61 protein-coding genes, 1 tRNA gene and 2 pseudogenes (2 of these 64 only partly in view) are annotated in these 53800 nt (G+C 68.4%); 27 read left to right on the top strand and 37 right to left on the bottom strand.

The window, feature by feature from the left end; genetic code table 11:
• Both purQ and purS read right to left on the bottom strand, forming a co-directional pair.
• Positions 1 to 364: the 5' portion of a phosphoribosylformylglycinamidine synthase I gene (gene purQ / locus C458_RS09785; RefSeq protein WP_008575298.1), read on the bottom strand. The gene continues 311 nt to the left of window position 1, outside the view; 364 of the gene's 675 nt are visible here — the first part of the coding sequence; the start codon lies at positions 362 to 364; its stop codon lies off the left edge, out of view.
• 1 nt (position 365) lies between these two features.
• Positions 366 to 617: a phosphoribosylformylglycinamidine synthase subunit PurS gene (gene purS / locus C458_RS09790; RefSeq protein ID WP_004969187.1), complete on the bottom strand. Its 252-nt coding sequence runs from the start codon at positions 615 to 617 to the stop codon at positions 366 to 368.
• Between the two features lie 281 nt (positions 618 to 898).
• On the opposite strand from purS, the gene C458_RS09795 reads away from it, so the two are divergent.
• From C458_RS09795 to C458_RS09805, 3 genes are all read left to right on the top strand, one after another.
• Positions 899 to 2320, top strand: a complete 1422-nt coding sequence (locus C458_RS09795; RefSeq protein WP_008575302.1) for a GntP family permease — start codon at positions 899 to 901, stop codon at positions 2318 to 2320.
• 145 nt (positions 2321 to 2465) lie between these two features.
• Complete coding sequence (locus tag C458_RS09800) at positions 2466 to 3449, top strand: formyltetrahydrofolate deformylase (protein ID WP_008575304.1); 984 nt, start codon at positions 2466 to 2468, stop codon at positions 3447 to 3449.
• A 76-nt stretch (positions 3450 to 3525) separates the two neighbouring features.
• Entirely contained in the window at positions 3526 to 3741 is a 216-nt protein-coding gene (locus C458_RS09805; protein ID WP_008575307.1) for a hypothetical protein, read from the top strand.
• A gap of 42 nt (positions 3742 to 3783) precedes the next feature.
• Here C458_RS09805 and C458_RS09810 read toward each other — a convergent pair whose 3' ends face one another.
• On the bottom strand, positions 3784 to 4803 hold the full coding sequence (locus C458_RS09810; RefSeq protein ID WP_008575309.1) for a phosphoribosylaminoimidazolesuccinocarboxamide synthase: 1020 nt from the start codon (positions 4801 to 4803) through the stop codon (positions 3784 to 3786).
• Positions 4804 to 4941: 138 nt separating this feature from the next.
• On the opposite strand from C458_RS09810, the gene C458_RS09815 reads away from it, so the two are divergent.
• Together C458_RS09815 and C458_RS09820 are read left to right on the top strand one after the other, a co-directional pair.
• The gene (locus tag C458_RS09815; protein ID WP_008575311.1) at positions 4942 to 5700 is read left to right on the top strand and encodes a Sir2 family NAD-dependent protein deacetylase; all 759 of its coding nucleotides are present in this window, start codon (positions 4942 to 4944) and stop codon (positions 5698 to 5700) included.
• A 214-nt stretch (positions 5701 to 5914) separates the two neighbouring features.
• On the top strand, positions 5915 to 7885 hold the full coding sequence (locus C458_RS09820) for an ATP-binding protein (protein WP_008575313.1): 1971 nt from the start codon (positions 5915 to 5917) through the stop codon (positions 7883 to 7885).
• Positions 7886 to 7915: 30 nt separating this feature from the next.
• On the opposite strand, the gene C458_RS09825 is transcribed toward C458_RS09820, so the two are convergent.
• Complete coding sequence (locus C458_RS09825) at positions 7916 to 8338, bottom strand: DUF5518 domain-containing protein (protein ID WP_008575314.1); 423 nt, start codon at positions 8336 to 8338, stop codon at positions 7916 to 7918.
• A gap of 136 nt (positions 8339 to 8474) precedes the next feature.
• Here C458_RS09825 and cofH point away from each other — a divergent pair, with 136 nt between their 5' ends.
• The 3 genes from cofH to C458_RS09840 all read left to right on the top strand — a co-directional run bounded on the left by cofH (position 8475) and on the right by C458_RS09840 (position 11130).
• Positions 8475 to 9842: a 7,8-didemethyl-8-hydroxy-5-deazariboflavin synthase subunit CofH gene (gene cofH / locus C458_RS09830; protein ID WP_008575315.1), complete on the top strand. Its 1368-nt coding sequence runs from the start codon at positions 8475 to 8477 to the stop codon at positions 9840 to 9842.
• A gap of 1 nt (position 9843) precedes the next feature.
• Positions 9844 to 10392, top strand: a complete 549-nt coding sequence (locus C458_RS09835; RefSeq protein WP_008575316.1) for a hypothetical protein — start codon at positions 9844 to 9846, stop codon at positions 10390 to 10392.
• 135 nt (positions 10393 to 10527) lie between these two features.
• A complete protein-coding gene (locus C458_RS09840; RefSeq protein WP_008575317.1) occupies positions 10528 to 11130 on the top strand; it encodes a hypothetical protein in 603 nt (200 codons plus the stop codon).
• 38 nt (positions 11131 to 11168) lie between these two features.
• Here C458_RS09840 and cofG read toward each other — a convergent pair whose 3' ends face one another.
• The 6 genes from cofG to C458_RS09870 form a co-directional block, all read right to left on the bottom strand.
• Positions 11169 to 12344, bottom strand: a complete 1176-nt coding sequence (cofG, locus tag C458_RS09845) for a 7,8-didemethyl-8-hydroxy-5-deazariboflavin synthase subunit CofG (protein WP_008575320.1) — start codon at positions 12342 to 12344, stop codon at positions 11169 to 11171.
• 312 nt (positions 12345 to 12656) lie between these two features.
• The gene (gene cofC, locus C458_RS09850) at positions 12657 to 13277 is read right to left on the bottom strand and encodes a 2-phospho-L-lactate guanylyltransferase (protein WP_008575322.1); all 621 of its coding nucleotides are present in this window, start codon (positions 13275 to 13277) and stop codon (positions 12657 to 12659) included.
• A 6-nt stretch (positions 13278 to 13283) separates the two neighbouring features.
• On the bottom strand, positions 13284 to 14078 hold the full coding sequence (locus tag C458_RS09855) for a hypothetical protein (protein ID WP_049896730.1): 795 nt from the start codon (positions 14076 to 14078) through the stop codon (positions 13284 to 13286).
• Entirely contained in the window at positions 14047 to 15234 is a 1188-nt protein-coding gene (locus C458_RS09860; protein WP_008575327.1) for a tubulin/FtsZ family protein, read from the bottom strand. Before C458_RS09860 ends, C458_RS09855 begins: the two co-directional genes overlap by 32 nt.
• A 211-nt stretch (positions 15235 to 15445) precedes the next feature.
• Entirely contained in the window at positions 15446 to 16351 is a 906-nt protein-coding gene (locus C458_RS09865; protein WP_049896732.1) for a complex I NDUFA9 subunit family protein, read from the bottom strand.
• Positions 16352 to 16497: 146 nt separating this feature from the next.
• Entirely contained in the window at positions 16498 to 16743 is a 246-nt protein-coding gene (locus tag C458_RS09870) for a hypothetical protein (protein WP_008575331.1), read from the bottom strand.
• Positions 16744 to 16828: 85 nt separating this feature from the next.
• Between C458_RS09870 and tmk the strand changes: the two genes are divergently transcribed.
• Positions 16829 to 17422: a dTMP kinase gene (tmk, locus tag C458_RS09875; RefSeq protein WP_008575333.1), complete on the top strand. Its 594-nt coding sequence runs from the start codon at positions 16829 to 16831 to the stop codon at positions 17420 to 17422.
• A gap of 19 nt (positions 17423 to 17441) precedes the next feature.
• Here the strand turns inward: tmk and C458_RS09880 are convergent, their stop codons facing one another.
• Entirely contained in the window at positions 17442 to 17762 is a 321-nt protein-coding gene (locus tag C458_RS09880; protein ID WP_008575335.1) for a hypothetical protein, read from the bottom strand.
• A 139-nt stretch (positions 17763 to 17901) separates the two neighbouring features.
• Between C458_RS09880 and C458_RS09885 the strand changes: the two genes are divergently transcribed.
• Positions 17902 to 18948: a thiamine pyrophosphate-dependent dehydrogenase E1 component subunit alpha gene (locus C458_RS09885; protein ID WP_008575336.1), complete on the top strand. Its 1047-nt coding sequence runs from the start codon at positions 17902 to 17904 to the stop codon at positions 18946 to 18948.
• Between the two features lie 16 nt (positions 18949 to 18964).
• Here C458_RS09885 and C458_RS09890 read toward each other — a convergent pair whose 3' ends face one another.
• The gene (locus C458_RS09890; RefSeq protein WP_004042102.1) at positions 18965 to 19198 is read right to left on the bottom strand and encodes an Lrp/AsnC ligand binding domain-containing protein; all 234 of its coding nucleotides are present in this window, start codon (positions 19196 to 19198) and stop codon (positions 18965 to 18967) included.
• A gap of 108 nt (positions 19199 to 19306) precedes the next feature.
• Here C458_RS09890 and C458_RS09895 point away from each other — a divergent pair, with 108 nt between their 5' ends.
• Positions 19307 to 19990 carry a TrkA family potassium uptake protein gene (locus tag C458_RS09895; RefSeq protein WP_008575338.1) on the top strand — a complete coding sequence of 228 codons (684 nt, stop codon included), beginning with the start codon at positions 19307 to 19309 and terminating at the stop codon, positions 19988 to 19990.
• 2 nt (positions 19991 to 19992) lie between these two features.
• A complete protein-coding gene (locus tag C458_RS09900) occupies positions 19993 to 20229 on the top strand; it encodes an Lrp/AsnC ligand binding domain-containing protein (protein WP_004062689.1) in 237 nt (78 codons plus the stop codon).
• A 65-nt stretch (positions 20230 to 20294) separates the two neighbouring features.
• Here the strand turns inward: C458_RS09900 and C458_RS09905 are convergent, their stop codons facing one another.
• The 6 genes from C458_RS09905 to C458_RS09925 all read right to left on the bottom strand — a co-directional run bounded on the left by C458_RS09905 (position 20295) and on the right by C458_RS09925 (position 24941).
• Positions 20295 to 20792, bottom strand: a complete 498-nt coding sequence (locus tag C458_RS09905; protein ID WP_008575339.1) for a DUF5813 family protein — start codon at positions 20790 to 20792, stop codon at positions 20295 to 20297.
• 328 nt (positions 20793 to 21120) lie between these two features.
• Positions 21121 to 23514, bottom strand: coding sequence for a methyl-accepting chemotaxis protein (locus C458_RS09910; protein ID WP_008575340.1), 2394 nt, complete (start codon positions 23512 to 23514; stop codon positions 21121 to 21123).
• A 114-nt stretch (positions 23515 to 23628) separates the two neighbouring features.
• Positions 23629 to 23805 carry a hypothetical protein gene (locus C458_RS18465; protein WP_004042107.1) on the bottom strand — a complete coding sequence of 59 codons (177 nt, stop codon included), beginning with the start codon at positions 23803 to 23805 and terminating at the stop codon, positions 23629 to 23631.
• Positions 23806 to 23874: 69 nt separating this feature from the next.
• On the bottom strand, positions 23875 to 24132 hold the full coding sequence (locus C458_RS09915) for a hypothetical protein (RefSeq protein WP_008575341.1): 258 nt from the start codon (positions 24130 to 24132) through the stop codon (positions 23875 to 23877).
• A 338-nt stretch (positions 24133 to 24470) separates the two neighbouring features.
• Positions 24471 to 24555, bottom strand: a tRNA-Leu gene (locus C458_RS09920).
• 41 nt (positions 24556 to 24596) lie between these two features.
• Positions 24597 to 24941 carry a ferredoxin gene (locus tag C458_RS09925; RefSeq protein ID WP_004062684.1) on the bottom strand — a complete coding sequence of 115 codons (345 nt, stop codon included), beginning with the start codon at positions 24939 to 24941 and terminating at the stop codon, positions 24597 to 24599.
• 291 nt (positions 24942 to 25232) lie between these two features.
• Here C458_RS09925 and C458_RS09930 point away from each other — a divergent pair, with 291 nt between their 5' ends.
• Together C458_RS09930 and C458_RS09935 are read left to right on the top strand one after the other, a co-directional pair.
• A complete protein-coding gene (locus tag C458_RS09930; RefSeq protein ID WP_008575342.1) occupies positions 25233 to 27794 on the top strand; it encodes an extracellular solute-binding protein in 2562 nt (853 codons plus the stop codon).
• 95 nt (positions 27795 to 27889) lie between these two features.
• Positions 27890 to 29233 carry a hypothetical protein gene (locus tag C458_RS09935; protein ID WP_008575343.1) on the top strand — a complete coding sequence of 448 codons (1344 nt, stop codon included), beginning with the start codon at positions 27890 to 27892 and terminating at the stop codon, positions 29231 to 29233.
• A 51-nt stretch (positions 29234 to 29284) separates the two neighbouring features.
• On the opposite strand, the gene C458_RS09940 is transcribed toward C458_RS09935, so the two are convergent.
• On the bottom strand, positions 29285 to 29803 hold the full coding sequence (locus C458_RS09940; protein ID WP_008575344.1) for a peptidylprolyl isomerase: 519 nt from the start codon (positions 29801 to 29803) through the stop codon (positions 29285 to 29287).
• Between the two features lie 207 nt (positions 29804 to 30010).
• Between C458_RS09940 and C458_RS09945 the strand changes: the two genes are divergently transcribed.
• From C458_RS09945 to C458_RS09955, 4 genes are all read left to right on the top strand, one after another.
• Complete coding sequence (locus tag C458_RS09945; protein ID WP_008575345.1) at positions 30011 to 30988, top strand: bile acid:sodium symporter family protein; 978 nt, start codon at positions 30011 to 30013, stop codon at positions 30986 to 30988.
• A gap of 90 nt (positions 30989 to 31078) precedes the next feature.
• Positions 31079 to 31231 (top strand): YgaP-like transmembrane domain, encoded by a 153-nt coding sequence (locus C458_RS17880; protein ID WP_081603254.1) that lies wholly within the window; start codon positions 31079 to 31081, stop codon positions 31229 to 31231.
• Positions 31232 to 31322: 91 nt separating this feature from the next.
• Positions 31323 to 32348 carry a succinylglutamate desuccinylase/aspartoacylase family protein gene (locus tag C458_RS09950; RefSeq protein ID WP_008575347.1) on the top strand — a complete coding sequence of 342 codons (1026 nt, stop codon included), beginning with the start codon at positions 31323 to 31325 and terminating at the stop codon, positions 32346 to 32348.
• A 39-nt stretch (positions 32349 to 32387) separates the two neighbouring features.
• A complete protein-coding gene (locus C458_RS09955) occupies positions 32388 to 32744 on the top strand; it encodes a hypothetical protein (RefSeq protein WP_008575348.1) in 357 nt (118 codons plus the stop codon).
• Positions 32745 to 32765: 21 nt separating this feature from the next.
• Here C458_RS09955 and C458_RS09960 read toward each other — a convergent pair whose 3' ends face one another.
• Complete coding sequence (locus tag C458_RS09960; protein WP_008575349.1) at positions 32766 to 33848, bottom strand: anthranilate phosphoribosyltransferase; 1083 nt, start codon at positions 33846 to 33848, stop codon at positions 32766 to 32768.
• 108 nt (positions 33849 to 33956) lie between these two features.
• Here C458_RS09960 and C458_RS09965 point away from each other — a divergent pair, with 108 nt between their 5' ends.
• The gene (locus C458_RS09965; protein ID WP_008575350.1) at positions 33957 to 35000 is read left to right on the top strand and encodes an Lrp/AsnC family transcriptional regulator; all 1044 of its coding nucleotides are present in this window, start codon (positions 33957 to 33959) and stop codon (positions 34998 to 35000) included.
• Between the two features lie 74 nt (positions 35001 to 35074).
• Here the strand turns inward: C458_RS09965 and C458_RS09970 are convergent, their stop codons facing one another.
• The 3 genes and pseudogenes from C458_RS09970 to C458_RS09975 all read right to left on the bottom strand — a co-directional run.
• Complete coding sequence (locus tag C458_RS09970) at positions 35075 to 35944, bottom strand: PHP domain-containing protein (protein WP_008575351.1); 870 nt, start codon at positions 35942 to 35944, stop codon at positions 35075 to 35077.
• Between the two features lie 137 nt (positions 35945 to 36081).
• A pseudogene (locus C458_RS18740) lies at positions 36082 to 36420 on the bottom strand (FAD-dependent oxidoreductase); the annotation flags it as partial.
• A gap of 16 nt (positions 36421 to 36436) precedes the next feature.
• Positions 36437 to 37237, bottom strand: a pseudogene (locus C458_RS09975) (NAD(P)/FAD-dependent oxidoreductase); the annotation flags it as partial.
• 156 nt (positions 37238 to 37393) lie between these two features.
• Here C458_RS09975 and C458_RS09980 point away from each other — a divergent pair.
• The 5 genes from C458_RS09980 to msrB all read left to right on the top strand — a co-directional run bounded on the left by C458_RS09980 (position 37394) and on the right by msrB (position 40589).
• Positions 37394 to 38134, top strand: coding sequence for an HAD family hydrolase (locus C458_RS09980; RefSeq protein ID WP_008575355.1), 741 nt, complete (start codon positions 37394 to 37396; stop codon positions 38132 to 38134).
• A complete protein-coding gene (locus C458_RS09985; RefSeq protein WP_008575357.1) occupies positions 38131 to 38907 on the top strand; it encodes an aldo/keto reductase in 777 nt (258 codons plus the stop codon). The genes C458_RS09980 and C458_RS09985 overlap by 4 nt, the downstream gene beginning before the upstream one ends.
• Positions 38908 to 38992: 85 nt before the next feature.
• Positions 38993 to 39697 (top strand): ATPase domain-containing protein, encoded by a 705-nt coding sequence (locus C458_RS09990; protein WP_004062671.1) that lies wholly within the window; start codon positions 38993 to 38995, stop codon positions 39695 to 39697.
• Between the two features lie 10 nt (positions 39698 to 39707).
• On the top strand, positions 39708 to 40124 hold the full coding sequence (locus C458_RS09995) for a hypothetical protein (RefSeq protein ID WP_008575360.1): 417 nt from the start codon (positions 39708 to 39710) through the stop codon (positions 40122 to 40124).
• Between the two features lie 63 nt (positions 40125 to 40187).
• Positions 40188 to 40589 carry a peptide-methionine (R)-S-oxide reductase MsrB gene (gene msrB / locus C458_RS10000; RefSeq protein ID WP_008575361.1) on the top strand — a complete coding sequence of 134 codons (402 nt, stop codon included), beginning with the start codon at positions 40188 to 40190 and terminating at the stop codon, positions 40587 to 40589.
• Between the two features lie 49 nt (positions 40590 to 40638).
• Here the strand turns inward: msrB and C458_RS10005 are convergent, their stop codons facing one another.
• The 3 genes from C458_RS10005 to C458_RS10015 form a co-directional block, all read right to left on the bottom strand.
• Positions 40639 to 41013 (bottom strand): hypothetical protein, encoded by a 375-nt coding sequence (locus tag C458_RS10005; RefSeq protein ID WP_008575362.1) that lies wholly within the window; start codon positions 41011 to 41013, stop codon positions 40639 to 40641.
• A 198-nt stretch (positions 41014 to 41211) separates the two neighbouring features.
• Entirely contained in the window at positions 41212 to 41511 is a 300-nt protein-coding gene (locus tag C458_RS10010; protein WP_004042125.1) for a winged helix-turn-helix domain-containing protein, read from the bottom strand.
• Positions 41512 to 41701: 190 nt separating this feature from the next.
• Complete coding sequence (locus C458_RS10015; RefSeq protein WP_008575366.1) at positions 41702 to 41899, bottom strand: hypothetical protein; 198 nt, start codon at positions 41897 to 41899, stop codon at positions 41702 to 41704.
• Positions 41900 to 42148: 249 nt separating this feature from the next.
• On the opposite strand from C458_RS10015, the gene C458_RS10020 reads away from it, so the two are divergent.
• Positions 42149 to 42421 carry a hypothetical protein gene (locus C458_RS10020; protein ID WP_008575369.1) on the top strand — a complete coding sequence of 91 codons (273 nt, stop codon included), beginning with the start codon at positions 42149 to 42151 and terminating at the stop codon, positions 42419 to 42421.
• A gap of 138 nt (positions 42422 to 42559) precedes the next feature.
• On the opposite strand, the gene C458_RS10025 is transcribed toward C458_RS10020, so the two are convergent.
• Both C458_RS10025 and C458_RS10030 read right to left on the bottom strand, forming a co-directional pair.
• Positions 42560 to 42988: a universal stress protein gene (locus C458_RS10025; protein ID WP_004042128.1), complete on the bottom strand. Its 429-nt coding sequence runs from the start codon at positions 42986 to 42988 to the stop codon at positions 42560 to 42562.
• Positions 42989 to 43108: 120 nt separating this feature from the next.
• Positions 43109 to 43975, bottom strand: a complete 867-nt coding sequence (locus tag C458_RS10030) for a helix-hairpin-helix domain-containing protein (protein WP_008575373.1) — start codon at positions 43973 to 43975, stop codon at positions 43109 to 43111.
• A gap of 96 nt (positions 43976 to 44071) precedes the next feature.
• Here C458_RS10030 and C458_RS10035 point away from each other — a divergent pair, with 96 nt between their 5' ends.
• The gene (locus C458_RS10035) at positions 44072 to 44308 is read left to right on the top strand and encodes a hypothetical protein (RefSeq protein ID WP_008575376.1); all 237 of its coding nucleotides are present in this window, start codon (positions 44072 to 44074) and stop codon (positions 44306 to 44308) included.
• A gap of 148 nt (positions 44309 to 44456) precedes the next feature.
• Here C458_RS10035 and C458_RS10040 read toward each other — a convergent pair whose 3' ends face one another.
• Positions 44457 to 45065 (bottom strand): translation initiation factor IF-2 subunit beta, encoded by a 609-nt coding sequence (locus C458_RS10040; RefSeq protein ID WP_004062666.1) that lies wholly within the window; start codon positions 45063 to 45065, stop codon positions 44457 to 44459.
• A gap of 138 nt (positions 45066 to 45203) precedes the next feature.
• Between C458_RS10040 and C458_RS10045 the strand changes: the two genes are divergently transcribed.
• Positions 45204 to 45422: a hypothetical protein gene (locus C458_RS10045; RefSeq protein ID WP_008575379.1), complete on the top strand. Its 219-nt coding sequence runs from the start codon at positions 45204 to 45206 to the stop codon at positions 45420 to 45422.
• A 46-nt stretch (positions 45423 to 45468) separates the two neighbouring features.
• Here C458_RS10045 and C458_RS10050 read toward each other — a convergent pair whose 3' ends face one another.
• The 8 genes from C458_RS10050 to C458_RS10085 all read right to left on the bottom strand — a co-directional run.
• The gene (locus C458_RS10050; protein WP_049896738.1) at positions 45469 to 46188 is read right to left on the bottom strand and encodes a fumarylacetoacetate hydrolase family protein; all 720 of its coding nucleotides are present in this window, start codon (positions 46186 to 46188) and stop codon (positions 45469 to 45471) included.
• Between the two features lie 89 nt (positions 46189 to 46277).
• Positions 46278 to 46517, bottom strand: coding sequence for a hypothetical protein (locus C458_RS10055; RefSeq protein ID WP_008575381.1), 240 nt, complete (start codon positions 46515 to 46517; stop codon positions 46278 to 46280).
• 179 nt (positions 46518 to 46696) lie between these two features.
• Positions 46697 to 47539, bottom strand: coding sequence for a potassium channel family protein (locus tag C458_RS10060; RefSeq protein ID WP_008575383.1), 843 nt, complete (start codon positions 47537 to 47539; stop codon positions 46697 to 46699).
• 82 nt (positions 47540 to 47621) lie between these two features.
• Positions 47622 to 48437: a hypothetical protein gene (locus C458_RS10065; protein WP_049896802.1), complete on the bottom strand. Its 816-nt coding sequence runs from the start codon at positions 48435 to 48437 to the stop codon at positions 47622 to 47624.
• Positions 48438 to 48567: 130 nt separating this feature from the next.
• Positions 48568 to 49956 (bottom strand): uracil-xanthine permease family protein, encoded by a 1389-nt coding sequence (locus C458_RS10070; protein WP_008575388.1) that lies wholly within the window; start codon positions 49954 to 49956, stop codon positions 48568 to 48570.
• Positions 49957 to 50103: 147 nt separating this feature from the next.
• Positions 50104 to 50649, bottom strand: a complete 546-nt coding sequence (hpt, locus tag C458_RS10075) for a hypoxanthine/guanine phosphoribosyltransferase (protein WP_008575389.1) — start codon at positions 50647 to 50649, stop codon at positions 50104 to 50106.
• Positions 50650 to 50767: 118 nt separating this feature from the next.
• The gene (locus C458_RS10080) at positions 50768 to 52462 is read right to left on the bottom strand and encodes an L-lactate permease (RefSeq protein ID WP_008575391.1); all 1695 of its coding nucleotides are present in this window, start codon (positions 52460 to 52462) and stop codon (positions 50768 to 50770) included.
• A 290-nt stretch (positions 52463 to 52752) separates the two neighbouring features.
• Positions 52753 to 53800 carry the 3' portion of a hypothetical protein gene (locus C458_RS10085; protein WP_008575393.1) on the bottom strand. The gene runs 38 nt beyond the window's last position, so 1048 of the gene's 1086 nt are visible here — the last part of the coding sequence; its start codon lies off the right edge, out of view; its stop codon occupies positions 52753 to 52755.

Below are 53800 nucleotides of genomic sequence, written 5' to 3' on the forward strand. Positions count from 1 at the left end.
TGTCGGCGTTCTCGACGCGGAGGTAGACGTGTTCGCACTGGAAGCGGGCGCTCGCGTTCGTCGTGAACGCGCCGGGGGTGAGCCCGGACTCGCAGCCGATCTGTGCGCCGTTGCAGACGCCGAGGACGGGGACGCCGTCGTCGGCCGCCTCGCGGACCGACTCCATGATGGGCGAGCGGGCGGCCATCGCGCCGCCGCGCAGGTAGTCGCCGTACGAGAAGCCGCCGGGGAGCACGATGCCCGTCGTCTCCTCGGGCAGGGGGTCTTCGTGCCAGACGCGCTCGGCCTCGAACCCGAGGTCCGACAGCGCGCGCACGGCGTCGCGGTCGCAGTTCGAGCCGCCGAACTGCACGACTGCAATCATCTCAGGCCTCGGCGACCGCGACCTCGTAGTCGTGGATGGTCGGGTTCGCCAGCAAGCGTTCTGCCATCTCGTCGGCGCGGGCCTCGGCCTCGTCGGCGTCGGCCGCGTCGAGGTCGACTTCGTAGCGTTCGGTAAAGCGCAGCGCGTCGAGTTCGAACCCGAGTCGTTCCAGCGCGCGCTTCGTGGTCTCCGCCTCGGGGTCGAGCACGCCGCGCTTGAGGCGCACCGTCACCGTCGCGGTGTAGGTGGTCATCAGGTGGCGATGCGTGGTGATGTGCAAAAACGGTTTTGGGTCGTGTTTGATATGCACAGATGTGGGTATCAACGCGCGAACCGGCGACGACGCCGCCGGCAACCGCGCTACACCGCCGCCGTTGGTCTCTGACGGGCGAGACTCCGCGGCGGCTCTCCTCCTGATTCATATTCGTTGTTATACGTACTATACAAATTATTTCTCTTAATTTCTAATATAATAATTACATACATGGTATATGATAATCATTTTTATAGCACGAGTGAGACGCCGTCTCACGTATGGCACTCGAATTCGCACAGAGTCCGCTCTTGACGTTCGTCATCGGACTTGCGTTGGTCGTGTTGCTACTGGTCGTGTTAGACCTCCCCGCGTTCGTCGGCCTGGCGATAGCCGCGTTCGCGGTCGGCCTCGTCAACGCGGCGTTCGTCCCCGATTTCGCGCTCGCGGACGCGGCGACGCGGACGGCGTCTGCCTTCGGCGACGGGATGGCCGGCATCGGGATTCCCATCCTGATGGCCGCCATCATCGGGAAGTCGATGCTCGAAAGCGGCTCCGCCCAGCGCATCGTCCGCGCTTTCCAGTCGCTCGTCGGGCGAGAAAACAGCGACATCGCGCTGTGGGGCAGCAGTACGGTGCTCGCCATCCCCGTGTTCTTCGACAGCGTCTTCTACCTCATGGCCCCGCTCGCGCGGTCGATGCGGGCCCGGATGGGCGACAACTACGCGCTCTACCTCGTCGTCGTCGGGGCCGGCGCGGCGACGGCTCACGTGTTCATCCCGCCGACGCCCGGCCCGCTCGCGGTCGCCAGCGAAATCGGGGCCGACATCGGCACCACGATGCTCATCGGCGTCACCGTCGCCGTCCCGTCGGCCACCATGGGGGGCCTCGTCTACGGCCGCTGGATTAACCGGCACGTCGATATCCCCCTCCGCGACGCGATGGGGACGACCACGGAGGAACTGCAAGAGCGCGCCCAGCGCGACGTGTCGTCCCTGCCGAGTTTCCTCGAATCCACCGCGCCCATCGTCATCGCCGTCGCGCTCGTCGGCTCGCTCACCGTCGTCAACGCCCTCGAAGGCGTGACGGTGGCCGAACCGTTCCAGCCGTTCGTCTCGTTCATCGTGGACAACCGGCCGTTCGTCGCGTTCATCGGCGACAAGAACGTCGCGCTGACCGTCGCCGCGCTCGCCGCGGCCTACACGTACTACCGCTGGTCCGACCTCTCGCGGTCCGACTGGGAAGACGAACTCACCGAGGCGCTCAAAAGCGGCGGTAACATCGCGGCAATCACCGCCATGGGCGGCGCGTTCGGCGCGCTCCTCGCGGCCTCCGGAATCGGCTCGTACCTCGCCAACGGGCTCGAAGGCTTCGGCATCCCGATGCTCGTGACCGCGTGGCTCATCGCCGCCATCGTCCGCATCGCGCAGGGCTCCGCGACCGCGGCGATGCTCACGGCCGCCGGCATCATGGCCCCGCTCACCGGCCAGCTTCCGGTCCACACCGCGTATCTGGTGATGGTCATCGGCGCGGGCGGCAACATCTGCTCGTGGTACAACGACTCCGGCTTCTGGCTCGTCAAGGAAATCGGCGGGCTCACGCAGGCGGAGACGCTGAAGACGTGGACCGCGCTGACGACGATTATCTCCGTGACCGGGCTCGTCGTCGTCCTCATCGTCTCGTCGGTGCTGCCGCTGGCGTAGGCGACAACGCGCGCACGTCGGCTTTTCCTTTTTCCGGGTGATTCACGGTCGTTCCCGAGGGATTCGCTTGCGGAGAACGACAGCGGTTTACCGTTCGACGACGCAGGACGGGTATGTTCAGCTTCGAACAGCTGGAGGTGACGGTATGACTCGCGAACTCACCGAAATCACGGTCATCGGAGGAGACAAGACCGGACTCATCGCGAACGTGACCACCCTGCTGTTCGAGCGCGGAATCAACGTCGAGGACTTGGACCAGGCGGTCCGCGAGGGAATCTTCCGGATGACCCTCCACGCCGACACCGCAGAGATGACCTGCTCCCGCGACGAACTCCGAGCGGCGCTGTCAGACCTCGGGGACGACCTCGGCGTCGACGTGCAGGTCCGGTTCCCCTCGGACCGCGAGACCCGCGAAATCGCCGTCCTCGTCACGAAGGAGTCCCACTGCCTCGAAGCGCTGTTCGAGGCGTGGGCCAACGACGACCTCGGCGCGGAAATCTCGGTCGTCATCGGCAACCACGACACGCTCGAACCGCTGGCGAGCCACTACGACGTGCCATTCCACGACATCGGAGACGAGAAAGGGACCGCCAACGAAGAGCGCCTGCTCGACCTCCTCGAACAGTACGACGTGGACCTCATCGTCCTCGCGCGCTACATGCGCATCCTCGGCCCGAACGTCGTCTTCCGCTACGAGGACCGTATCATCAACATCCCCCCGTCGCTGCTCCCGGCGTTCCCCGGCGCGGCGGCCTACCGGCAGGCGAAAGAGGAGGGCGTCCGCATCGCCGGCGTCACCGCCCACTACGTGACGACCGACCTCGACCAAGGGCCCATCATCGCCCAGCGCGCCTTCGACGTGCCGGACGACGCCTCCATCGACGAGATAAAAGAGCGCGGCCAGCCGCTGGAGGCCGACGCGCTCCTCGAAGCCGTGAAGCTCCACCTCAACAACGACGTGTCGGTCCACCGCGGGCGCACCAGCCTCCGCGAGAGCGCCTACCCCGAGCGCTACCAACTCGGCCTCACCCGCGAGGCGCAGGCGTCGAACCCCGACCGCCCGGTCGACGGCATCATCGACGCCCTCGGGGAGCGCGAGGCGCTCGCGCCCGAACCGTCCGAGGACTGAGGCGACTGCGGCAGCGACGGCGGGGCGACCCCCGCCAGACACCAGCCCTATTTTGCCGCCGACACGACTCGGAGCCGTGCCCGTCTCCCTCCGCCATCGCGTCGCGCTCGGCTGTTACGCGCTGTGGCTCGTGGCGACCGTCCTCCTCGCCGCGCACGAACTCGGAGTTATCCCGGTCTTTCCCGGCGTCGAACCGGGCGTCGTGACCGGCGCGACGGTGTTTTTCGCGCTCGGCGTCGTCCGACTCCTGCGCCGCGGCTCGCGGTTCCTCGTCGGCGACGACGCGGCGTGAGAAGGGACAGACGAAAACCGGCGTTGCTCGCTCGGCGGCCGACTACAGGTCGCGGACGCGCGCCACGGCGTCCTCGATGGTCGGGGCGTCGAACCAGTCGTGGTCGACGTAGGCGTTGGTGCCGGCGCAGTAGAGGTCCGACAGCGCCTCGACGATGTCGGCGGGCAGGCGGTCGGGTTCGACCGCGCAGTGCTCGCGCCAGTTCGGCTCGCCCGTCTCGATGGCCTCGGCCTTCGCGTCTTTCACGGCCGCGACCCACTCGGGCTGGACGCGCTTGTAGTACTGCCGGACGACCTCCTTCGAGACCTGCTGGCCGCCGTAGGAAAACCGGTTTTCGTCGAACGTGCCGACCACGTCGCCGACCTTGACGGTGCCGTCGTGGTAGAGACACTCGATTTTGCCGTCCTCGTGGTCGAAGCCGGCTTCGTCGGCGCGCTCGGTCAGCACATGGTTCACGGCGAGCGCCAGCTCTTCGAGGCGGTCGAGGTCGACTTTCCCGGCGATGTCGTCGGCCTCCGCGCGGGAGAGATAGCGGTCCTGTTCCTCGTACTTCGTGGAGAACTCCACGACCGGTTCGGGGAGCGAGACGGCCTCGTCGGGCCACTCGTCCATTTCGAGGCCGTAGTCGGCGGGCTCGCCGCGCCGCCGGAGGCTCGACCCCACCGGGACGGTGTTGCGGAAGACGATTTCCAGCGGGATGAGGTAGTTGTCGCCGGCGGCCTCGTGGTAGGCGTCGTAGTCGTACGCGCCGTCGGCGTGCGGGAGGTCGGGCACCTGCGTGAGTTCGATGGCCATCTCCGTCGGCGGCGACTCGCACTCACCGAGTTCCTTCACCTCGCCGTCTTCGACCACGCCGAGGTAGTGGGTCGGGACGTGGTTCACGTCGAGCAGTTCGAAGTTGTACGCGCCCATGAGACAGAGACTCGCGCCCTTGTTCGGGACGTGGTCGGGCATCTCGCCCCAGTCGAACACGGAGTAGCGGTCCGAGAAGACGAAGCGGCCCCGCCCGAGGTCGGTCGCCGTCGGCTCCTCCTCGACGCGGAAGTCCTTCACGCTGGTCATGGTCGTCCTCTGGGCTCATCCCACTAAGAAGCTTCCACTTCCGTGCGTATCTCGGTCGGATGAGAGACCAATCTATGCACGAATGCGCTCACCGGGAGAATCGTATCGCTTTTTCGCGGCTGGCCCGTCCGTTGGGCTATGGACGCTGCCCTCGAATCAGACGCCGCGTGGGTCGCCCGCCGACTCCGCGAGGCCGACACCGCAGTCGCCTTCACCGGCGCGGGGATGAGCACGGCCTCGGGCATTCCCGACTTCCGCGGCGACGACGGTATCTGGGAGACCGAGTTCGACCCGGCGTCGTTCCACCGCGACCGCTTCGTCAACGACCCCGCCGGCTTCTGGCGCGACCGCGTCCACTTACAGGAGCGCATGTTCCCCGACGGCGTCGAGCCGAACTCCGGCCACGACGCGCTTTCGACCCTCGAATCGCGCGGCATCCTCGACGCGGTCGTGACGCAGAACACCGACGGCCTCCACCGCGCGGCCGGCTCCGACCGCGTCGTCGAACTCCACGGCAACGCCGCGGAGGTCGTCTGCGAGGACTGCGGCGCGCGAACCGACGCGGCCCCCGCGTTCGAGACGGTCCGCGCCGGCGACGCGCCGCCGACGTGCGACGACTGCGGCGGCCTGCTCAAGCCCGGCGTCGTCCTGTTCGGCGAGCGCCTCCCCCGCGTCGCTTACAGCGAGGCGAACCGCCTCGCCGGCGACGCCGACGTGTTCCTGTCGCTCGGCTCGTCGCTGACGGTTCACCCCGCGGCGGGTCTCGCCGGCCGGGCCGCCGAGGTCGGCTCGCTCGTCGTCGTCAACTTCGACGCGACGCAGTACGACGACCGCGCCGACCGGGTCGTCCGCGGCGACCTCGCGGCGTTCCTCCCCGAAGTCGAAAAACGAATCTGAGCGCGACCGGTGCCGCCCGCTCGCCCGGGTTCTCGGCGCCGACCGCCTCGGACGCCTCGACCGCCTCGACCGCTTCGGGCGACGACGCGTCGGTGTCGTCGGACATCGGGCTTCCTGTTCTCCTCTCTCGCGGCAGATTACCGGCGGCCAACTGTCACGAACTGCCGGTCGCACTCACCAATCAATTGATGCTCTCTCCCAAGCATGTCGATGCATGACTCGGTCACCCTCGCCGGGTTCGTCGGCGGGGACGGCACCGTCCGTTCTCTTCGTCGCTCCCGACCGCACCCGGGCGGACGCCGTCGCGGCCGCGCTCGACCGCCACGACGTGTCCGTCACCGTCGAGTTCGACCTCGGGACGGCCCTCGGACGCGTCGCCGACCGGACGGTCGACTGCCTTTTGATTCCCGGTCAGTTCGGCCGACACACCGCCGCCGACGTGGTCGCGCTGGTCCGCGAGCGCCATCCCGACGTGCCGGTCATCCTCCTCGGTTCCGGCGGGAGCGACGACGGGAGCGACGGTGACGCACTCGCGGACGACCCCGCCGCCCACCGCGTTGCTGGCGACATCGAATCCCTCTCCTACGACCGCCTCGCGGACCGCGTCCGGGCGGCGGTCGCCCGCTATCGGAGTTCGGAGGCCCAGCGCACCGAACGCGACATCGTCTCCCGGCTCGAACGCCGCATTCAGCGCACCGAGCGGAAGATAACCTCGCTCCACGGCGTCGCCATGCGACTCGCGTCGGTCTCCGACGCCGACGACATCTACGCAGAGACCGTCGAGGCCGCAGAGCGCATCCTCAACCTCGACATCTGTTTCGCCTTCGCGGCCGAGGCGACCCGGTTCGTCCCGCGGGCGCAGTCGTCGACGCCGACCGACCGCGAACTCCGACCGGTCCCGAAAGACGCGGGCGCGATGGGCGAGACGTTCCGCACCGGCGAGTCCCACCGCGCGGTCGACATGGAACTCCACGCGTTCGGCCGCCCCGAGTTCGGTGACTACCGCTCCGGCCTCAGCGTCGCTATCGGTTCGTTCGGCGTGTTTCAGGCGGTTTCCGAGCAGACCGGCGCGTTCGACGAAATCGACCTCGAACTCGCAGAGCTCCTCGTCGCCCACACGAACGCGGCGCTCCAGCGGCTCAGTTTCGAGCGCCGGCTTCGGGTCGAACGCGACCAGTACGCCGCCCTGTTCGAGAACAGCGCCGACTGCATCATCGACTCGGAGTTCGTCGACGGCGAGTCCGTCATCCGCGCGGTCAACCCGGCGTTCGAGGCGACGTTCGGCTACGACGAATCCGAGGTCGTCGGCCGCGCCATCGACGACGTGGTCGCGCCGGACGACCGTCTCGACGAGGCCGCGAAGCTCACCGAGATGGTCCGCGCCGGCGACTTCGTCCAGACGGAGGTTCGCAGACAGACCGCAAACGGCGAGCGGGACTTCCTCCTCCGGTCGGTCCCGGTCGGCGAGGACACGATATACGCGGTGTACACGGACATCACGGCCCGCCGGGACATCGAACGCGAGATGGAAGCCCAGAACCGCCGGCTCGACGAGTTCACGAGCGTCGTCTCGCACGACCTCCGCAACCCGCTTTCGGTCGCCACGGGCCACCTCGACCTCGCCCGCGAGGAAATCGACAACGACCACCTCGCGGCGGTGGCGCGGGCCCACGACCGGATGACCGCGCTGACGGAGGAACTGCTCGTGCTCGCGCGACAGGGCACCGACGCGTTCGCCACGACGCCGGTCTCCCTCGCGGAGACCGCAGCGCGGTGCTGGGACCACGTCGAAACCGGGGACGCGGCGCTCGTCGTCGCGTCCGACCGGACCGTCGTCGCCGACGCGGGCCGGCTCCACCAACTGTTCGAGAACCTGATGCGGAATGCTGTCGAACACGGCTCACCGGATGAATCCGGGTCTACCGACGGCGGGCAGGACCGCGTCACCGTCACCGTCGGCGCGCTCGACGACGGTTTCTACGTCGAAGACGACGGCGCGGGCATCCCCCCCGAACTCCGGTCGCGCATCTTCGACACCGGCTTTTCGACCGGCACCGCGGGCATCGGCTTCGGGCTGACAATCGTCTCGAACGTCGTCGACGCGCACGACTGGACGGTCTCGGTGGAGGAAAGCGACGCGGGCGGCGCTCGGTTCGAGTTCACCGGCGTCGAATCGGCGTCCTGAGTCCCGACGCCGGGCCGACGGGGAGTGCGCTCAGGCGAACTCCTCGTGGAGGGACGCGCCGAGGTAGCCGCCGAGCGCGCCGAGGCCGACGGTGTAGACGAGCAGCGCGAGGAGGCCGAACAGCGCGACGATGACGATGCCGAGGATGCCGAGGCCGAAGCCCAACTCGAACGGGGTGACGCCGACGGCGAAGATGCTGAAGAACCCGAGGACGACGACGCCGAGGACCGTCCTGACGAGGCTCACGAACAGCCCCGAGACCGCGCCGGATTTCACGCCCAGTTCGCGGTCGCTTCCGGTCAGGTAGCCGGCGAGCGCCCCGCCGAGGACGGTTGACCCCGGAAGCGGCGAGAGGACGACGCTGGCGACCGCGCCGACGAGGGCCGAAAACAGCAGGCTCTCTCCTTCGTCGTCGAGAGCCGACTCGGTCGTCGAAGTCGGGGAGTGTTCCATGTGCGACCCAACACGGCGGGAGGGCCTAACGCTTTCTCCGCGGCGTCCCGCGGCGTCCCGCGGCGTCCCGCGGTATCCCGCGGCCGGAGTTCCGGTACCGCCCCGTTTTTACGACCGTGGCGCGTTGCCAACGAGCATGTCTGGTGCCGCCCACGACTTCGGGTTCGAACACGTCCCGGAGACAGACCAGTCGTTCGAGAACGCCTTAGCGAAGGCGCGAGCGGGCGAGCGCCTCACGGTCGACGACGGCGTCGAACTCATCACGACGGGGACCGACCGCGAGGGAATCGACCCCGAACGCAAGGAACTCGTGCTCGAAGCCGCCGACCGGCGGCGCGCCGAGATGGTCGGAAACGACGTGACGTTCGTCGCCAACCTCAACAACAACGTGACGACGGCCTGCAACACGGGGTGTCTGTTCTGTAACTTCAAGAACACCGCCCACCTGTTCGAGGCCGACTCCGACGCCGACCACGGCGGCTTTACGAAGACGCCCGCCGAGTCCCGCGACATCGTCGCCGACGCGGTCGAGATGGGCATCTACGAGGTCACGTCCGTCTCCGGCCTCCACCCCGCGCTCGTGCTCGACGAGGAACACCGCGAGATTCTCGAATCCTCCGACAACCCCGCCGCCGAGGTGAACTACAAGCCGCCCGAGGCGTACGACACCGACCCCGCGAGCTACGCCGAACAGCTCTCTGCTATGTCGGCCGCCGGCGCGCACGTCCACTCGATGACGCCGGAAGAGGCCCATCACGCCAAGCGCGGCACCGACTGGAGCTACGAGGAAGTCTACCGCCGCCTCGCCGACGCCGGCCTCGACAGCGCGCCCGGCACCGCCGCGGAGATTCTCGTCCCCGAGGTGCGCGAGGTCATCTGCCCGGGGAAAATCGGCACCGACGAGTGGGTCGCCGGGATGGAGGGCGCGATGGAAGCCGGCCTCGACGTGACGGCGACCATCATGTACGGCCACGTCGAGACCGAGAAACACCGCGTGCTCCACCTCGACGTGATTCGCGACCTCCAGGACCGCTACGGCGGCATCACCGAGTTCGTCCCGCTGTCGTTCATTCACCAGAACACGCCGCTGTACGACCGCGGCCTCGTGACCGGCGGCGCGTCCGACGACGAGGACGAACTGATGGTCGCCGTCGCGCGACTCTACCTCGACAACGTCGACCACATCCAGTCGTCGTGGGTGAAGTTCGGGAACGCGAAGGCGCTGAAGCTCCTCAACTGCGGCGCGGACGACCTCATGGGGACGATTCTCTCCGAGGAGATAACGAAGCGCGCCGGCGGCGGCTTCGGCGAGTTCCGCTCGTTCGACGACTACGTCGACATGATAACCGCCATCGGCCGCCGGCCGGTCGAGCGCTCGACCGACTACCGGACCCGCCGGCCAATCGACCCCGACGACGGCCCGCACGGCCCGACGCTCGGCCCGCGCGCCGACGGGACGCCCCTGCTCGACGGCCGCCGCGACCCGGCGACCGCAGACGACTGAGATGATGGCGACCACCCACGCGGCCGTGGGGCTGACCCTCGCCGCGCCGCTCGCGTGGGTCGCTCCCGAACTCGCCACCGCGGCGGCCGTCGGCGCGCTCGTCGGCGGCGTCTTCCCCGACGTGGACCTCTTCGTCGGCGTCCACCGCAGGACGCTGCACTTCCCCGTCTATTACAGCGTCGCCGCCGCGGTCTTCGGGGGCGTCGCCGCCGTCTCGCCTTCGACGCTCACCGTCGGCGTCGCCTTTTTCTGCCTCTCGGCGGGGCTCCACTCCGCGTCCGACTGGCTCGGCGCGGGCGGCGAACTCCGGCCGTGGGACCGCACCTCCGACCGCGCGGTGTACGTCCATCCCGCGAAGCGGTGGCTCCGCCCCCGCTATCTCGTCCGCTACGACGGCGCGCCCGAAGACCTCGCGCTGACGCTCCTGTTTTCGGTCCCCGGCTTCCTCGCCTTTTCGGGCGGCGTCCGGGTCGCCATCGCGGTCGGCGTCGCCGTCGCGCTGTTCTACACGGGCTTCAGAAAGCGGATGCCCGAGTGGTTCGGCATCTGAGGCGCGGCGTCCGTGAGGACGACCGCGCCCGCGGGCGCTCGGCCCAACCACGAAACTCATACGTCTCGGTCGCCGAGTGGTCGAAGCGATGACGACTCGACGGCTTCGAACGGTGTGGGGGGTGTTCGCCCCGTGATGGCCCCGACGCACGTGGCGATGAGCCTCGCGCTCGCCGCCGCCGTCGCGGTCGTCGCCCCCGCGGCCGCGCCGCTCGTCGTCGCGGCGGCGCTCGCCGGCGGCGTCTTCCCCGACCTCGACATGGTCGTCGGCGTCCACCGTAGGACGCTCCATCAGGTCGAGGCGTTCGTCGTCGGCTCGGTCGGGTTCGGCGCGCTCGCGGTCGTCACCGGCGACCCGCTGGCCGCGGCCGCGGCGACCGGGTTCGTCGCGGCGGCGCTCCACTGCGCGGCCGACTACCTCGGCGGCAGCAGCGAGGCTCGCCCGTGGGAGGCGCGGACCGACCGCGGCGTCTACGTCCGCAGCCTCGGCGGCTGGGTCGAACCCCGCCGCCTCGCCGCCTACGACGGCTCTCCCGGCGACCTCGCGCTCGCCGCGGCGCTCTCGGTGCCGGGTCTCCTGACGCTCGGCGGCGGTTCGCGAGGGGTTCTCCTCGCGAGCCTCGCCGTCAGCGTCATCTACACACTCGTCAGAAAACGCGTGCCACAGCTCTCGGGGCGCGCGCCCGCCGTGACCGCCGCGGTCGTCGCGCTCTACTCAGTTCTCGCTCGTCGTCGGTAGCAGACGACACCACGCGGTCGGCGGCCGCGGCGTCGCCCTCACCGCGGAATCGACAGTGGGCCGTCGCCGCGGGCGACGTTTCGGAACCTCCGTCCGTGAACGTCGTCGGCGGCGAGCCGGTCGGTAATCGGGCCGCGGAGCCACTCGCGGTCCGGCGCGGCCGCGGGCGCGCCGTCGCTCTCGCCGGGTTCGTCGGCCGGTCCGAGCGCCCCGCTCGGCAGGAACCGCTCGTAGACCGGCAGTCGCTCGCGGAGCGGGACGCCCGCCTCGTCGGCGATGTCTGCGAGTTCCCGGAGCGCGGGCCACTCGTAGTCGGGGTTGACGTAGTCGTCCGTGACCGGCGAGACGCCGCCGAGGTCGTCGACGCCGCAGGCGACGAGGTCGGCCGCCGCCGAGAGGTTCGGCGGCACCTGCACCGACACCTCCTCGGGGAGCGCGACCCGCGCCATCGAAACGACCCGGCGCATCGCGTCGAGCGACGGGCGCTCGTAGTCCGACCGCTCGTTGGGGACGACGTTCTGGACGATGACCTCCTGTACGTGGCCGTAGCGCTCGTGGAGCGCGCGGATGGCCAGCAGGCTCTCCGCGCGGTCGCGCCACGTCTCGCCGATGCCGACGAGGATGCCCGTCGTGAAGGGGACGCCCACCTCGCCCGCGGCGCGGATGGTGTTGAGCCGCTGCCCCGGTGTCTTCCGGCGGTTCCCCGAGTGGGCGGCCACGTCGGCGGTCGTCTCCAGCATCACGCCCATGCTGGCGTTCAGGGGCGCGAGGTCAGCGAACGCCTCGCAGGTCAGGTCGCCGGGGTTCGAGTGCGGGAGCAGGCCCTCGTCGAGCGCGACTTCGCAGGCCGCCGCGAGGTAGTCGAGGATGTCGTCGTAGCCCCACTCGTCGAGTTGGCGGTGAATCTCGGTGTAGCGCTCGTCGGGGGCGTCTCCGAAGGTAAACAGCGCCTCCGTGCAGCCGGCGTCCGCGCCCGTGCGGACCACCTCGCGGACCTCGTCGAGCGACATGAGCGTCGCCTCGCCGGGCACGTCGTAGTAGGTACAGTAGGTGCAGGTGTACCGACAGGCGGTCGTCAGCGGGACGAAGACGTTCCGCGAGAACGAAAGCGACGCCGGCGCGTCGGCGTCGTCGGGGGTGACGGCGAGCAGTCGCTCCACGTCGGCATCGTCGATAGTCAGGTCGACTCCGTACTCGTCGGCACCCGTGAACATATCTCTCGGTGCGTGACGAACCACTAAAAGCGTGTCATTCGCGGCGATACGGCGGCGTCGAGACCGAAGCGCGGAAGTCGAGTTCGGGACCGGATAGTTGGTGCCAGACACGTCTCCGGTCCGTCCGAAGCGCCGTCAGGTGCTCGCCCCGAGTTGGTTGCGAGTGAGACTCGCGTCGTCGCGACGTTCGGACTCCACTTCGACTCTCGCGTCGTCTTCGCGACGCGGGAGCGCGCGGCGCACGTTGCCTCAGTTCCCGCCGGGCAGACGGACAACCGCGCCAGACACTGTTTATCGCGAACCGTTAAGGTCCTATCGGCGCTCGCGGACGGCCTCGACCCGACCGGACCCGCGTGCGAGCCGGACGCCGGCGTCGACTAGCCACTCGCGGGCCCGCCCCTCGCCGTGGACGAGCACTTCGACGAGGTCGCTCGGCTCGTCCACGTCGACGGCGAGTCGCATCGAGTCCACCTCGGCGAACGAACAGCCGGCGTCGCGGGCGATTCGCCGGTGGTCGAGAATGGACGCGCCGTGGTAGTCCACGGAGAACTCGGGGTGTCGGACGACGAGCCCGTTCGTCCCCCCGCCGAGGCCGGGCGCGGCGACCACGTCGGCGTCGGTTTCGAACAGCCGCGACAGCGCCGCGGGCGTCGCGAGCGCGAGGTCGGCCATGACGACCGCGACGGGGTCGCCGCCGAGGTCGTCGAGTTCGCCGCCCACGACTTCGGTGAGCGGTCGGTCGTCCACGGTGACGGGCGCATCGACGGTCACGGGCGCGTCCGCGACGACCGCCGGGTCGCCGCCGACCGCACGGACCGCGTCGAGCACGTCGCGGAGCATCGAGACGGCGAACTCGCGTCGCTCGTCGGCGTCGAAAAACGGGGCGAGTCGGGTCTTCGGATCGCGTCCCCCGAAGGGAACGACGACTCGCACGGAGAATCAGCCCAGTTTGTCGTAGGTCGTCTGCTGGGACCGCCAGTAGAGGAATCCACCGACGATGAGCGCGACGACGAGCAGACCGCCCGCCGCGTAGATGAGCAGTTGGGTCGTCTGACTCGACTGCCGGGCCTGGTTTGCGCTCGTCTCCGCCTCGTTGGCGAGGTTCGTCGTGAGGTTGAACTCCTCGCCGTTGAACGCTTCGACAGCGTTGGCAAACGTCTGCTCGGCTTGTTGCGTGTTGGCCCCACTCGCACGCTCAATCGCGTCCCGCGCGCTGTCGAGTTCGTCGCGCGCGGCGGCGCTTTCTTCGGTGTAGTGGTGGACCGACCACGAGTCGATATCGTTACTGGAGCCGCCTTCGCGGGTCTGGTCGAGCGAGATTATCGTGAACGTCTGTGCGGGGTCGTAGCTGAACGACTCCACGTCGGGAACGATTCCCGTTACGGTGACCTCCACTTCGCTCGTCCCGTCGGCAGTGGCGATCTGCGCGCCGCTGAAGTTCTGCCCGTCGAAGGACTGCTGGTCGACTCTCGCGCCCGTCTGGTCGTAGTACGCGACGGTCCACGTCACGTCCTCCAAGTCGGTCTGGCCCGCGAGCGTCCACGATTCGAGTTGTGGGCTCCGGTACAGCTCTTCGAGGGTGACCGACGCGGTCACCTGCGAACCGACCTGCGCCTCGTCGGGGACGTCGTCGGACGCGACGCTCACCGCCCCTGCCTGCCCTGCGAAGGCCGACAGGAGTACGACGAGCGCGAGCGCCAGCTTAGAAAAGCGACTCCAGTTCGTCCTCGTCATCGTTTATGAGGGTCTCCAGATTCGAATCACTCTCTTGACGGATCTCTTCGATGTTATCCTGTGCTTCGATGGCGACCTGCTGCAGCTCCTTGATGCGCGGGACGTTCGTCACGCCCGACAGAAGGATGACTCCCGCCACCTTCTCCGCGCCCGGGATGGGGTAGTCGCCGCCGCGAACTTCCATGGAACCGGTCTGCTCTTCGATCCACTTCCGCCCGCGCTCTATGCCTTTCCGGTTCAGATGCTCCGGCGGACCAGCGAGCACGAGCAGCGCGCGCTCCGCGCCTTCGATTTCACACGGGAGCGTGAGCCGACCGAGCGCGGCCTTGCGGACGAGGCTCGTGATTCGGTTGGTCGTGTGGGCGGTGTCGAGATTGTCGTCGGGCTCGTCGCCGCCCGTCAGCCGAGACAGGAGGCCGCCGCCCTTGTCTTTCCGCGGTTCGACACCCTCGGAGGCGTAGCCGACGGTCGAGACGCCGCCGCCGGCCAGCGTGTTGATAATCTCCGATGAGTCGACGACGGACTCCGCGACCTCCTGTCCGTCCTGGACCTCGCCGGCACCGAAGAGCACGCCGAATCGGTTGACGATTTCCTCGTTAATCTCGTCGTATCCCCCCTGTACCGACTCGCCGGTCTTCCGCCAGGCGTCGTTGTCGAACACCATGAGGTTGTCGACCTCGCGCACGAACGTCTGGAAGGAGCGCGCGGCGTTGAGCGTGTAGATACCACCCTCGTCGGACCCCGGCAGGATGCCGAGTCCGTAGACGGGTTCGGTGTAGATGCGCTTGAGGTGTTTCGCGAGGACCGGCGCGCCGCCGGAGCCGGTGCCGCCACCGAGCCCGGACACGACGAGGAAGGCGTCGACTTCGTGGACGGGGATGCTGTCGATGGCACCCTGTACCTCGTCGATGTCCTCCTCGGCGATTTCGGCACCGAGTTCGTTGTCCGCACCGACGCCGTGTCCCTTCACGCGGGATTGGCCGATGAGGACGCGCTGGTCCTTCGGGATGTTCTTCAGTCCGAGCAAGTCGGCTTTCGCGGAGTTCACCGCGACCGCAGCGCGGACGATTCCGGCGTTGCGTTCCCGGTCGTACTCGACGAACTTGTCGACTACTTTTCCCCCGGCTTGCCCGAATCCGATCATTGCGAGCTTCATAGGTTCAGTCCCCTCGCCATTGCGTGAATTGCAGTACGAACGCGGACATAAGCGTTGTGATGGGGACGTGTCGAACCACCATCAGATTATCGGCGGAACGCGGCGACTCGAAACCGGTGTTAATCAGTCGTTATCCCGTGAGAACCGCTAATCCCGGTAAAATGAGCCGCAGTTCACGGCTGCTTAACGCCGCCGAGTCGTCACACCGGTGTCAGTTTCGCTCGCCGAGGTACGCGCCGAGCGTCTTCATCGACGAGGTGTCGACGCCGAAGACGCCCACGTCGTTCCGGTCGGTCGTGTTGTCGAACTGGAGCGACCGGTACTGGTCTTTCCCCATCGGGAAGCCGGGGACCGCCCCGAGGACGGTCAGGCCGACGCCCGCGAGCCCCATCGGCAGCGGAACGATGGTGATGGACTTGTTCTCGGCGTCGTACACCATCTCCGTGATTTCGCGGAGCGTGAGCTTTTCCGGGCCGCCGATGCGGTAGGTCTCGCCGGCGTGGTCGTCGCCCTCGACGCCGTCCGCGAGCATCGGCACGAGGTCTCCGACCCAGATGGGTTGGAACCGCGTCTCCCCGTTGCCGGGAAGCGGGTAGAGCGGGACGCCGGGCGCGAACATCCCCTTGAGCCGCTTCGTGAAGGAGACGAACTCGCCGCCGTCTCCGAAGACGACCGAGGGCCGGAAGATGACCCAATCGAGCCCGGACGATTTGACCGCCCCCTCGGCGTTCCCCTTCGAGCGGATGTAGGCGGTGTCGCCGTCGGAGTCGGCTCCGAGCGCGCTCATCTGGACGAGTCGGGGCACGTCGTTGGCCTCCGCGGCCTTCACGACGTTTTCGGTCCCCTGCCAGTGGACGATGTCGTGCATTCGATTGCCGCCGCTCGGTTCGAACAGCGGCGACAGCGCGACGAGGTTGACGACCGCGTCTTTCCCCTCGAACGCGCCCGCGATGGAGTCGTAGTCCGTCACGTCCCCCATCGCCTTTTCGACGCCGTCGGGGAGGTCCTCGCTGTTCGGACTCCGCGACATCGCGGTCACGCTGTGTCCCCGCGACTGTAGTTCGCGGCAGAGGTGGCTCCCGATGAATCCGCTTCCGCCGACAACAAGGACTTTCATGCCGTAATATTCGGCGGAATGAGGGTAAAGCTAACGGGGAATCGGGGTCGATTTCGCCGGAGAACACCCCGATGGGAACGACGCTCTTCCGGGCGGGCGCGTCAGACCGCGCCACCGGCCCGCACCCGCGCCGCCCGCGACCGCGCTCAAAACAGTATCGAGGGCGCGACCGGTCCGTCGGTGCGCTTCACCATCCGACCGACTCGGTCGTAGACGACGAGCTCCTCGGACGGGTCCGAGCAGTCGTCGGGCGCGTCGGTCGGGTGGTCGACCTCCGTCTGCTTCGTCGCGAACGACGCGTCCGTCGGGGGGACGCTCTCGTCGAACCGGACGACGGTGAACGGCTTTTCCCTCGGCTGGAGGTCGTTCCACCACTCTCGAGTGGATGTCACGGTCTTACGTATCGGCTCGCGTTGACATTATCATTGCGGCGTCTCGCTTCGGCGTGCTTTTTCGGGAGCGCCGAGTTGGTAGGGTATGCTCGTCACGCTCGAAGGGCTCGACGGGAGCGGGAAGACGACCGTCTGGGAGGCGCTCCACGACGCGTACCCCGACGCCGTCTTCACGCGCGAGCCCACGTCGGACTCGTGGTACGGAGAGGCAGTCAACCGCGCCATCGACGACGACGGCGCCGACCCGCTCGCCACGCTGTTCCTCTTCACCGCCGACCACGCCGACCATCTCTCGCGGGTCGTCCGACCCGCCCTCGCCGACGGGAAGCTCGTCGTCTCCGACCGCTACTCCGACTCGCGGTACGCCTATCAGGCCGCCGCGCTGCGCGACAGCGACCTCAGACGCCCGATGGAGTACATCAGAGGCATCCACACGGCCTTCACCCGCCCGCCGGACAAGACTATCTACCTCGACGTGGACCCCGAGACGGCCGCCGCGCGCAGCGGCGCGACGAACAAGTTCGAACAGGCGGCGTACCTCGCGGACGTGCGCGAGAACTACGAGCGACTCATCGAGGCCGAACCGGAGCGGTTCGTCCGCGTCGACGCGACGCAGTCGCCCGAGGACGTGCTCGCCGCGGTCGAGGCGGCGCTCGAAGCGATTCTCGCGGAACGGTAGCCGCCGACCGACTCGCAGTTCACCGCGAGTTCGGGAGGTTCTCGTACTCCTCCGGCGGCGGGACGTAGAGCGTGTCGATGGTGAAGCCGAGCGCGAGCGGCATCCCTATCATCACGCCGAGGGCGGCCGTGGGGCTGCCGAGGTTCACGCCGATGCCGAAGATGCCGGAGAACACCAGCGTCGAGACGAGCAGCGCGAGCGGAATCAGAAACAGGGCGTACAGGACGTACCCCCACTGCGTCTTCAACCGCAGGCGGAAAAAGCGGGTCATGACCGCCGCGATGAGCGTGTGGAGGACGATGAGCGCGCCCATGAGCACGAGGTTGACCACCGAGACCATAGCCGACCTAGGGGGGCGGTGGTCTTTGGCCTGTCGCTCTCGGCGGCCCGCTCGTCCCGCGCCGCCGTCGGTCGAACCGCCCGCCGGGCCCGCCCCCGCAACGGGTGACGTTTATCACGAAGGACCGTGACTCACCGCCATGCACCGACTCATCGCAGAGCGCGGGCTGGACGATACGGAGTTCACCGCAGACGACGCCCGCGCCGCCCTCCGCGACATGATTCGAGCGCGACGGTTCGACGAGCGCGCACTCGCCCTCCAGCGACGCGGCTGGATGAGCGGCTATCCGCCCTTCCGCGGACAGGAGGCCTCGCAAATCGGGGCCGCCCACGCCATGCGCGACGACGACGTGTTGCTGCCGACGTATCGGTCGAACGCCCTCCAACTCGCCCGCGGCGTGCCGCCGAGCGACATCCTCCTCTTTCGGCGCGGTCACGCCGAGTACGCCTCGGACCACGACGTGCCGGTGTTCCCGCAGGCGGTCCCCATCGCCTCGCAGATTCCCCACGCCGCCGGCGTCGGCATGGCCGCGAACTACCGCGGCGACGACCGCGCGGCGCTGGTCTGTTTCGGTGACGGCGCGACCTCCGAGGGCGACTTCCACGAGGGGCTGAACTTCGCCGGCGTCTTCGACGCGCCGGTCGTCTTCTTCTGCGAGAACAACGGCTGGGCGATTTCGCTCCCCCGCGAGCGCCAGACCGCAAGCGAGTCCATCGCGGCGAAGGCCGACGCCTACGGGATGGACGGGATGCAGGTCGACGGCAACGACCCGCTGGCGGTCAGGGAGGCCGTCGAGCGCGGCTTCGAGAAGGCGCGCGCCGGGGAGCCGGTGCTCATCGAGAGCCTCACCTACCGGCAGGGGCCGCACACGACCGCCGACGACCCCTCGCGCTACCGCGACGACGAGCCGGACCTCCCCGAGTGGCGGACGCACGACCCCCTCGACCGCTTCGAGTCGTTCTGCCGCGAGCAGGGCCTCGTCGACGACGCGGCGCTCGACGCCATGCGCGACGACGCCGACGAGGAACTGCGCGAGGCCGTCGAGCGCGCCGAGGCGACGCCCGAACCGGGGACCGACGAGCTGTTCGACAACGTCTACGAGGAACTGCCGCCCGAACTCGCCCGCCAGCGCGAGGAACACGTCGCGTTCGTCGAGCGCAACGGGCCGTTCGACATCGAGCGCTGAGCCGCGCCGCTCCGTCTCAGTCGTCCAAGGAGATGTACGTCTTCGTGTCTGCGACGCCCTCTAACCCCTGCACGCGGCTCGACGCGGTCTTCAGCACCTCGTAGACCGCGTCGGTGTCGACCTCCGCGATGATGTCGTACGCGCCCGCGACGATGTGAGCCTCGGTCACCGTCTCGAAGTCGCGGATGGGACCGAGCAACTGTTCCGACTCGCCGGCTCCGGTCTTCACCATGATGAACGCGTGAACCATGCGTGAGATATTCTACCACAGTCGTCAAAAGCCTTGCTTCGACCGAGCGCGGCCCGTTCATCCGAACCGGGGGAAGGTTATTTGCCTCCGCCGACATACCGTCTTATCATGCGGTTCGTTATCATTGGTGCTGGACGGGTTGGGCTGCGCACCGCTCGTGTCCTCCGCGAGGAGGGCCACGACATCGTCCTGGTGGAGTTGGACCGCGACCGGGTCAAACGGGCCCGTGAGGCGAACTTCGAGGTGGTCGAAGGCGACGGCTCCCGCGAGGAGGTGCTCGTCGACGCCGGCATCGAGGCGGCCGACGCCCTCGGCGCGCTCACCGCCGACCTCAACGTGAACTTCGCGGCCTGCATGATCGGCAAGCACTTCGGCTGTCGGACGGTGCTCCGGGTCGACGAGGACTACCGCGAGGAGGTGTACCAGAAGTACGCCAAGGAGGTCGACGAAATCGTCTACCCCGAGCGCCTCGGCGCTATCGGCGCGAAGAACGCGCTGCTCGGCGGCTCCATCCGCGCCATCGCGGACATCGCCCAACACTTGCAGGTCATCCTCGTGACGGTGACGGAAGAGTCACCGATGAACGGGTACAGTATCGAAGAGGTTGCGCTCCCGGCGAACGCCCGCATCCTCGCGTTCGGGAAGAAAGACGGGCCGATGGGCATCCCGCTTTCGGACGACTCGCTGGAGACGGGCGACCGCGTGGCCGTCCTCGCGGACTTCGACGTACTCAACGACGTGCGACAACTGCTCGTCGGCGACGAGGTCGTCACCGCGACGGGGGGTGCGTGACGATGGTCTACGCCTACATCATGGTCAAGGCCGCGCCCGTCTCCGACGGCATCGACCAGCTGAAACAGGACCTCTTGGCCGTCTCCGACGGCATCGTCAGCGCGCACATCGTCGCCGGCGACGTGGACTTCATCGTGAAAGTCGAGGTGGACTCGCCCGCCGACGTGAAGGGCATCGCCGGCGGCATCCAGTCGGTGGCGGGCATCGAAGACACCCAGACGTACATCGCGATGGACTGAATCGGCGCGTCGCCACGCGGCGGTCCGCCCCGACCCGCCCCGAGCGACTGTCACCGACTTGTTCTTCAGAACCCAGCGCCGGCGGCGTCTTTCGCGTTCCGAATGAGGCTCGTCACCGGTTCGCCGTAGTCGTAGCCGGGGATGATGCCCTCGACGAACGTGCCTTCGACGTAGTCGATGACCGCGCCGGCGTCGTCGACGCCGCGGCGCTCGTTGACGTCGGCAAAGCTCGCCCGGACGACCGCCTCGTCGCCCGCGCGAGTCACGTCGGGGTCGAGGTCGTGGTCGCCGGCGACGACGCCGCCCACGTCTTCGAGGCGGAGTTCGAACGTCTCGTACCAGCCGTCTTCGACCACGGGGGCCACGTCGTCTGCGACCGCCGAGAGCATCGGGACGCGCACCTCCACGTCGAACTCGACGCGGCCGCTGTCCTGCGCCGCGACGCCGACGGTGCCGTCGAACGGCGTCGTCACGGACTCGAAGGTTCGGTCGTCAACCGGTTCGAACGACCCGTGGTCGCCGAACGCGCGGCGGACTCGACCGGGGATGTCGTCTTCGCTCATGCCCGGACGAAGGTCCCGACGGGAGAAAAGCCCGTTGCGTCGCGAGCGCCCCCGAATCGCCCGCCTTCGGCGGTTTTGGTCGAATGGCGGCACGTTTAAGTATCTCGCGGCACTCCGTTCAGGTGACGCTTCGCTTTGGAGGGCCGAAGCGTCAGCGGGGACCAATCTAGGGCGGCATTCGCCGCGCGGGCCGCTCCCGTGCGGCTGCCTATCCCTTTCTCACGAAACTCACGTCCGAGAGCCGCCGGCTCATATTCGCGCGCGCTCGAATCGAACATCGACCCGAGCGACAGCCGACCAACAACAGTTCGACAGCGACGCGACCGCGTCAGTTCTCGTCCGGACTGTCGCCGGCGGCTTTGCGTTCTCCCGGGTCAGGTCCGTCCTCGACGGACTCGTCTCCGCCCGAGCCGTCGGCCGCGAGGTCGGCAATCGACGGCGACGACCTCGACTCGGAGTGCGTCCCGTCCGCGAGCGCGGTTTCAGTATCCTCGCCCCCGAGTTCCACCGCGTCGCCGACGCCGTCTCGCTCCACCTTTTCGCGCACCTCGAACCGGTCCGCGAGCGCCCGCAGTTCGTCGGTGGCCGACGACAGTTCCTGCATCTGCCCGGCGACGGTGACCATCGCGTCGTTCTGCTCGTGGGCCGCGCCGGCCGCGTCGGCAGCCTCGTCGCGCGTCTCGTCGGCGATGTCGGCCGCCTCGTCCGCGAGGCGCGCGACCGACTGCGCGGCCGACGCCTGCGAGGTGGTCGCCTCGTCGACGGCGGCGACGCCGTGGTCCACCTCCTCCAGTCGGTCGACCGCCTCGTCGATGGCCGTGACGCCGGCTTCGACCGTCTCGGAGCCCTGCGAAACGCGCTCTCGCGCGGCTCGCACCGCGGCGACCGTCTCGTCGGCCGTCCCCTCGACGGACTCGATGGACGACTCGATTTCGGTCGTCGCGTCGGCGGTCTCCTCGGCGAGCGCCTTCACTTCGTCGGCGACGACGGCGAAGCCGGAGCCGGCCTCGCCGGCGCGGGCGGCCTCGATGGAGGCGTTGAGCGCGAGCAGGTCCGTCTGCTCCGCGATATCCTCGATGAGGTCGACCACCTCGCCGATGTCCGCTACCTCCTCGCGGAGCGCTTCGACGCCCTCGGCCGCGGTCGCGACGCGCTCGTCGATGTTCGCCATCTCGTCGTGGACGGCGGCGCTCGCGTCGCGGCCGGCCTCGCCGCGCTCCGCGGCGTCGCCGGCGAGGTCAGCGAGTTCGTCGGCGGAGGCGGCGACCTCCTCGACCGTCGCCGAGAGGTCCTGCATCTCCGCGGAGACCTCCGCGAGGAGCGACGCCTGCTCGGCCGCGCCCTCGGAGATGTCGGCGGTCGCCGTCTCGACCCGCTCGGAGGCGGCGCTGACCTCCTCGGTGCCGGCGGTGACGCGCTCGCCCGCCGCGTCGACGGTCGCCGCGAACGACGCGACCCGACCGATAGTCGCTTCGAGGTCGGAAAGCATCGCGTCGATGCCGTCGCCGACGGCCGCCATCGCCTCGTCGTCCGATTCGACAGACGTGCGCACCGTCAGGTCGCCCGTCGCCGCGGCGTCCATCGTCTCGCGGTAGTCCTCGGCGGCGCGCGCGAGGTCGCGGCGGGCGTCTTCGGCCGCTTCGATGCGTTCCCGTAGGCCGTCTCGCATCTCGGCGAACGCCTCGGTCAGCGCGCCGAACTCGTCGACTCTCCGGGTTTCGAGGTCAACGTCGAGGTCGCCGGCGGCGAGCGCCTCGGCTTTGGCCCGGAGCCGCCGGAGCGACAGCACCGTGTTGCGGCCGATGACGGTGCCGACCAGCGCGAGGCCGGCGAGCGCCACGCCGATGAGGACGGCCACGTCGCGCTCGACGACCTTCGCGACCGCGTAGGCGTTGGTCTGCGGCGCTTCCACGAGGACCGCCCAGTTCGTCCCCGAGACGGGGGCGTAAGCAACGATGTCGCCGCCGGCGTCCCCGTCGCTCTCGCGTTCGACGACGCCCGTCTCACCGTCGACCGCAGCGTCGAGCGCCGGCGTTGCCGCCCCGTCGCGGTACGTCGTGAGGACGTTTTCGCCGTACTTGTCGAAGGCGATGACGCCCGTATCGGTCACCACGCGGGTTTGGGACCCCTCGACCGGCTCGCTCAGCATCTCGGCGTGCTTCGTCGCGTCCACGACCACCATCACCGCACCATTTCGGCCCTCAACGGGACTGAGGAAGGCGAGGCGCTCGCTCCCGCCGTAGCGGTAGACCTCGGAGATGGCCACCGCGTCGGAGTCGGCCATCGTCAGCGACCCGGTCGTCCACGACAGGCCGAGGGCGGAGACCGATTTGGTCTCTATCACGCCGTCGGTGCTGCGGACGATATCGCGGCTCGACGGGTTCACGTAGTGTATTGCCACCACCTCGGCGGGCAGGGTGTCTTTCTCGCGTTCGAACGCCTCGTCGATGGCGTCGGGGTCGCCCGTCCGGACGGTCTCGTACTCCGAGAGCATCCGGGCCGTCCGAGCGTAGCCGTCCATCCAATTCGACAGCCCCTCGGCCTCCAGTGAGGCGACCATCTCCAGGTCGCTGTGCGTGTCGGCTCTCACCTCGGTCCCGACCACGTCCGAGACGTACAGGCCGAACCCGCCCATCACCGCGGCCACGAGGAGGATAACGAACAGGAATTTCCGAAGGTAACTCCGCCTGAGCACCCTCGGAACCAGCGTGGCGAACTTCATGTCACTCGGTAGCAAGAGACCGACGTAAAGCGTTGTCCCGCTAGCTATCAGTTCTGATACCAAAGAAAAAACCGATATGCGCCGCTCTCACCGAAGTACGAGTTCCGAGAATCGTTACAGTTCGCTCACGGTGACCCCGAGCGCGAGGGCGGCGGCCCCGGTCGCACCGCCGCCCGCGGCCAGCGCCGTCGGCAGCGCGGACAGGACGCCGGCGACGGCCCCGGCGAGGAGGCAGACGGCCATGCCGAGGAGCGTGGCGTCGAAACGCGTGATGAGGAGTCCGGGTGACACGGTCTAATTACATCTCATTATTCGAACTGTCAAAATATTTGCGGGTGCGGCCCTACTCGCCTCCCTCTCTCACGCCCGGGTGTCAGAGGCGTCCGCGTGGCGGGCGCGGTTCGATTCGGGGACCTCCCGCGCTTCGGATTCGGGTTCGGCTTCGGGTTCAGATTCGGTCTCGGTCTCGACGGCGTCTTCGAGGAACGCTATCGACCGCTCGCGTTCGCCCCGCACCGAGGCGTCGCGCAGTCCGACCTCGACGAGCGCCGCCGGGTCGACCGCCTCGGGGTCGATTCCCGCCGCGTCCACGAACTCGCTGAGAACGTGGCCGTCCATCGGGTCGACGAGTCGCCCGTTGACCCGATACGTCGGCGGGTCGAGGCCGAACCCGTCGTAGGGGTCTCCGAATCCCTATCCCTCCGAGTAGCGGTGTCTACGCGTCGAAGCCATTCGTACCAGTTGGCGGGGAACCGAGATAACGTGGTCGGCGGTCCCACGACGGGCCGGGCGACAGAGAGAAGCGGGAACGCGTCGCTCGGTTCACTGTCGCTCGGCGACGAAAATGCGGGGGACGAGATTCGAACTCCACTCGCTCCGCTCACGCCGTTCGCTACGCTCCCTAGTTCGAACGCGTCGTTCTGTTCTCACGCCTCGCTGTCGCTCGGCGACGAAAATGCGGGGGACGAGATTCGAACTCGCGAACCCCTACGGGAGCGGATCTTAAGTCCGCCGCTTTTGGCCTGGCTCAGCCACCCCCGCGCACTCTCCCGTTCTTCGAGGGGGAGAAAAGTGCTTTCGCTTTACCAGTCGACCGAGAGCGTCCCGTCGCCGTGGGGGTCCGGCGAGAGCTCCTCGTCGGTTCGCCGGTCGATGACGTGGATGACGCCGCGGCCCTTCTTCGCCGGGCAGACCTCCGCCGCCTCGACGTTTTCGTCGAGTTCGTCCTCACCGACGAAGTACGATTTGGCGCGGGCGAGGCCGGTTTCGAGGTCCATCTCCCAGTTGTCGGCGACCTCCGCGCACCGGCCGGCCCCGAAGCACTTGTTCGCCTCGAAGATTATCTTGTAGGGCTTTTCGTCGACCGGCGGGGCGTTCTCGTCGGTTCCGAAGTCGCTCGGCTTCGGACGGTCGGACTCCTCGCTCATCGTCGGCCCTTACCGCGCGGTGGTCTTTGCGCTGTCGGTCGCGCGGCGACGGCGCGCCCCGGAACCCGCGAGACGCCTCGAACTTCTGGTACATCTGTCGAAGCCCGCTCGTCGTGCTTCGAATCCGAGAGGCGGCGAGCGGGCGTACCGTATTCTAGCCGAGACATCACGTAACAGTGGGGCACTCCCGTCACATGAATCATCGACAGACGCAGTACCAGTCACGAATTCGTTCTCAGATATGATACCCGAGAGCGTGGTCTTATCACTCACCAGAAATCTTCTGGACCAATGGACGACGACAGCCAGCTCCGGAGACGAGCGTCGTCGGTTCGCGCCTCCGTCCGGGCCGCGCTCGGCGCACGCGCGACCGACGACGAATCCGAATCGGACGCCGCAGACGAGACGGCGCGCGCCGATGACGCGCGAAGCGACGGCGGGGGCACTCCCTCGGTCGCCGTCGAATCGGGACGCGGGGAGTCTCCCGCCGACGATGTCGCCGCTTCGTCGGCCCCGGACGCCGCCGCGCTCGACGGTCTCGACGACTTCTCCGCGGCCATCGAGCGCTGCATCGAGGGCGACCTGACGGTCCGCGTCGACGTTCCCGACGACCCGGCGCTCGCGCGTCACGGCCGCCTCCTCAACGAACTGTTCGAGGAGTGGCAGACCGCCATGCGGGACGTCGACGCCTTCGCCGACCAGGTCTCGGCGTCGACCCGAATCGTTGCCGACGCCGCCGCAGAGAGCCGCGAGGAGAGCCGGTCTGTCGCGGGCTCCGTCGACGACATCGCCGCGGGTGCGCGCCGGCAAAGCGAGAGCGTCGAGGAGGTCGCAGACGAGATGCGGAACCTGTCTGCGACCATCGAGGAGGTCGCCGCCTCCGCCGACGAAATCAGGCACGCGACCGACGAGGCCGTCGAGCGCGGCGACCGCGGCAAGCGCGCGGCCGAGACCGCTATCGACGAGTTGGCGGTCATCGGCGAGCGGACCGACGCGACGGTCGAGCGCGTCGCGGAACTCGACGACCACATCGACGACATCACCGGCATCGCGACCAAAATCTCCGACATCGCGGAGCAGACGAACATCCTCGCGCTCAACGCCTCCATCGAGGCCGCTCGCGCCGGCGAGGCCGGGTCCGGCTTCGCCGTCGTCGCCGACGAAGTGAAGGCGCTCGCCGAGGAGACACAGGCCGCGACCGCCGACATCGAATCGACCATCGAGACCGTTCGGACCCGGTCGGCCGCGACGGTCGAGGACATCACCGACACGAGCGAGCGCCTCGACGAGGGCAGCGAGACGATTCAGGAGGCGCTGTCGGCGCTCGACGGCGTCGTCTCCGACCTCGAGGAGACGAACGGGAGCCTCCACGAGATTTCCGACGCCACGGACTCGCAGGCGGCGACCTCCCAAGCGGTCGTGAGTCAGACCGACGGCGTCGGCGAGATAAGCGACGAGACCGCGGCGCTCGCGGCCGACGCCGCGGGGTCGGCCCGCCGACAGACCGTCTCGCTCTCCGAGGCGGTGACGAAGATAGACGCGCTTTCGGACCAAGCCGACCACCTCCGGGAGTCCATCGACGACTACCGTCTCCACGCCGAGGCGACCGAGGCGGGCCAGACCGTCGTCCAGTTCTGGCACGGCATGTCCGGCGACAAGGCGGCGGTCCTGGAGTCGCTCGTCGACGAGTTCAACGCCGACCACGACGGCGTCCGCGTCGATACCGCGTCGAAGGGGAGCTACCGCGGCACGTTCGACGCGACCCTCGCCGCGGCCCGGTCGGGGACGCCGCCGACCATCGCGCAACTGTACGAGGTCGGCACCCAGCGCGCCCTCGACAGCGGGGCGTTCACCCCCGTCGAATCGGTGCTCCCCGACGGGGCGTCCGCGGGCGAACTCGTCCCCGAAATCGCCAACTACTACCGCCACGACGGCGCGCTCTGGTCGATGCCGTTCAACGCCTCGAACCCCGTGTTGTACTACAACGCCGACGCGTTCGAGCGGGCCGGCCTCGACCCCGACGACCCGCCGGCGACGTTCGACCAAGTCACCTCGGCCGCGGCGACGCTGCAGACGAGCGGGGCGGTCGACTACGGCGCGACGTGGGCGAATTACAGTTGGTTCGTCGAGCAGTGGTTCGCGGCCGCCGGCGAGTGTCTGTTCGACGCCGACAACGGCCGGAGCGGCACCGCCCGCACCTCGAACCTCGACGGCCCGGTCGGGACGCGCGTGTTCGAGTGGTGGCGCGACCTCGAACGGAACGACTTGCTGTTCGACCCCGGCGTCGAGGCCCGGCGAGACGCCCGCGAGGCGTTCCTCGACGGCCGCGCCGCGATGCTCGTCGACTCCAGTTCGAGCGCCGCGTCGGTCGTGCGGGGGGCCGCAGAACGCGGCTTCACCGCCGAAGTCGGGCGGTTCCCCTCGCCCGGGTCGACCCGCGAGGGCGTTGTCGTCGGCGGCGCGTCGCTGTGGGTCGCAGACGGCGTCGAATCCCGGAAGCGGGCCGCCGCGGGCGAGTTCATCGCGTGGCTGACCCGCCCCGAACAGCAGCGACGCTGGCACCGGCAGACCGGCTACTTCCCGGTCCACCGCCGGACGAGGGACCTCCTCCGCGACGACGGCTGGTTCGACGAACACCCCGGCTTCGCGGTCGCGTTCGACCAACTGGCCGAGACCGACGACACGCCGGCTACCCGCGGCGCGCGCGTCGGTCCCTTCACGACCGTCAGGACCATCGTCTCCGAGGGCCTGTCCGAACTGTTCGACGGCCGCGACCTCGACGCCGTGTTGGCGACGATGGACGAGCAGGTGTCGGCCCGCCTGTCGGAGTACGACGCCGCGTCGAACCGCTGACGCGACGAGACCCGACCGTCCTCGAATCGGACCGAACGGACCCGCCCCGCAGCGCGCCCGGTGATGCTTTCGCTATCGAGCCCTAATCTCGGACGATGCGGCAGTCCCGTCGCTCCCGGTTCGGCGACCTGATTCGCGCCGCCGCCCCCAGCGACCGCCGCCGATTTCTCGCCGCCCTCTGGACCGCCCGGGGGTGGGAGACGACCGTCGAAGACGGCCTCGTAATCGCCCGCCGCGGCGACCGAACCGAGCGGCTCGCGGTCGCCCCCCGCGGTCGGTTCCGGCTGTCGCTGTCGGTTCCCGACGAGGCGACCGTCGTCGTCGCGCTCGGCGACCCCACGCGAACCCGGCGCGAGGCACCCGACGACGCCCGCATCCTCGCGCTCGACGACCTCTTCGACCTCGTCCGGTACGGTCTCCCGGCGGGCCGCGGCGACGACCTCGTCGCAGACCACTTCGGCGTCCGCCTCGACGACCTCCCGGCCGATGACCGCGGCGTCGGTGCGAGGGGTGCGGACGAGGCGGGTGGCGCAGTCGTCGCTCCGCTTTCTCGACCGCTTTCGTCGCTCCCGGTCGCGCCGCTCGTCTTCGTCGCGCTCCTGCTCGCGGCGGTCGTCGTGACCGCCGGGCCGGGCGGCGTACCGGTGCTCGGCGAGGCGCTGGGCGGTCATGGGTCGTCGACACCGACGCCGGCCGCGACGACTCCCGAGCCGACGCCGACGCCCGAACCGCGGGCGGTCGCCCCCGGCGTGACAACCGCGAGCGTCGAGAACGCGACGCGCCTCGCGGCGGCCCACCGCCGGGCCGCGGCGAACCGGTCGTACCGGTGGACGCTCCGATACCGCGAGTCAATCGCCGGCGACGAGACGGGCCGCGAGGTGGAGGCCGTCCGCGTCGAGGCCCCGAACGTCTACGTCTCCGAGGTCGAGCGCGCCGGACAACTCAGGGCGTTCCCGCGCCCGACCGCCTCGGAGGACGCCTACGCCGACGGGGCCACGCGCTACGCTCGCCGCCCCGCCGAACCGGACGGCGTCGCCGCCCGCGTCCTCGACCCCGACGTGCGCGACGGCCCGGGGCGGCAGGCCTCCCGCGCCGCCCGCTATCTCGACTGGTATCTCTCGACCGACGAGACGAGCGTGACGCGCGTAGAGAGCGTGACCAACGCGACCGCCGAAAGCGGGACCGCGCTGTACCGAGTTCAGGGCCGCGGCACCGACTTCCCGCGGTCGCGCGGCTATCGGGTCGAAGCGGTCGTCGAAGAAGGCGGGTTCGTCCGCTCGATGCGCGTCGCCTACGAGACCCGAGACGGCCTCGGCGTCGAGGTCTGGTTCGCGTACGACGCGGTCGGCGGGACGACGGTCACGCGACCGGCGTGGCTCGACCGCGCCGACGGGTCGCCCGGCGGTCGGACCGTGGTCCCGACGAACGCGACCGGGTAGCGTTCGAGGCGGAGACGGACGTTCGATTCGCCCTGATGACGGTCGAGACGCTTACTGCTCGACGTCGACCGATTCGAGGACCACGTCGGACACCGGCTTGTCCTCGCGGTCGGTCGGGACCGAGCCGATGTCCTCGACGACATCCATGCCGTCCGTGACCTCCCCGAAGACGGCGTGCTTGCCGTCGAGGTGGGGCTGGGCGTCGAGCGTGATGAAGAACTGCGAGCCGTTCGTGTTGGGGCCGCGGTTCGCCATCGAGAGCACGCCGGGGCCGTCGTGGCTGAGGTCCGAGTGGAACTCGTCGTCGAAGGTGTAGCCGGGGCCGCCGCGGCCGGTTCCCGTCGGGTCGCCGCCCTGAATCATGAAGTCCGAGATGATGCGGTGAAAGAGGATGTCCTCGTAGAGGGGTTCGCCTTCCATCGTCTCGTCGGTCTCGGGGTGGACCCACGTCTTTTCGCCCGTCGCGAGGCCGACGAAGTTCTCGACCGTGTTCGGGACCTTGTCCTCGAAGAGTTCGACCGTGATGTCGCCCTTGTTCGTGTGGAGCGTGGCCGTTGGGTTGTCGCTCATACTCGACCCGTCGGGCGGGCGAGTGAAAACCGTGCCGCCTCGGGGTCGGTCGCCGGCGACGCGGCGCTTGGTTCATCCTCGGTGACACGACTCCGTTCGGTCCGAGTCTTTCGGTCGGCACCGCGGACTGTCACACCGACAGACGTTTCTCTCCCCCGCGACCGAGTGGTGTGAGATGACATCACAACTCGACGGAGGGCGGTCGGAATGAACGCCCGCTCGACGCTCGAACGCCTCTCGGAGCTCGCAAACACCTACTTCGTCGGCCTCGTGCTCCTCGCGTCGGCCGCCGCGTTGGCGCAGCCGGGCCTGTTCACGTGGATTGCGCCCTACATCTCGCCGCTGCTCGGGCTCATCATGCTCGGGATGGGGCTGACGCTCCAGCCCGCGGACTTCCGCCGACTTGCGGAGCGCCCCCGCGACGTGGCCATCGGCGCGCTCGCCCAGTGGCTCGTCATGCCGACCGCCGCCTACGCGCTCACGGTGGTTCTGTCTCTCCCGCCGGAGCTCGCCGTCGGCGTCATCCTCGTCGGCGCGGCCCCCGGCGGCACCGCCTCGAACGTCATGGCCTACCTCGGGAAAGGCGACGTGGCGCTGTCGGTCGCCATCACGACCGTCACCACGCTGGCCGCGCCGCTCGTCATGCCCGCGTGGGTCGTCGCGCTCGCCGGCGAACAGCTTCAAGTCGGCTTCGTGGACCTGTTTCTCAACATCGTTCAAATCGTCTTCATCCCGGTCGTCCTCGGCTTCGCGCTCCGAGTCGTGCTCGACCGCAACGCGCCCGAGGTTGCCGAAGTCGGCCTCGACGTGTTCCCGCTCGTCTCGGTCCTGAGCATCGTCGCCATCGTCGCGGCCGTCGTCGGCCTCAACGTCGATACCATCCTCGGCGCGGGCGCGGCCGCCATCGGGGCCGTCGTCCTCCACAACGCTCTCGGCCTCGGCACCGGCTACGGCACCGGCCGCCTCGCCGGGATGTCCGCGGACCGCGTCCGAACGACCACGTTCGAGGTCGGCCTCCAGAACAGCGGGCTCGCGGCGGCCCTCGCGCTGTCGTTCTTCTCGCCCGCCGCCGCCCTGCCGCCCGCGCTTTTCAGCGTCTGGCACAACATCACCGGGCCGCTCCTCGCGAGCTACTTCGCGCGAACTGCGGGCGACTCCGCCGGTGGCGCGCCGGCTGACGACTGAATCGCTCGTCGCAGTCGCGTTTTTGCGCCCCGTCTCGACGGGTCGGAACCGATTCGGGATTAAATTATTGTGGAGAATAACCATTACTGTCTGGTTCGAAACGTCGGCACGCTCGACCGGACTGTTCGCCTCGCGCTCGGCCCGCTCCTCGTCGTCGGCGTCGTCCTGCTCGTGACCGGGGCCGGCCGGACTTGCCCGCTGTACCTGCCGTTCGGCACCGACACGTTCGACGACCGGGACTGACGCCCGCGACTCGCCTCGCCCCGCCGCGCTCCGCTCCGTCCGCCTTTCTCGCTCCCCTAACTACAAGACACCCCACCGCGATGCGTCGGATATGCACACCGCGGAGACCGTGACGCTCACTCGCCTCCCCTCCGGCGTCCCGGTACAGACGACAGTTCACACCTACGAACCAGCCGACGGAACCGACGGTCCCACGCTCTACGTGCAGGCCGCCCAGCACGGCCGGGAAATCAACGGCACCGAAGTGCTCCGTCGACTCCACGGCCACCTCGAACGCGCCGACCTCTCGGGTCGCGTCGTCGCCGTCCCCGTGGCCGACCCGCTGACGTTCGACCGCGTCTCCTACGTCACGCCCGAGGTGCTCGACTCCGTCAACTCCAACATGAACCGCGTCTGGCCGGGCGACGCCGACGGCTCGCTCCACCAGCGCATGGCCGCGACGCTCTGGGAGTACATCAGCGAGTCCGACGCCATCGTCGACCTCCACACGGGAAGCCCGGATATGCTCACTCACACGGTTTACCTCCGGGGCGACGAGGCCTCCCGCGACCTCGCGCGGGCGTTCGGCGTCGATATCCTCCTCGCGGAGGCCGCCGGCGACGAGGCCGACGACGAGTGGACCGAACGGAGCTTCGACGGCAAACTCCGCGTCGCGGCCACGAACGCGGGCATCCCCTCCATCACGCCCGAACTCGCCCACAACAAACAGCTCGTCGAGCCGGCCATCGTCGCCGGCGTCGAGGGCGTCCTCAACGTCTGCCGCGACATGGGCATCCTCTCGGGCGCGGTCGAACCGTGGGACGGCCGCACCTACCGCAACCACCTCGGCCGCGTGCAAGCCGACGCCTCGGGGCTGTTCGTCGCCCGCGAGGACGTGGCACTCGCCCGCGAGGTCCGCCCCGGCGACCACCTCGGCTGGGTGTACGACCCGACCACCTACGAAGTGCTACAAGAGGTCGAAGCCGAGCGCGCGGGCATCGTCTACTCCATCGCCCGCGAGGCGACCGTCACGGCCGGCGAGACGCTCGTCGGCATCGCGCTCCCGCTGGACGACGGCGAGGGCGACGCCGAGGGTGACGACCCGTTCGACGGGACCGACGGCGACCTCGACATATAGGGCAGAAAACACTTATCCGCGCCCGGCGGTCGGGGTCGTATGGACCGCCGCGCCGCGCTCTCGCTCCTCTCGATTCTCCTCGTCGTCGCCGCGGGCACCGTCTTCGTCCTCGACAGCGAGGCTCGGCGGCGGGCGATTGCGGCGGAAGAAACGCGCCTCGGGGCCGAACTGGCGGCCAGCGAGTGCATCAACACCTACGGTACGTCGACGACCGTCAGCGACGAATCGGCGTCGGTCGTCGGCCGGGGCCTCAATGGGTGGACGGTTCGCGTCTCGCACCCGTACTGGTACAACACGAACCGGTCGCACGCCGACACGTCGTCGGAATCGGTCTACGTCGTGGGGCCGGATTCGGTTCGGTACGCGGGCGGTGAGTCGGTGGGTCCGACGTGTTGAACGAGAGCGTTCGAGTCGGTTTTAGAACGCGCGCAGGTCTTCGAGCACGGCTTCCGCGTCGCCGGAGGCGATGGTCTCGCGGGCCAGCTCCAGTCCCTCGTCGATGGTTTCGGCGTCCTCGCGGGCGTAGATGCGGAGCGCCGCGTTGAGGGCGACGGCGTCGGCGAAGCGGTCCTCGCGGTCGCCGGCGAGCACGGCTTCCGTGATTTCGGCGGAGTCGCCGGCCACGTCGTCCTCGTCGACGCCGAGGTCGTCGTACTCGAAGTCCATGCCGTACTCGGCGGTCTCGATGTCGAAGTCGTCGAAGGTGGCCTCGCCGTCGTCGCCGGCGGTCCACTCGGCGACCTTCGTGTAGCCGGGGCGGATGTCGTCGTAGCCCTCCATCCCCTGGAACATGAGTACGCGGTCGAGGTCGTGGTGCTCGCTCGCCTCGAAGGTGTTGACCATCTTCTTGGCGAACGCGAGGTGGTAGAACGACCCGAGGTGAACCGAGGCGTTCGCGGGGTTGGCGATGGTCTCGATGGTGTTGACGAACGTCCGAACGCCCATGTTGTCGCGGCGCTCCCAGAGGGCGTGGATGGCGGGGTTGAACCGCGGCTGGTAGTAGAAGCCGAAGCCGGTGTCGTCGACCATGTCGGCGGACTCGGCGGGGTCGAGTTCCGTGCGGACGCCGAGTTCGTCGAGGACGTGCTTGTAGGCGTCCTGCTTCTGGGTCGGGACGCGGTCGCCGGAGTGGACGACGACGGGCGTGCCGGCCGCGGCGGCGACGACGCCGGCGGCGACGCCGAGGATGGCGGTCTTGCCCTTGCCGTCGTAGTTCGCGCCGCAGTCGACGGGGTCGGCGTCGGGTTCGGCGTACTCGACGCCTTCGGCCATCACGTCGGCGTAGGCGGCGAGTTCCTCCGCGTTGTTGTGCTTCCAGCGGTTGGCGAGCCAGAACGCGCCGAGCGTCGTGTGGTCCGGTTCGCCGGCGAGGATGCGGCGCATCGCCTCGGACGCCTGCTCGCGGGTCATGTCCTCGGCGGACTTCGTGCCCGTGCCGACGACTTCCGTCATCAGACGCTTCAGCGGCCATTCCCCGAACTCGCTTTCGACTACTGCCATGCGCCTGTGTTCGCGCGAGCGGTCAAAAAACGTCCCGTTCGGTCCCGTCGCGCGGGAGCGACGCCGCCGTCCGAAAGCGATAGGCTTCCCGACTCCTAACGCCGGGTAATGAGCGCGTTGTCGGATGATTGGCGGGACGCCATCGACGAGGTCGATGCGGCGCTTATCGACGGCTACCAGAGCGGCTTTCCGGTCGAGCGACGGCCGTTCCGCGTCGTCGCCGCGGAGCTAGGTATCGACGAGGACGACGCCCTCGACCGCGTTCGCCGGCTCCGCGACGACGGCATCTTCCGGCGGTTCGGGCCGGTGCTCAACCCGCCGGTCATCGGGAGTTCGACCCTCGCGGCCGTCTCCGCGCCCGAGGAACGCTTCGAGGAGGTCGCGGAGATTATCAACGGCTACCGGCAGGTGAACCACAACTACCGCCGCGCCCACGACTGGAACATGTGGTTCGTCGTCACCGCCGGCTCCCGCGAGACGCGCGACCGCATCCTCGACGAAATCGAGGAGCGAACCGGCTGTGAGGTGCTGAACCTCCCGATGCTTACCGACTACTACATCGACCTCGAGTTCCCCATCGTCAACGACGACCGCTTCGCCCGCGAGAGCCTCGGCGCGACCGACGTGAGCGCCACCCGCATCTCCGAGGACGCGACCGGCGACCTCTCGGACCTCGAAGCCCGCCTGCTCGTGGAGATTCAGGGCGGCTTCCCGCTTACAAAGACGCCCTACCGCGACGTGGCCGACGCCCTCGACGCCGCGGTCGATGACGTGCTCGTCGCCGTCGAGCGCCTGCTCGCGGACGGCTGTATCAAGCGCATCGGCTGCGTCGTCAACCACATCGTCACCGGCTTTCGGAACAACTGCATGGTCGTCTGGAACGTCCCCGACGACGAACTCGACGCCCGCGGCGAGGCCGTCGGCAGCCTCCCGTACGTCACGCTCTGTTACCACCGGCCGCGCCGCCCCGAGCAGGGCTGGGAGTACAACCTGTTTACCATGATTCACGGCCGGGACGCCGACGCCGTCGACGAGAAGATAGACGAACTCGCCGCCGACCACCTGCCGTTCGACCACGAGCGACTGTACTCGACGGCGAAACTCAAGCAGACCGGCGCGCAGTACGAGAAACTCGTGGGTTCTGACGACTGAGGAAGCGAACAAAATTCGCGTTTCGTCGCCCGCGCCGCCGCGTCGCCGCCCGCGTCACATCTCGCACCGGGCCGCTACCGCGACAGCGGCGACAGCCGGTAGAGCATCCGCGCGGCCTGCGCGACGCCCGTCTTCGCCACCGACCCGCTTTTGAGCGCGCCGAGTTTCGCGTAGTAGCCGGACTTGAACGCGCCCTTCTTGGCGAGAAGCGCGCTCCCGAGCGCCCCGCGCTTGGCGTAGTACGCGGACTTCCGGCCGGCCGCGCCGGCGTAGTGTTTGGTGCTCGTCGGAATCGGCGTCCGGCGGCCCTGCACCTCGGTCGAGCCGCTTCGGATGGCGGTCAGGATGTCGTCGGCGGTGAGCGAAGCGCGCGACACGTCGGGGATGTCGATTTCCGTGTAGGCGCGGCCGACGTACCCGACCTTGTGGGCGTCACTGCCGGCGACGCCGGGGTACTGGCGCTTCGCCGCGAACCGGCGGGCGCGGCGGTTCTTGTAGCCCGTGAACAGCCACGAGTTGTACGTCTCGATGGCGTCGAAAGCGTCGCCGCCCGCGGCGTCGTGATACCGGCCGAGCCGGCGGCGACCGATGCCGTGTCGGCTCCGCTGGAACGGGTGGGGGACGATGGCGACGCCGCCGCGCTCGCGCACCCAGCGCGCCGTCTCGTCCAGCGGGCGACGCCGCGGCGGTAGCTCCTCCACGCCGAGCGCGAGCAGGTGGCCGTCGGCCGTCGAGACTTCCACGCCGGGGATGCCGACGAGACCGTACATGGGGGCGAGTTGCGCCGCTCGGAGCGACTCGTCGATGACGTCGTGGTCGGTGATGACGACGGCGTCCAACCCGATTTCGGCGGCCTGCTCCAAGATGAGCTCCACCGGGTCGTGCGCGTCGTACGAGCCTTCCGAGTGTACGTGGGGGTCGATGCGGACGGTCAGCGCGGACACGACTCCTCGTTAGGCTTCGGCAACGAAAAAGACACGCCCGAATCGTGCTAGCTCGCGGCACTCCTAGTGGATGGCGTCTCAGTCGGGGCAGCCACGGTACTCCGGCGGCGGAAACGTCGAACCGTGTCCGTCGGGCGCTACTGCTCGGTGATTCGCTCGCCCGCGTCGATACCGCTCCAGAGCGCGGCGTGGACGCGGCCCTCGCCGACCGTCCAATCGCCCGCGAAGTAGAGGCCGTGGGACTCTCCGCGGCGGAGTATCTCGCGGTCGGCGACGCCGTCGGGAAGCGCGTACCGCCACCCTTGGTCGTCCACCCAATCGGGGTCGCGAAGACGCTCGTCGTCGAGGAGTTCCGCGACCATCCCGGCGACCTCGTCGGCCGCGTCGTCGAGGGGGTCGTCGTAGTGCGCCTCGGACCACTCGGGGCTCGGTTGGACGACGAGCAGGCTCTCGCCGTCGGGGACGTGGCCCTCCTTGCNCCATCCCGGCGACCTCGTCGGCCGCGTCGTCGAGGGGGTCGTCGTAGTGCGCCTCGGACCACTCGGGGCTCGGTTGGACGACGAGCAGGCTCTCGCCGTCGGGGACGTGGCCCTCCTTGCACTCCTCGCGGGCGACCCAGCCGACCGGGTGGGTCTTGTCGGGGTTGACGAGCGCGTACCACGACTCCTCGCGCTCGAAGGGGTAGTGGAGGACGACGGTTCGAACCGTCCGGTACTCGACGCTCCCGATGGCCTCGCGGAGCGCGACCATACACTGGTCGCCCCAGCCCATCTCGGTCAGAATCGCGGCCGTCTGCGGGGCCGGCGGCGTCAGGAGCACCGAGTCGAACGGGCCGTGGCGCGTCCCCGACTCGTCGACGACCGACCAGTAGCCGCTGTCGGGGTTGTGGTCGATGGCGGCCACGCGCGTCTCGCGCTCGACGGTGGCCTCGGTCTCCGCGAGCAGGCGCTTCGCCAGTTGGGTGATGCCCTCGGTCCACGTCCACTTGTGTTGGTCGCGGCTGTCGCCCTCGGAGATGACGCCGTCGCCGTCGAACGTCCAGACCGGCTCGTCGATATCGACCAGCCCGTCCGCGCCCAGTCCGCGGACGAGCTGCGCCGTGCGGCGGTCGTAGTCTTTCACGTAGTTCGCGCCGTGGTCGTACCGACAGCCGTGTCGGCGGCGCGTCGCGGCGCGCCCGCACACCCCGCGGCTCTTTTCGAGAATCGTGACGTTCGCCTTTGCCTCGCGGAGCGCGTAGGCCGCGCCAGCCCCAGCGGCCCCGGCTCCGACGATGCACACGTCGCGAGTCATCTCGCCACCCCGCGTGTGAGTCCAGCCAGCATTGGTCAGACGTGAGGCTTCGAGGCGCTAAAAGACTCGCAACGCGGCGGGATTGGGGACTGTGTTCGCGCCCGCCGCCCCGGCGAGAGGCGAAAACGATTCACGTCGCGCCGCCGGAGTCCGAGTATGTACGACTCGGTCATCTTCGACCACGACGGCGTGCTGACCACGCTCGTCGAACTCACCCCCCTCCGCGACGCGACGTGGGAGGCCTTCGCCGAACTCGGTGTCTCGGACCCCGACCCGGACCACGTCGAACAGGTGGTCATCCACGTCTCCCCCGAGGACGTGCGCGCCGCCGCCGACCCCTACGACCTCGACCCCGAGGCGCTGTTTCGCGTCCGCGACGAACGCCAGTCGGCCGCCCAACGGCGGGCCATCGCCGACGGCCGCAAGGTCCCCTACGACGACTTCGACGCGCTCCGCCGCATCGACGCCCCGATGGGTATCGTCTCCAGCAACCAGCAGGCCACCATCGACTTCGTCGTCGATCACCTCGACGCGACGGACCTGTTCGGCACCGCCTACGGCCGCGAGCCCTCGATGACGAGCCTCCACCGCAAGAAGCCCGAGCCCTACTACCTCGAACGCGCCATGGCCGACCTCGGCGTCGAGTCGCCGCTGTTCGTCGGCGACAGCGACAGCGACATCGCCGCCGCCGAGGCCGCGGGCGTCGATTCCGCGTTCATCCGCCGGGGTCACCGCGCCGACCACACGCCGACGCCCGACCCGACCCACGAAATCGCCGGCCTCGACGACCTGCTCGAACTCGATGGCGTCCCGGTCGTGGCCGGCGAGGCGGGCGCGTCCGCCCCGTCCGGCCCCGCGGCCGACGGCGGCCGCGAGGACGGAGCGTCGTCCCGATGACCGACTCGCTCCCCCGCATCGGTCTCGGGACGATGGGCCTCGACACGCCCGACGAGGCCGCCGCCGTGACGACGGCGCTGGAGTTGGGTTACCGACACGTCGACACCGCGCAGATTTACGGGAACGAGGCGGTCGTCGGCGACGCGCTCGCGGCCGCCGACGTCCCCCGCGAGGACGTGACGCTCGCCACCAAAATCTGGGCGGACAGCCTCGCGCCCGCCGACGTGCGTCGTACGACCCGCGAGAGCCTCGAAAAGCTCGGAACCGACCCCGTCGACCTCCTGTACGTCCACCGCCCCATCGACACTTACGACCCCGAGGCGACGCTTGCGGCCTTCGACGAACTCGTCGACGACGGCCTCGCCCGCGGCGTCGGCGTGAGCAACTTCACCGCCGCCGAGTTGGACGAGGCGCTCGACCTGCTCGACGCGCCACTCGTCGCTCACCAGACGGAGTACCACCCGCTGTTCCAGCGCCCCGAACTCCTCGACCACGCCGAGGAACGCGGCTACGACGTGGTCGCGTACTCGCCGCTTTCGGGAGGCCGCGTCCGCGACGTGGACGAGGTCGTCGCGGTCGCGGAGAAACACGACGCGACGCCCGAGGCGGTGAGCCTCGCGTGGCTGGCCGCGAAGGGGCTGTGTCCCATCCCGAAGGCGTCGAGCGAGCGCCACCTCCGAGCGAACCTCGACGCCGTCTCACTGGAACTCGACGCGGCCGACGTGGCGACCATCGACAGTATCGAATCTGAAGTCGAACTGTTCCCTGAGTGACTATTCGGCCGCTCGGTCCGTCTCGAAGTCTCAATTTCGATACCAGTCCCGGAACGATTATAACACGGCGGGCGAGTGTCCGACCATGCGGATTCCGAGTGGGGTAAGCGGGTTCGACGAGCTCATTCAGGGTGGCTTCCTTCCGCGCCGACTGTACGTCCTGAGCGGACCGCCGGGGAGCGGAAAGACGACGTTTACGGCGCAGTTCATGGCCGAGGGACTTCGCAACGGCGAGAAGTGTATGTACATCACCATGCACGAGACCGAGGACGAGCTCGTCAACGACATGTCGAGCTTCGACTTCGGCTTCGAGACGCTCGCCAGCTCCGAGGGCTTTCGATTCATCAACCTCGTGAGCCCGAAGGGGAAACACATCCTCAATCAGTTCTCACAGACCGGGGGGTCGTCGAGCGTCCAGAGCCTCACCGACAAAATCGTCGCGTTCGTCAACTCCCGGCAGGTCGACCGCCTCGTCATCGACTCGACGATGCTGCTTCGGCTGTTTTTCGCCAACGGCTCCGAGGAGATGACGCGGTTTCTGACGGCGCTCAAGCAGGGCGACGCCACGACGCTTCTCATCTCCGAGATGACGGACCCCTCGTCGTACTCCGACGAGCACTTCCTCGCCCACGGCGTGGTGTTCTTCCACAACTATCTGGAGGCGACGGGGATGACCCGCGGCATTCAGGTCATCAAGATGCGCGGGACGAACATCGACTGCGACATCCGGTCGCTCGAGTTCACCGACAACGGACTGGTCGTCGACCCCCGGTCGAAGGTCGACCTCTGAGGTAACAACAATGTACGAACGGGTCTTCGGAACGGACTGGCGGACGATTTCGGACGAGGAGGCCATCCGCCGGATGTACGCCCTCGGCGTCTCCAGCGCGCTCGGCCACCCGAACCGCGGGGAGTTCGAGCGCATCCGCCGGCAGGCCGGCACCGCCTACGGTCGGAGCGTCCTCCAGCTCGCCTTCGAGGAGGGCAAACAGCGCGTCGCCCGCAACGAGTCGGAGTACGACTCGAAACAGGACGTGTGGGAGGCGCTCGTCGACGAGGAGACGACGCCCGCCACGACGGGTCGCGCCGACGTGACGATGCAGAAGCCGACGGACAAACAGGGCATCCCCAACGCCGTCGGTCGGGCGTCCGCCCTCGACGGCGGCGGCGACGACTTCTCTCGGATTCGGCTGCCGGAGTTCCTCCGTCGCGGGTAGCCGACCACACGGCCGACGCGAGTGGCCGACGAACCTTTGGGCGTCCGAACCCTCTGTCGACGCATGAGCGACAGCGAATTCAGCCTCTCCGAGTCCGAGTGGCGCGAGCGACTCTCGGAGGACGCCTATCGAGTCCTCCGCGAACAGGGGACCGAGCCGCGGTTCTCCGGTGAGCACGTCGACCGGAGCGACGACGGCGTCTACCGGTGTGCCGGCTGCGGGACCGAGCTGTTCGACTCGGAGACGAAGTACGACTCGAACTGCGGGTGGCCGAGCTTCTACGCCGCCGAGGACTCGAACATCGAGCTTCGGCGCGACCTGAGTCACGGCATGGACCGCACCGAGGTCGTCTGTTCGACCTGCGACGGCCATCTCGGTCACGTCTTCGACGACGGACCGGAGCCGACCGGCAAGCGCTTCTGTATCAACTCGGTCGCGCTCGACTTCGAGGCGGACGAGCACTAAGCGCCGACAGAACCAGAACGCCGAACCACCGAACACCGCTCCGCCTTCCTCACGCCGAACTCTGGTACGTGAGGAACGTCACGGCGACGGCCGCAAACAGGTCGGGCAGGAACGTGAAGGGACCCAGCCCGCTGCCTCTGAACCCGAGGAACAGCGACGCCAGCGGGTTCGACGTGAGTGCGTACAGGAGCAGCGCCGCCGTAAAGAGGAGTAAGCTCAGCGTGAAGCGGTTCGGCAGCTCCCGGTAGAGCATCGCGTAGGTGCCCGCGAGGAACCCGAGCGCGACGAGGTTGTACGTCGAGACGAACAGCTTCAACTGGATGAACAGGTCCGGGATGGGCGGACCGCCGTGGCCGCCCGGCTTGTGCGGGCCGAACAGGTCGGGGGCGAACCACGCCACGAGGTCGGGCGTGAACCACGTCACGAGCGCCANGCTTCAACTGGATGAACAGGTCCGGGATGGGCGGACCGCCGTGGCCGCCCGGCTTGTGCGGGCCGAACAGGTCGGGGGCGAACCACGCCACGAGGTCGGGCGTGAACCACGTCACGAGCGCCGCGATGGCGAGCGAGACGCCCACGACGACCGCGGTCCGCCGAACCGGGTCGCGGTTGGACGTGTCGCTCACGCGTCGTCACCTCCGACCGTCACGTCGTCTAAGTCGGCCTTTCGAGCCACCTCGTCGAGTACGTCGAGGTTGGCCTCCATCTGGTCGGTCAGAAAGTACGTCTTTCCGTAGTTGTCACCCATAGTCATCAACACGTTGTTCTCGACGAGGAGTTCCAAGTGGTGCTGTGTGGTCTTGTAGTCGAGGTCGAGTTCGTTCGAGAGTTGGTTGGCGTTCATCGGCATGTCGTCGAGCGCGCGGATAATTCGCAGGCGGTTTCGTCCCCCGCGCGACCCGCCGATAAGCCACCACAGCACACGTCGCATCCGGCTAACTCGTCAAATCCGGACGTAATAAAACGGCAGGCCTCGGCTCCGCGTCTTCGGCGGCCCGCAGTGGCGTCGTGTGTGGCAGGGAGGTGTAGGGATGCGTTCAGCGGGGTGCGTTGGAAGGCGGTCGACGGGCGTGGCGTGTTGGGGGGCAGTCGTCAGCGGGGGGCTGCGGGCGTCAGTTACCGCGCGGCCCGAAGCCGCCGGGGCCGCCCGCGTGGTGTGGCACACCACCGTCGTCACAGTCGAGCGTCGACGTACCGACGCCGAACTCGGTGAGTTGCTCGTCGACGGCGGTCCGAACCTCGTCGGCTGTCGCGCCGTCGTCGCGGCGGTCTGCGACGAGCGCCACCCCGAGCGTTGTGAGTCTATTCATGGTTCGTTCCTCGTCTGTCCCGTCGTTGAGCGGTTACAAGAGAGTTTTCCGAACTCGAACACGAGTCGGTCGTGAATCAGCCCGGAGTTAGGCCCAAATTACGCCGAAAACCGCTCGCCCGGCGCGGACGAACTGCCGGCGCGCGCGACTCATCGAGAAGTCCGCTTTCGCGGCGGTAGGTCGGGTCTAACGCACACGCATTGTGAGTAGCCGACACGTACCAAACTAGGGTGACGACGTACGTGCTGTATGTCTCGCAGCTACCCGGTCAGCCGTCACCCGACACGGCGGAGCCCGCCGTTCACGCCGTACGCCCTCGTCGTCGCCGGTCTCGTGACGTTCTGTATCGCCGTCCTCGCTCCCGTCGCCGACCTCTCGGCGGGCCTGACGGTGATGAACATCGCCGCCAGCGGGGCGACCCCGGCGTTCGACGGCGGCACGCTCGTCCTCAGCGGCGGCCTGCTGCTCATCAGCGCCGCCTCGACGTTCTTCGGCGTCCTCCTGTTGCTCCTTCGGCTCTGAATCGCGGTTTGAGCCCGGGGCACGCGGCGAGACTCGAAGGTCGGTCGAACTCGGGAAACCGCGGAAGAAAACGCGAGACGCGGGACCTCGGAACCCGCTTCGGTGGTGCGACGCGTTCGCCCACCCGGCGCGGCCGGATTACTGTCGTTCGATGGGGGTGGCGAGCACGGGTATCTTCGACTGGACGACGACCGACCGCGAGACGCTTCCGAGGATATTGTCCTCGAACCGGGCGTGGGTGCCCATCGAGATGAGCGCCGCGTCTATCTCCTCGGCGAACGCGAGAATCTCCTCGGCCGGGTCGCCGCGGCGGAGTTCGGTGGCGGCGTCGACGCCGTACTCGGCCATCGTCTCGGCGGCCTCGGTGAGCGCGGCTTCGCCCTGCGACCTGAGTTCCTCGTACACCTCGTCGACGCGCTCGTCGGCGAGCGTCAGGAAGGCCCGTTCGTCGACGACGTAGAGCAGGGAGACGGCGGCGTCGCGCTCTGCGGCGAGTTCCGCGGCGTCTTCGACGACCGGCTGCATCGAGTCGCTCCCGTCTATCGGCACGAGGATTGTGTCGTACATCAACTGGGGATTAGCCGGGGACAGTATCACCCTCTTCGCCAGTTCCCGCGCGATGGGAACTACGCGGGACGAATCTCGACAGAGGAGACGCGATTCCGGAGACGGGAGCGGTGCAGGCGGCTACCCGTCATCGGTCGCGTCGTCGGCGTCTGTCTCGGGTTCGCTGGCCGCGTCAGTTTCGGACTTGGTTGCCGCGTCGCTTTCCGGTTCGGTATCACCGTTCGTGGCTTGTCGCTCGGCGTACCGCTCGGCCCGCCGTTTCCAGTCGGTGACCCGCCGCGCCGACACGTCCGCGGCGGCGGCGAGTTCCTCGTCCGACGCCTCGCGGAGCGCCGTCACGGTGTCGATGCCCGCCGCCCGGAGCCGGGTCGCGTACGCCTCGCCGATACCGCGGATGTTCCGCGGGTCCTCGGGGTCCCGCGCGTCTTCGGCGGCCGCCTCGGCACCCACGCCGCCCGCCGAGACAACCGTCGCCAACTGTTCGGTCATCGCGTCCACCCGGCCGTCGAGACCGTCAACTCGGCCGTCGAGTTCGTCGATGCGAGCCGCGAGGTCGTCGTGAGCGTGTTCGGTCTCCTCGTCGGCGACGCCGGTCACGCCGGCCACGTCCGGGCCGACCCCGGCTTCGACGGTGGTCCGGTCGGAGTCGTCGCTGCCGCTGTCGTCTGTCTCGCCGTCGCCGGCCCCGTGTTCGTCTCCGGCATCGTCGGCTTCGCCCTCGTTTTCGTCTTCGTCATCTTCGGACGCGTCGTCCGCATCGGTGTCGGCGTCGTCGTCTTCGGACTCGGCTCCGTTGCCGTCGTCCGCATCGGCGAGCGAATCGCCCGGTGCCACGTCGTCGGGGAGGACGTACACCAGCGCGTCCGCCGGCACGTAGCCGATGACCTGTTTGCGCTTCCTGTCTGCGGTGAGGACGACCCCGCCGGAGTCGAGCGCCTTGTAACCGCCGCACTCGAAGCTGGTTCCGTCCGTGAGATAGACCTTCATAATCAACCATTCGGTTCAGAACAGAATGAGTGTTACCGCTCCCGTTGTGTGGGAACGAGCGTCGCCTTTTCACCGATTCCGCACCGATATTCGGCTATGCTCCGAGCCCTGTTGGCGGCGTTCGGTCTGGTGGAACTGCTCGTTCCGGATAAACTGGTCGCCGCGATGACGCGCCTCGCCTACGAGGACGGCGGCGAGATGACGGCGAAACCGTGGGTCGTGACGGCGGCGCGCGTCGAGGGAGCGGTGTTCCTCCTCGTCGCGCTGTTCGGCCTCCGCGGTCGGTGCGGCGGTGAGGCCGGTGAGGGCGGCGAGCCCGACGAAGACGAATAACTGCGTCTCGCGGGCGTCGCGACGGCGGTAATCCGGCCCGCGAAAGAAGCGACCGCGGCGAGAGCATATGAGACTGTGCGCGGAAGTCGGTCGCCGAGCGACTCGTGGTCCGGCGCGTCGGCGCGTCGGCGCGACGCGTGCGACCGATTCAGGCGAGTCGCGCGAACGCGAGCGACCCGCTCGTGTTCTTGATGTAGACGCGGACGGTCTGTCCTTCCTGCGCGCCGGGAACGAAGATGGTGTACTTCCCGCGCTGGGCGACGCCGTCGCCCTTGCGGCCGGTCCCGGTGATTTCGACCTCGTAGGTGCGACCCTCTTCGACGGCCTCGCGCTGGCGCTTGTTGCTCACGCTGGAGCGCTTCTGGACCGGGCGGAAGGCACCGCAGGCCTCACAGCGAAGCATGTCGACGCCGTCCTCGGTGACGAGGCGGGTGTCCGGCAGGCCACACTCCGAGCAGATGACGTACTCCTCGACGTAGCCGTCGATGGCCTCCTCGAAGTCGTTGATGGAGAACGACCCGCTGTATCGGGCGCGGTCGCCTTCCAACTGGCCGCTGGTCCCGAGCGTGCGCTGGATGGCGCTGTGGAGGTGCGCGGGCGTCCGCGAGAGCGCGTCCGCGATTTCCCCGAGGTTGGTGAGGCGGGTGAACGCGCCGTCGGTTTCGCCGGACGGGTCCGGCACCGTGAGGCGTTCCTGTTCGACGTTTCGTTCCGGTAGGACGTTGAGCGCTCGGTCGAGCGCAGTCTGATACTCCATAGGGGTTCGAGTGTCTGGCGACGTATAGCCGTTCCGTGACCGTCTTTGCCGCGGCACCGACGCGCCGACTTCGTTTCAGCATCTCTGACGACGGAACCGAACGCCACGCCTTCGGCGCTGGCTCTCGAACGACCCGTCATGGGCTACACGTGGCAGTACTACGACCTCGTACTTCTCGGCATCCTCGGGAGCCTCGTCGCCGGCGTCGTCGTCGGCCGGGTCACGCCGATGGAGCCGCAGACGACGCTCGTCGCCTTCAGCGCCCTCGCCGCGGTCGTGATGGCGCACGGCCTGTTCGTCAACGGCCCCGTGGACGAGCCGACCGACCTCACAGACGAGGTCGAGGCGCTGAACTGAGTCGGGCGATTCGCCGCCTGCCGACCGCTGACCGCCTGCCGTTTCCTTACTCGCCGTCGACGACGCGGTTCGTGAGCGTGCCGACGCCCTCGTACCAGATTTCCACGTCGTCGCCGGGTTCGACCAGCCCGGGGTTCGCGGGGCTGCCGAACGAAATCACGTCGCCCGGCTGGAAGGTGTAGCGCTCCGAGAGGAACGAGACGACTTCGGCGGGCGAAAAGAGCATCCGCTCGGTGTTGGCCTCCTGCCGGAGTTCGCCGCCGACGTGGGTCGTCATGTCGATGTTCGACGGCTCCACGTCGGTCTCAATCCACGGGCCGAGCGGCCCGGAGTCGTCGAACGCCTTTCGAGCCGTTCGGCCGGGCTGGTCGAGCGCGTCGAGGTCGTTGAGAATCGTGTAGCCGCGGACCACCTCGTCCACGTCTTCTTCGGCCACGTCCGAGCACTCGCGGTCGATGACGGCGGCCAGTTCGCCGGCGTACGTCAGCTCGTCGGTCCAGTCGGGGTACTCGATGTCCGCGCCGGGGTCGAGCACCGACACCGGCGGCTTGATGAACCAGTCGGGCCGGTCGGGGATATCGTAGTCCATCTGGTCGACCGTCGCCGCGTAGTTCCGGCCCACGCAGTAGAGCGCGGTCGGCTCGCAGGGTGCGAGCAACTCGGCGTCGACGCCGACTTCGTACTCCTCGCCGTCGGCCGTCACGACGCCGTCGTCGTACCGGCCCGACACCACTCCGCCGTCGGTTCGAATCCGTGCCAATCGCATTGCCCACCCCTGCGTCGGCCACTCACTTCAAGCGACGTGTCTCCGCAAGCGGGGACGAGAAAACCGGACGCGCGGGCCGCCGCCGGGTCTCAGTCGGACGCGGACGCCCGGTTCATCCGGGGAATCGACTGGTTCTCGCGGTCGACGAGGTTGTGGATGCGCTCGGTGCGCGTCGATTCGAACTGGCGCTGACACCGGGCGACGCCCGACGCGGAGTCGGCGGGGTCGGCAGGGGCGGCGCGGTCGGGGGTGGTGGTCTCGCGTTCGGCGGACTGTTCGCGGTCGGTTCGCAGGGTCGGTTCGTAGGTCGGGGTGGCGTGTGTGCTCACGATTTCGGGGTGTTCGGGTCGGTCGGACGGCTGTGCGGCGACGAGAAGAGTTAGCGACGTACGCGTACGACCGACATTGTTGTACCCGGCAGTACAGGCCAATCTATAATAAATATTAATGTTCTAACAGCGGGCGCGTTCTCGGTCCGCGAACCCTCTGTCCATCCGGAGCCGCGCCTTCACTCCCGCGAGTCGTACTCCTGATAGATGACGTGGCCGCAGGACTTGCAGTGCGAGGCGTCGGCGTCGTGGTAGGCCAGCCCGCAGTTCTGGCAGGTGACGTTGACCTTGTCGCGGTGGCCCCACTCCTTGACGATTTTGCTCGCCTGCCACGGGATGAGGATGACGCCCGCGAGGATGGCGGCGACCGTCACCCACCGACCCGACTCGGTCACCGGGACGATGTCACCGAAGCCGACCGTCGAGAGCGCGACGACGACGAAGTAGAAGGCGTCGCCGAACGACCCGATGTTGGGATTCACCCGGTGTTCGAACGAGTAGAACATCCCCGCGGCGACGAAGAAGATGGTGAGCACCGTCAACAGCAGTTTCATGACGCGGAGCGTCCCGACCGAGACGGTGCCGAAGAAGAACTCCTCGTCCCGCGTAAAGCGGTAAAACCGGAGGACGCGGACCACGCGAATCACTCGCAGGAAGCCGATGTTGGCGGCGACCGACGAGACGGGTAGCACGAGCACCGCCAGCGTCGGCAGGATTGCCAGCAGGTCGACGAACGAGTAGACGTTGAGCAGTTCGGCGGTCCGGTCCCGCGCCCCGTAGAGTCGGAGGAGATACTCCGCGAGGAACACGATGGAGACGGCGACCTCAACGGACCAGAGCGTCGACTGGACCGACGCCGAAAGCGGGTAGGTCTCGGCGACGAACACCCCGACGAAAAGCAAGTTGAGCCCGAGAAGCGCGATGTCGATGGCCTTGCCGACCGCGGTTCGATGGTCGAGGAGATAGAACCTGACCACGTCCCGCGGCGTCTCGCGGCGCGACCTCCGCGCGTGACCGTCCATACACCGTCTTCGGGGGTGAGCTACTTATACAGTCGTCTGCGGGGTGATGGCCCGACGGCGGGGAGACCCGGCGGCGACCGCCTCAGAGGACGATAGCGCCCTCGGGGAGTAACTCACGCTCGGTCCGCCGGGCCTCCTTGCCCTCCTCGACGAGCGTCGGCTGGTCGACCGGCTCCGAAAACCGGTTCGGGTCCGGTTCGACCCGCTTGAGCATCGACGAGAACACCGGCCCCTTCCGGCCGCCGGCGGAGGTGATGCCGCCGTACTGTCGCTCCTCGAACGTCGATTCGTCGGGGCTGGGGAACTCCTCGCGGATGATTTCCGCGGTGTCTCTGATGTACTCGGCGGCCTCCTTCTGCGAGTAGAGGCTCTCGTTGTAGTAGCGCTCGGCGTACTCGTCGTCGAGTTCCTCGGTGGAGTGTTCGGGCGACTCGTAGAGGACGGACTCCGTGGTCGTGTGGCCGCTGGCGAAGCGGATGTTGACGGTGAAGCAGTCGGGATACCGCAGGATGATGGGGAAAAACAGCATATCGGTGACGGTGATTCGCTGTTGCATCCGCCAGAGCCCCTCGAAGTAGTAGGCCGTGAGCGCGCCGACGCGGTCGTCGCGCTCCCCGCGGTTGTACGCCATCGCAATCGCCTCGTAGTCGTCGCCGGCGATGTGTCGACAGCGTCGCTTGTAGCTCTTGGCAATCCCTTCGAGTTGCGTCTCGTAGGCTTCGAGCAGGGAGATGTCGGGGTCAGCGAGCATGTCCGCCTTCCGCTCTTGGGCGTCCGCGATGTTCATCATGTTCTCGTGGAACAGCCGCTCGGCGTCTTCGTCCGGCAGGGGCGTTCGAACCGCCTGTCGGTACAACACCCGCGTATCCCCGTTGAATGTGACCCGCTGCTCGCTCATCTCGTACACTGGTAAGGCAGCGAACAGAAATGAATTCGTCGGTAATCCGGACTCTTTCCCGACAGTCGTGAGACACGAACTATAACTCACCTATCGAAACCGAAACCAGTTACCATCTGTTCGGTGTGTGTCAGTCGTCGGTTGACGCGCGACCGTCTGTGCCGTCGGCGGCGTCCGCGGCGACCGACTCGTCGGCCGCGTCGAAAAGCGGGCTCTGGTCGCCCGGCGCGAGCGTGTTGAGCACGAGCGCCGTCAGCGCGGTCACGATGACCGGTTCGCCGAAGAACGTCGCGACGGCCTGCGGGAGCCCCGAGAGCGCGTCGGGTCGCGTGGCGACGCCGAGGCCGAGGCCGAGCGAGGCGGCGACGACGACCATGTTGCGGCGGTCGAGGTTCGTGTGGAGGAAGACGAGGCGGACGCCGCTGGCGGCGACCATCCCGGCCATGAGCAGGACCGCGCCGCCGAAGACGGCGCTCGGGATGGTCGCGACCGCCGCGCCGACTTTCGGGCTGAGGCCGAGGACGGCGAGGACGACGCCCGCGATGCCGACGACGTACCGGCTCATCACGCCGGTGAAGTTGACGATGCCCACGTTCTGCGAGAACGAGGTGACGGGGAACGCGCCGAACACCGAGGCGACGGAGCTCATGAGACCGTCGGTAAAGAGGCCGCCGCGGAACTCCTCGTCGGTCGGGTTGCGCCCCTCGGCGGCGGTGATGCCGGACATGTCGCCGACGGTCTCCATCGCGGAGACGAGAAACAGGAACGCGAAGGTGACGATGGGGACGGGTTCGAAGGTGACGCCGAACGCCCCGGGGCGGGGAATCGCGAACCACGCCGCCTCGGCGACGGGCGCGAAGTCCACCACGCCGAGCACCCACGCCGCGACGTAGCCGACGGCGATGCCGACGAGCGTGCTCAGGAGTCGCGTGATGCCGTCGGTAAAGAGGTTGAGCGCGACGGCGACGCCGAGGACGAGCGCCGCGAGGCCGATGTTGTGCGCCGCGCCGTAGTCGGCGGCACCGACCCCGCCGGCGGCGTAATCCATGCCGACCGGGACGAGGTACAGGCCGATGATGACGACGACGAGCCCCGTCACGAGCGGCGGGAAAAACGGTTTGATGCGGTCGAACTGCCAGCCGATGAGTCCCTCGACGACGAAGCCGGTGACGAGAATCGCGCCGAACACCGCGCTCAGGCCGTAGTCGACGCCGATTGTCGTCGCCGCGCCGACGAAGGTGAAACTCGTCCCCATCACGATGGGGAGTCGCGAGCCGACCGGCCCGACGGCGTACGCCTGGACCACGGTCGCGAGCCCCGAAAACAGGAGCACCATCTGGACGACGTAGGCCGTGTCGGCGACGCCGAGACCGACCGCGCCCGCGACGATGAACGCCACGGCGGTCGCCGGGACGATCATCACCGAGACGTGCTGTATCCCGAGGAGAATCGACTCCAGCAACGGTGGCCGGTCGTCGATTTCGTATTCGAGGCCGAGTTCACCGCTCTCGTCTGCCATCTGTACTCGCCACGAGCGACTCCCGTTCAATAATAGTTTCGCGTTCGAGCGTATTTCACTACCGTTGACAGGCAATATTGTTCACGGGTATGTATACTCGGCGTGCGAGAAGGGAAAACAAACACCGCGCCGACCGCGCGTTCTCGCTCAGTGAATCTCGACGCCGTCCTCGTCGACGCTGATATCGACGAGGCTCGTCGCCTCGTAGTCGGTGTCGTCGAGGGCGGTCTCACCGACCTTCCGGATGGCGACGACGATGTCGGAGATGTCCGCGCCGATGTCGTCGAGCGCGCCGCAGATGGCCGCGAGCGTCCCGCCGGTCGAAAGCAGGTCGTCCACGATGAGCACGCGGTCCCCGTCTTCGATGTCGTTGATGAACATCTCCGACTCGGAGTAGCCGGTCGTCTGGTGGAGCGCGACTTCGCCGTCGAGGCCGTACTCGCGCTTGCGGATGACGACGAGCGGCACGTCCGTCTGAAGGGAGAGCGCGGTGGCGATGTGGATGCCCATCGCCTCCGGGGCGACGATTTTGTCCACGTCGAGGTCGGCGGCGCGGGTGATGCCGACGACGACCTCGCGCAGGAGTTGCGGGTCGAGCATCGGCACGCCGTTGCTGATTGGATGGACGAGGTAGGAGTAGCCGTCCTTGTCGATGATGGGCGCTTCGTGTAGTGACTCCTCGAGTCGCTGCATGGGGTCCGTTTCACGAATCGGCCCAAAAGTGGTTCGCTCTCTCGGAGACCGGCGTCGCCCGACCGCCTCACCGCCGCTCCACTGTCCTCCCGCCGCCCTCCCGCCGCCTCACCGCCGCCTAGAACACGCCGGGGGCGACGACGTAGACCAGCAGCGACCCGACGGCACCGGCGAACAGCGCGAAGACGACGGTCGGCACGACCACCTTCCGGAGGATGTCGCCCTCGCGGCCCGCGATGCCGATGACGCCGGAGATGGCGGCGATGTTGAGCACCGAAATCATGTTGCCGACGCCGCCGCCGACGTTCTGAATGGCGACGACGAGCGCGCGGGAGATACCGACGTCGGCGGCCGCGTTGTACTGCAGGGCGTTGAACAGGATGTCCGACGTGGTGTTGCTCCCGGTGACGAACGTCCCGAGGGCGCCGATCCACGGGGCGACGACGGGAAGCGCCGCCCCCGCACCTTCGGCCAATACCAACGAGAGGACGTTCATCATCCCGACGGTGCCGGTGGGATTGATGCTCGACTGAATCATGACCTGCGTGAGCGAGACGGCGACGACGAGCGTCACCGCCGCCGTCGCGACTTGCCGCCCGGACTCGACCCAAGCGTCGGCCATCTCGCCGGCGTCCATCCGGTAGCACAGGCCGGTCAGGACGGCGACGGGGAGAAACGGCATCGTCCCCGGGAGGTAGAGATACGCCAGCGACCACTCCATCGTCTCGTACCCGAATATCCGGTAGGGGCCGACCGCGAACCCCTGTAAGACGGACACGAGGTCGAGCGTCGGCCAGCGCGTGACCAGTAGCACGAGCGCGACGGCGACGTACGGCGCCCACGCCATCCAGATCGGCATCCGCTTTCGCGGTTCTTCGGTGTCGAGCGACGACGGGTCGAGACCGCCTAACCACTCGTCGAGCCAGCCTCGCCGGTCGGGGAACGTCCACCGCTCGGACGGGACGAGCACGTCCCGGTCGGCCATCACGACGCCGACGGCGAGGACGGCGAACCCGGCGGCGATATCGGGGAGCGCCGGGCCGATGAACCACGCGACGGCGAGCTGCACCGCGCCGGTCAGCCCGCCGAGGACGAGCGCGAACGGCGCGATAGGCGCGGCGGCTCGCGCGGCCCCGCGAACCGACCGCTCGTCGTCGTCACCGAACCAGTAGACCAGCAGGAACACGCCGAGGAGCCCCCAGAACGCGAACGTCAGCCCGGTCATGACGCCGGTCCACGCCGAGACTAACTGCCGGAACGGTCCGCCCGCCATCGCCGCCGGGAGAATCGACTCGATTTGACTGACGCCGCCGATAATCGGCGTCCCCGCGGCCCCGAACTGCGGGTTCGGCGCGTTGAAAAACAGCCCGAACACCGCCGCCGCCAGCGGGGGAAAGCCGAGGCCGATAAACAGCGGCGCGGCCAGCGCTCCCGGCGTCCCGAAGCCCGCGACGCCCTCGATAATCGTCTCGAAGCCGAGGCCGATGAGGAGCAACTGGATGCGGCGGTCGCGCTCCAGCCGGCGGAAGTACCACCGAATCGTCTCGATGGAGCCGCTGACCTCCAAGTAGTTCATGAGCAGAATCGCCCCGAAGACGATGAGGACGATGTTGAACCCCTCAAGCGCGCCGTACACCGCGGCTCCCGCCCACGCTGTCGGCTCCATACCCCACACTGCGAACGCCAGCGCCGTCGCCAACACCCACCCGACCCCCATCGACCGCGCCGCCGACCACCGAAGTCCGGCCAGGAGGACGAACGCGACGACGATTGGGACGCTCGCCGCGAGTGCCAAAATCACGACTGAAGTCATTGTGTCTTTCTGTGCGTTTGTGACCGAGTTTGTTGTAGTACGCGCACCGTTCTCTGTCCCGTCGAACCGAAAGCAGGCTTAAGAGAGTCGAGCGACAACTGCACCGGGTCGCGTGACACAGGCTGCGGGCTGATGGACTTCGAGTGAGAGAGTGGCCTCGGCACTCATAGGGCTCCGCATCACCGAGTGCCTAGTTCGGTTCGGAACGGTGCCGTCGTCATCGGCCACTTCGTTTTCGCTCCGCACCCGAGTAATCACCATCGGTCTCGCCCGCCCCGCAGCCGACCCGCTCACGACTTCTCTAACACGGACACGTCGATGCGGGGGTACTGCACGCCGCCCGAAATCGAGCCCTCGCCGGCGACGACGCCCCAGAGCCGGACGCGCTCGTCGGCGAGCAGTCGAAAGCCGATGTCGTCGTCGAAAAACCGGCCGGTCGGCCAGCGAGCGACCACGTCGCCGCTGAGTCGTCCCCGGTCGTCCTCGACGGCGACGAGCGCCAGCCGGACCTCGTCGCGTTCCATCGTCTCCTCGACGCGGCCGGCGTAGGTGACGGCCGTCCCCGTGTACGTCTCGGGGCGTTCCCGGAGGTCGGCGTAGGGAATCGTCGTCGCGTTCGCCGGCGTCGAGACCGCAGTCGTTCGGTTCGGCAGGGTCGACTTCTCCGAGAGCGGCTGCGGCGTCGGGACCGACCACTCGACGGTCGGGAGGCGCACGTCCGGGAGGCGGGCGTCGAGCCACGCCACACGGCGGGCGACCGCGGCGCGGAGTTTCGGGGACCGCTGGACGAAATCGGAGACGCGCTCGACGGCGAGGTAGGTGACGAGGCCGCCGGCGACGTAGGTGCCGGCCTGCGTGAGTGCCTCGCGGCGGGTGAGTCGGTCGGCCTCGTCGTCCTCCGGGGCGTCCGGGTCTTCGGCGTCGCCGTCGCCTTCGGAGCCGAGACCCCCGCTCTCGCCGTCGCTCGCACCGTCTCCCTCGGCGGCGAGGTCGCGGACGAACGACTCGACGCCCGTCTCGCGGATTTCGACGGCGATGGCCGGTGCGTCGAGGACGACGAGCCCGGGGCGGTGGGCGTCGGGTGCGACGCGGCCGCCGCCGACCGCCGCCACGTAGGGTTCGATACCGGCGCGCTCGCACCGCCGGACGAACGCGCTCGCCTTGTCCGCGGTGACGGGTCCCGTCGACGTAATCCAGATTCGGAGCTCGCGTTTCGCGCCCTCTGGCGTCTTCCCGACAGCGTCCACGTGTACGTCAGGACCGCGGAAGCGGACGCGCGTCTGGTAGCCACGCGCCCTCCAAACGCGCTCGAAGACGGCGGCGAGTTCGATGTCGGTG

The sequence above is a fragment of the Haloferax sp. ATCC BAA-644 genome (assembly GCF_000336975.1).
Taxonomy (GTDB): domain Archaea; phylum Halobacteriota; class Halobacteria; order Halobacteriales; family Haloferacaceae; genus Haloferax; species Haloferax volcanii.

What these genes read in the sequence shown, in the direction of transcription:
- C458_RS09905 (WP_008575339.1), bottom strand. Translation starts at nt 20,792, where the DNA reads ATGAGCGAAGACGACATCCCCGGTCGAGTCCGCCGCGCGTTCGGCGAC.
- C458_RS09885 (WP_008575336.1), top strand. Translation starts at nt 17,902, where the DNA reads ATGCACCGACTCATCGCAGAGCGCGGGCTGGACGATACGGAGTTCACC.
- C458_RS09960 (WP_008575349.1), bottom strand. Translation starts at nt 33,848, where the DNA reads ATGGCAGTAGTCGAAAGCGAGTTCGGGGAATGGCCGCTGAAGCGTCTG.
- C458_RS09930 (WP_008575342.1), top strand. Translation starts at nt 25,233, where the DNA reads ATGGACGACGACAGCCAGCTCCGGAGACGAGCGTCGTCGGTTCGCGCC.
- purS (WP_004969187.1), bottom strand. Translation starts at nt 617, where the DNA reads ATGACCACCTACACCGCGACGGTGACGGTGCGCCTCAAGCGCGGCGTG.
- C458_RS09985 (WP_008575357.1), top strand. Translation starts at nt 38,131, where the DNA reads ATGACCGACTCGCTCCCCCGCATCGGTCTCGGGACGATGGGCCTCGAC.
- C458_RS09810 (WP_008575309.1), bottom strand. Translation starts at nt 4,803, where the DNA reads ATGACCAGCGTGAAGGACTTCCGCGTCGAGGAGGAGCCGACGGCGACC.
- C458_RS09965 (WP_008575350.1), top strand. Translation starts at nt 33,957, where the DNA reads ATGAGCGCGTTGTCGGATGATTGGCGGGACGCCATCGACGAGGTCGAT.
- C458_RS09890 (WP_004042102.1), bottom strand. Translation starts at nt 19,198, where the DNA reads ATGGTTCACGCGTTCATCATGGTGAAGACCGGAGCCGGCGAGTCGGAA.
- C458_RS09895 (WP_008575338.1), top strand. Translation starts at nt 19,307, where the DNA reads ATGCGGTTCGTTATCATTGGTGCTGGACGGGTTGGGCTGCGCACCGCT.
- C458_RS10045 (WP_008575379.1), top strand. Translation starts at nt 45,204, where the DNA reads ATGGGCTACACGTGGCAGTACTACGACCTCGTACTTCTCGGCATCCTC.
- C458_RS09825 (WP_008575314.1), bottom strand. Translation starts at nt 8,338, where the DNA reads ATGGAACACTCCCCGACTTCGACGACCGAGTCGGCTCTCGACGACGAA.
- C458_RS09950 (WP_008575347.1), top strand. Translation starts at nt 31,323, where the DNA reads ATGCACACCGCGGAGACCGTGACGCTCACTCGCCTCCCCTCCGGCGTC.
- C458_RS09835 (WP_008575316.1), top strand. Translation starts at nt 9,844, where the DNA reads ATGATGGCGACCACCCACGCGGCCGTGGGGCTGACCCTCGCCGCGCCG.
- cofH (WP_008575315.1), top strand. Translation starts at nt 8,475, where the DNA reads ATGTCTGGTGCCGCCCACGACTTCGGGTTCGAACACGTCCCGGAGACA.
- C458_RS09980 (WP_008575355.1), top strand. Translation starts at nt 37,394, where the DNA reads ATGTACGACTCGGTCATCTTCGACCACGACGGCGTGCTGACCACGCTC.
- C458_RS09940 (WP_008575344.1), bottom strand. Translation starts at nt 29,803, where the DNA reads ATGAGCGACAACCCAACGGCCACGCTCCACACGAACAAGGGCGACATC.
- C458_RS10080 (WP_008575391.1), bottom strand. Translation starts at nt 52,462, where the DNA reads ATGACTTCAGTCGTGATTTTGGCACTCGCGGCGAGCGTCCCAATCGTC.
- C458_RS10020 (WP_008575369.1), top strand. Translation starts at nt 42,149, where the DNA reads ATGTCTCGCAGCTACCCGGTCAGCCGTCACCCGACACGGCGGAGCCCG.
- C458_RS09955 (WP_008575348.1), top strand. Translation starts at nt 32,388, where the DNA reads ATGGACCGCCGCGCCGCGCTCTCGCTCCTCTCGATTCTCCTCGTCGTC.
- C458_RS09915 (WP_008575341.1), bottom strand. Translation starts at nt 24,132, where the DNA reads ATGGACGGCCACGTTCTCAGCGAGTTCGTGGACGCGGCGGGAATCGAC.
- C458_RS10015 (WP_008575366.1), bottom strand. Translation starts at nt 41,899, where the DNA reads ATGAATAGACTCACAACGCTCGGGGTGGCGCTCGTCGCAGACCGCCGC.
- C458_RS09945 (WP_008575345.1), top strand. Translation starts at nt 30,011, where the DNA reads ATGAACGCCCGCTCGACGCTCGAACGCCTCTCGGAGCTCGCAAACACC.
- C458_RS09865 (WP_049896732.1), bottom strand. Translation starts at nt 16,351, where the DNA reads ATGAAAGTCCTTGTTGTCGGCGGAAGCGGATTCATCGGGAGCCACCTC.
- cofG (WP_008575320.1), bottom strand. Translation starts at nt 12,344, where the DNA reads ATGTTCACGGGTGCCGACGAGTACGGAGTCGACCTGACTATCGACGAT.
- C458_RS09795 (WP_008575302.1), top strand. Translation starts at nt 899, where the DNA reads ATGGCACTCGAATTCGCACAGAGTCCGCTCTTGACGTTCGTCATCGGA.
- C458_RS10065 (WP_049896802.1), bottom strand. Translation starts at nt 48,437, where the DNA reads ATGAGCGAGCAGCGGGTCACATTCAACGGGGATACGCGGGTGTTGTAC.
- C458_RS09995 (WP_008575360.1), top strand. Translation starts at nt 39,708, where the DNA reads ATGTACGAACGGGTCTTCGGAACGGACTGGCGGACGATTTCGGACGAG.
- hpt (WP_008575389.1), bottom strand. Translation starts at nt 50,649, where the DNA reads ATGCAGCGACTCGAGGAGTCACTACACGAAGCGCCCATCATCGACAAG.
- C458_RS10070 (WP_008575388.1), bottom strand. Translation starts at nt 49,956, where the DNA reads ATGGCAGACGAGAGCGGTGAACTCGGCCTCGAATACGAAATCGACGAC.
- C458_RS09840 (WP_008575317.1), top strand. Translation starts at nt 10,528, where the DNA reads ATGGCCCCGACGCACGTGGCGATGAGCCTCGCGCTCGCCGCCGCCGTC.
- C458_RS10035 (WP_008575376.1), top strand. Translation starts at nt 44,072, where the DNA reads ATGCTCCGAGCCCTGTTGGCGGCGTTCGGTCTGGTGGAACTGCTCGTT.
- C458_RS09860 (WP_008575327.1), bottom strand. Translation starts at nt 15,234, where the DNA reads ATGAAGCTCGCAATGATCGGATTCGGGCAAGCCGGGGGAAAAGTAGTC.
- C458_RS09910 (WP_008575340.1), bottom strand. Translation starts at nt 23,514, where the DNA reads ATGAAGTTCGCCACGCTGGTTCCGAGGGTGCTCAGGCGGAGTTACCTT.
- C458_RS10060 (WP_008575383.1), bottom strand. Translation starts at nt 47,539, where the DNA reads ATGGACGGTCACGCGCGGAGGTCGCGCCGCGAGACGCCGCGGGACGTG.
- C458_RS09990 (WP_004062671.1), top strand. Translation starts at nt 38,993, where the DNA reads ATGCGGATTCCGAGTGGGGTAAGCGGGTTCGACGAGCTCATTCAGGGT.
- C458_RS09800 (WP_008575304.1), top strand. Translation starts at nt 2,466, where the DNA reads ATGACTCGCGAACTCACCGAAATCACGGTCATCGGAGGAGACAAGACC.
- C458_RS09935 (WP_008575343.1), top strand. Translation starts at nt 27,890, where the DNA reads ATGCGGCAGTCCCGTCGCTCCCGGTTCGGCGACCTGATTCGCGCCGCC.
- C458_RS09925 (WP_004062684.1), bottom strand. Translation starts at nt 24,941, where the DNA reads ATGAGCGAGGAGTCCGACCGTCCGAAGCCGAGCGACTTCGGAACCGAC.
- msrB (WP_008575361.1), top strand. Translation starts at nt 40,188, where the DNA reads ATGAGCGACAGCGAATTCAGCCTCTCCGAGTCCGAGTGGCGCGAGCGA.
- tmk (WP_008575333.1), top strand. Translation starts at nt 16,829, where the DNA reads ATGCTCGTCACGCTCGAAGGGCTCGACGGGAGCGGGAAGACGACCGTC.
- C458_RS10030 (WP_008575373.1), bottom strand. Translation starts at nt 43,975, where the DNA reads ATGAAGGTCTATCTCACGGACGGAACCAGCTTCGAGTGCGGCGGTTAC.
- C458_RS09815 (WP_008575311.1), top strand. Translation starts at nt 4,942, where the DNA reads ATGGACGCTGCCCTCGAATCAGACGCCGCGTGGGTCGCCCGCCGACTC.
- C458_RS10040 (WP_004062666.1), bottom strand. Translation starts at nt 45,065, where the DNA reads ATGGAGTATCAGACTGCGCTCGACCGAGCGCTCAACGTCCTACCGGAA.
- C458_RS09820 (WP_008575313.1), top strand. Translation starts at nt 5,915, where the DNA reads ATGACTCGGTCACCCTCGCCGGGTTCGTCGGCGGGGACGGCACCGTCC.
- C458_RS09855 (WP_049896730.1), bottom strand. Translation starts at nt 14,078, where the DNA reads ATGACGAGGACGAACTGGAGTCGCTTTTCTAAGCTGGCGCTCGCGCTC.
- C458_RS10050 (WP_049896738.1), bottom strand. Translation starts at nt 46,188, where the DNA reads ATGCGATTGGCACGGATTCGAACCGACGGCGGAGTGGTGTCGGGCCGG.
- C458_RS09880 (WP_008575335.1), bottom strand. Translation starts at nt 17,762, where the DNA reads ATGGTCTCGGTGGTCAACCTCGTGCTCATGGGCGCGCTCATCGTCCTC.
- C458_RS10025 (WP_004042128.1), bottom strand. Translation starts at nt 42,988, where the DNA reads ATGTACGACACAATCCTCGTGCCGATAGACGGGAGCGACTCGATGCAG.
- C458_RS09900 (WP_004062689.1), top strand. Translation starts at nt 19,993, where the DNA reads ATGGTCTACGCCTACATCATGGTCAAGGCCGCGCCCGTCTCCGACGGC.